Origin of the sequence: Collinsella aerofaciens (assembly GCF_019131995.1) — a bacterium.
GTDB lineage: Bacteria > Actinomycetota > Coriobacteriia > Coriobacteriales > Coriobacteriaceae > Collinsella > Collinsella aerofaciens_S.
In genome coordinates, this window is sequence record NZ_JAHONA010000017.1 from 1 (window position 1) to 45,533 (window position 45,533).

Annotated in this window: 35 protein-coding genes and 1 tRNA gene; 28 read left to right on the forward strand and 8 right to left on the reverse strand. The window is 57.1% G+C overall.

Translation table 11 applies throughout. The features are described 5' to 3' along the window. Nucleotides 1-381: 381 nt before the first annotated feature. The 5 genes from gltX (at nt 382) to KSY82_RS06580 (ending at nt 7,720) form a co-directional block, all read left to right on the forward strand. Nucleotides 382-1,857 (forward strand): glutamate--tRNA ligase, encoded by a 1,476-nt coding sequence (gene gltX / locus KSY82_RS06560; protein WP_217750612.1) that lies wholly within the window; start codon nt 382-384, stop codon nt 1,855-1,857. A gap of 207 nt (nt 1,858-2,064) precedes the next feature. After that, the gene (gene priA / locus KSY82_RS06565; protein ID WP_217750613.1) at nt 2,065-4,521 is read left to right on the forward strand and encodes a replication restart helicase PriA; all 2,457 of its coding nucleotides are present in this window, start codon (nt 2,065-2,067) and stop codon (nt 4,519-4,521) included. A gap of 18 nt (nt 4,522-4,539) precedes the next feature. Then, on the forward strand, nt 4,540-5,076 hold the full coding sequence (gene def, locus KSY82_RS06570; protein ID WP_217750614.1) for a peptide deformylase: 537 nt from the start codon (nt 4,540-4,542) through the stop codon (nt 5,074-5,076). Nucleotides 5,077-5,402: 326 nt separating this feature from the next. Beyond that, the gene (gene fmt, locus KSY82_RS06575; protein ID WP_217750615.1) at nt 5,403-6,323 is read left to right on the forward strand and encodes a methionyl-tRNA formyltransferase; all 921 of its coding nucleotides are present in this window, start codon (nt 5,403-5,405) and stop codon (nt 6,321-6,323) included. Then, on the forward strand, nt 6,320-7,720 hold the full coding sequence (locus KSY82_RS06580) for an RsmB/NOP family class I SAM-dependent RNA methyltransferase (RefSeq protein WP_217750616.1): 1,401 nt from the start codon (nt 6,320-6,322) through the stop codon (nt 7,718-7,720). The genes fmt and KSY82_RS06580 overlap by 4 nt, the downstream gene beginning before the upstream one ends. A 141-nt stretch (nt 7,721-7,861) precedes the next feature. On the opposite strand, the gene KSY82_RS06585 is transcribed toward KSY82_RS06580, so the two are convergent. The 7 genes from KSY82_RS06585 to glgB form a co-directional block, all read right to left on the reverse strand. Further along, entirely contained in the window at nt 7,862-8,098 is a 237-nt protein-coding gene (locus tag KSY82_RS06585; RefSeq protein WP_117583493.1) for an FmdB family zinc ribbon protein, read from the reverse strand. 88 nt (nt 8,099-8,186) lie between these two features. After that, on the reverse strand, nt 8,187-11,483 hold the full coding sequence (locus KSY82_RS06590) for a 4-alpha-glucanotransferase (protein WP_217750617.1): 3,297 nt from the start codon (nt 11,481-11,483) through the stop codon (nt 8,187-8,189). Nucleotides 11,484-11,700: 217 nt separating this feature from the next. After that, the gene (glgA, locus tag KSY82_RS06595; protein WP_217750618.1) at nt 11,701-13,929 is read right to left on the reverse strand and encodes a glycogen synthase GlgA; all 2,229 of its coding nucleotides are present in this window, start codon (nt 13,927-13,929) and stop codon (nt 11,701-11,703) included. An 89-nt stretch (nt 13,930-14,018) separates the two neighbouring features. After that, nucleotides 14,019-15,146 (reverse strand): glucose-1-phosphate adenylyltransferase subunit GlgD, encoded by a 1,128-nt coding sequence (gene glgD / locus KSY82_RS06600; protein WP_217750619.1) that lies wholly within the window; start codon nt 15,144-15,146, stop codon nt 14,019-14,021. A gap of 4 nt (nt 15,147-15,150) precedes the next feature. Beyond that, the gene (locus KSY82_RS06605; RefSeq protein ID WP_161161388.1) at nt 15,151-16,299 is read right to left on the reverse strand and encodes a glucose-1-phosphate adenylyltransferase; all 1,149 of its coding nucleotides are present in this window, start codon (nt 16,297-16,299) and stop codon (nt 15,151-15,153) included. 108 nt (nt 16,300-16,407) lie between these two features. Then, a complete protein-coding gene (locus tag KSY82_RS06610; RefSeq protein ID WP_217750620.1) occupies nt 16,408-18,834 on the reverse strand; it encodes a glycogen/starch/alpha-glucan phosphorylase in 2,427 nt (808 codons plus the stop codon). A 92-nt stretch (nt 18,835-18,926) separates the two neighbouring features. Further along, nucleotides 18,927-21,194, reverse strand: coding sequence for a 1,4-alpha-glucan branching protein GlgB (gene glgB, locus KSY82_RS06615; protein ID WP_217750644.1), 2,268 nt, complete (start codon nt 21,192-21,194; stop codon nt 18,927-18,929). Nucleotides 21,195-21,525: 331 nt separating this feature from the next. On the opposite strand from glgB, the gene KSY82_RS06620 reads away from it, so the two are divergent. From KSY82_RS06620 to KSY82_RS06700, 17 genes are all read left to right on the forward strand, one after another. Beyond that, nucleotides 21,526-22,215 carry an HAD family hydrolase gene (locus KSY82_RS06620; RefSeq protein WP_217750621.1) on the forward strand — a complete coding sequence of 230 codons (690 nt, stop codon included), beginning with the start codon at nt 21,526-21,528 and terminating at the stop codon, nt 22,213-22,215. Nucleotides 22,216-22,224: 9 nt separating this feature from the next. Continuing rightward, nucleotides 22,225-22,866, forward strand: a complete 642-nt coding sequence (locus KSY82_RS06625; protein ID WP_217750622.1) for a thiamine diphosphokinase — start codon at nt 22,225-22,227, stop codon at nt 22,864-22,866. 159 nt (nt 22,867-23,025) lie between these two features. Continuing rightward, nucleotides 23,026-23,101, forward strand: a tRNA-Ala gene (locus tag KSY82_RS06630). A 769-nt stretch (nt 23,102-23,870) separates the two neighbouring features. Further along, nucleotides 23,871-24,422, forward strand: coding sequence for an antiterminator LoaP (gene loaP, locus KSY82_RS06635; protein ID WP_217750623.1), 552 nt, complete (start codon nt 23,871-23,873; stop codon nt 24,420-24,422). Between the two features lie 66 nt (nt 24,423-24,488). Next, nucleotides 24,489-25,238: a sugar transferase gene (locus KSY82_RS06640; RefSeq protein WP_368042042.1), complete on the forward strand. Its 750-nt coding sequence runs from the start codon at nt 24,489-24,491 to the stop codon at nt 25,236-25,238. Beyond that, a complete protein-coding gene (locus KSY82_RS06645; protein WP_217750624.1) occupies nt 25,238-26,014 on the forward strand; it encodes a WecB/TagA/CpsF family glycosyltransferase in 777 nt (258 codons plus the stop codon). Before KSY82_RS06640 ends, KSY82_RS06645 begins: the two co-directional genes overlap by 1 nt. After that, nucleotides 26,015-27,073, forward strand: coding sequence for a polysaccharide biosynthesis protein (locus tag KSY82_RS06650; protein WP_217750625.1), 1,059 nt, complete (start codon nt 26,015-26,017; stop codon nt 27,071-27,073). Nucleotide 27,074: 1 nt separating this feature from the next. Beyond that, on the forward strand, nt 27,075-28,292 hold the full coding sequence (locus tag KSY82_RS06655; protein ID WP_217750626.1) for a polysaccharide biosynthesis C-terminal domain-containing protein: 1,218 nt from the start codon (nt 27,075-27,077) through the stop codon (nt 28,290-28,292). A 4-nt stretch (nt 28,293-28,296) separates the two neighbouring features. Continuing rightward, nucleotides 28,297-29,478: a non-hydrolyzing UDP-N-acetylglucosamine 2-epimerase gene (gene wecB, locus KSY82_RS06660; RefSeq protein WP_217750627.1), complete on the forward strand. Its 1,182-nt coding sequence runs from the start codon at nt 28,297-28,299 to the stop codon at nt 29,476-29,478. Between the two features lie 2 nt (nt 29,479-29,480). Next, complete coding sequence (locus KSY82_RS10485) at nt 29,481-29,975, forward strand: acyltransferase (RefSeq protein WP_217750628.1); 495 nt, start codon at nt 29,481-29,483, stop codon at nt 29,973-29,975. 21 nt (nt 29,976-29,996) lie between these two features. Next, nucleotides 29,997-31,079: a glycosyltransferase family 4 protein gene (locus tag KSY82_RS06670; protein WP_217750629.1), complete on the forward strand. Its 1,083-nt coding sequence runs from the start codon at nt 29,997-29,999 to the stop codon at nt 31,077-31,079. Nucleotides 31,080-31,088: 9 nt separating this feature from the next. Further along, entirely contained in the window at nt 31,089-32,174 is a 1,086-nt protein-coding gene (locus tag KSY82_RS06675; protein ID WP_217750630.1) for a glycosyltransferase, read from the forward strand. A gap of 34 nt (nt 32,175-32,208) precedes the next feature. Next, nucleotides 32,209-33,453, forward strand: coding sequence for a hypothetical protein (locus KSY82_RS06680; RefSeq protein ID WP_217750631.1), 1,245 nt, complete (start codon nt 32,209-32,211; stop codon nt 33,451-33,453). Next, on the forward strand, nt 33,453-34,883 hold the full coding sequence (locus KSY82_RS06685; protein WP_217750632.1) for a lipopolysaccharide biosynthesis protein: 1,431 nt from the start codon (nt 33,453-33,455) through the stop codon (nt 34,881-34,883). The genes KSY82_RS06680 and KSY82_RS06685 overlap by 1 nt, the downstream gene beginning before the upstream one ends. A gap of 49 nt (nt 34,884-34,932) precedes the next feature. Then, nucleotides 34,933-36,141 (forward strand): glycosyltransferase, encoded by a 1,209-nt coding sequence (locus KSY82_RS06690; RefSeq protein WP_217750633.1) that lies wholly within the window; start codon nt 34,933-34,935, stop codon nt 36,139-36,141. 26 nt (nt 36,142-36,167) lie between these two features. Continuing rightward, entirely contained in the window at nt 36,168-37,205 is a 1,038-nt protein-coding gene (locus KSY82_RS06695; RefSeq protein ID WP_217750634.1) for an NAD-dependent epimerase/dehydratase family protein, read from the forward strand. Between the two features lie 69 nt (nt 37,206-37,274). Beyond that, nucleotides 37,275-38,534: a nucleotide sugar dehydrogenase gene (locus tag KSY82_RS06700; RefSeq protein ID WP_217750637.1), complete on the forward strand. Its 1,260-nt coding sequence runs from the start codon at nt 37,275-37,277 to the stop codon at nt 38,532-38,534. Nucleotides 38,535-38,659: 125 nt separating this feature from the next. On the opposite strand, the gene KSY82_RS06705 is transcribed toward KSY82_RS06700, so the two are convergent. Next, nucleotides 38,660-39,103, reverse strand: a complete 444-nt coding sequence (locus tag KSY82_RS06705) for a hypothetical protein (protein ID WP_147333349.1) — start codon at nt 39,101-39,103, stop codon at nt 38,660-38,662. Nucleotides 39,104-39,537: 434 nt separating this feature from the next. On the opposite strand from KSY82_RS06705, the gene KSY82_RS06710 reads away from it, so the two are divergent. From KSY82_RS06710 to KSY82_RS06735, 6 genes are all read left to right on the forward strand, one after another. After that, nucleotides 39,538-39,978, forward strand: coding sequence for a restriction endonuclease subunit S (locus KSY82_RS06710; protein ID WP_217750648.1), 441 nt, complete (start codon nt 39,538-39,540; stop codon nt 39,976-39,978). Nucleotides 39,979-40,118: 140 nt separating this feature from the next. Further along, complete coding sequence (locus KSY82_RS06715; protein ID WP_117769676.1) at nt 40,119-40,970, forward strand: hypothetical protein; 852 nt, start codon at nt 40,119-40,121, stop codon at nt 40,968-40,970. A 109-nt stretch (nt 40,971-41,079) separates the two neighbouring features. Continuing rightward, nucleotides 41,080-41,472 carry a P-loop NTPase family protein gene (locus KSY82_RS06720; protein ID WP_147332604.1) on the forward strand — a complete coding sequence of 131 codons (393 nt, stop codon included), beginning with the start codon at nt 41,080-41,082 and terminating at the stop codon, nt 41,470-41,472. A 1,569-nt stretch (nt 41,473-43,041) separates the two neighbouring features. Beyond that, nucleotides 43,042-43,224, forward strand: a complete 183-nt coding sequence (locus tag KSY82_RS06725; protein ID WP_117636983.1) for a hypothetical protein — start codon at nt 43,042-43,044, stop codon at nt 43,222-43,224. A 42-nt stretch (nt 43,225-43,266) separates the two neighbouring features. Further along, on the forward strand, nt 43,267-44,028 hold the full coding sequence (locus KSY82_RS06730) for a TIR domain-containing protein (protein WP_217750639.1): 762 nt from the start codon (nt 43,267-43,269) through the stop codon (nt 44,026-44,028). Between the two features lie 171 nt (nt 44,029-44,199). Further along, nucleotides 44,200-45,342, forward strand: a complete 1,143-nt coding sequence (locus KSY82_RS06735) for a hypothetical protein (protein WP_217750642.1) — start codon at nt 44,200-44,202, stop codon at nt 45,340-45,342. Nucleotides 45,343-45,533: the final 191 nt, after the last annotated feature.

Below are 45,533 nucleotides of genomic sequence, written 5' to 3' on the forward strand. Positions count from 1 at the left end.
AAACGGAATAGACGGACCGGCCGTCCGGCTGAGTCTGGGAAGAGGTGCCGGGCGGCGGGCGGAGCATGGCCACCGGACCCATCGAAACACATCTCCACCGTTCCATCAACTGGGAAAACGGCGCCCCCGGACCCCAGGAGGGGCCGCGGGGGCGTTCAGCTAACTGCGGGAATGGCCTATTTGCTCAATGTGTTCGGCTGAGATCGGAAATCAACCGGACAGACTTAAATGACCAACCTCGCCTAAGTGCCGACAGGTTGCCCAAAGACTGGTCATTTTAGCCTGTCCCCAATGAGTAGGTCGGTGCCCTTTGTGCGGAGGTTGCTTTGATGCTTTATACTGATGCGGTTAGACATCCATCCTGCAATCGAGGAGATTTCCATGGCATCAGACGTTCGCGTCCGCTTTGCACCCTCACCGACGGGCAAGCTGCACATCGGCGGCGCCCGCACCGCTATCTATAACTGGGCTTTCGCCCGCGCAAACGGCGGCACGTTCATCCTGCGCATCGACGACACCGACCCCACCCGCTCCACCGATGAGAACACGCAGATTATCCTGCGCGCCATGCGTTGGCTGGGCCTGGACTGGGACGAGGGTCCCGAGGTGGGCGGCGATTTTGGCCCCTACGCCCAGACCGAGCGCCTGGACCTGTACAAGCAGGCCGCCCAGAAGCTTTGGGACGAGGGCAAGGCCTATCCCTGCTTCTGCACCAAGGAGCAGCTCGACGCCGATCGCAAGGCCGCGCAGGAGCGCAAGGACCCCTTCCAGGGCTATCAGCGCCGTTGCCGCGACCTTGATCCCGAGGAGGCCCGCCGCCGCATCGAGGCCGGCGAGTCCTACGTCCTGCGCATCAAGGTGCCCGAGGACCGCGGCGACGTCGTCATCCACGACGCCGTCCACGGCGAGGTGACCTTTGATGCCAAGGAGCTCGACGACTTTGTCATCTTCCGCTCCGATGGCACGCCCACGTACAACTTCGCGACCGTCGTCGACGACGCCATGATGAAAATCACCCATGTCATCCGCGGCGATGACCACCTGTCGAACACCCCGCGTCAGGTCATGGTCTACGAGGCCCTCGGCGCGCCCGTGCCCACGTTTGCTCACATCTCCATGATCTTGGGCGCCGACGGCAAGAAGCTCTCCAAGCGTCACGGCGCCACCTCGGTGGAGGAGTACCGCGACGCCGGCTACCTGTCCGACGCCTTCGTCAACTACCTTGCGCTGCTCGGCTGGTCGCTCGACGGCGAGACCACGATCATCCCGCGCGATGTCCTGGCCAGCAAGTTCTCGCTCGACCGCATCTCCAAGAACCCGGCGACCTTCGACCCCAAGAAGCTCGACTGGGTCAATGCGGAGTACATCAACGGCATGTCCGACGCCCAGTTTGCCGATGAGGTCATGGTCCCCGAGCTGCACGAGGCGGGTCTTATCGAGGGTAATGTCGAGTACGGCGAGGACTGGATCGACGCACTTGCCGCCATCGTCAAGCCGCGCACCAAGATGCCGACCGACGCCGTGACCGTCGCTGCTCCCATCTTCGCTACGGCCGAGACGCTCGAGTATGACGAGAAGTCCGTCAACAAGGGCCTGGCCAAGGAGGGCATGGGTGTCATTCTGGACGCCGCCAAGGCCGCGCTTGAGGGTGTGGACGAGTGGACCGCCGCCAACATCGACGCCGCGCTTGAGCCGCTGCCCGAGCAGATGGACCTTAAGAAGCGCGTGGTGTTCCAGGCTGTGCGCGTCGCCGTCTGCGGCAACATGGTGAGCCCTCCGCTGGGCGAGACCATGGCGCTCGTCGGTCGCGACGACTGCCTGGCGCGTATCGACCGCGCCCGCACGATGGCGCTGTAATCGCTGCGCAAACGTATGTATCCGAGCCCCGTTCACCCGAGCGGGGCTCTTGTTTCTATACTGAGCGAGTGGGTTGGTGGGACAAAATAATCAGTAGTGTTTGTCCCATGTTCGAGCGATGTAACGAGCTCGACACTCGTATCGGCCATGGGACAAACACTACTGATTATTTTGTCCCACCCCTTCCAGGCTCGTTTGAGGTGGTGTATGGCTCAACAACTTTCGCTGTTTGGTTTGCCGGAACCGGAGAAGACTCCTGCGGAGCCGGCTCGCGCGGCCGAGCAGGTCAAGCTCGAGCCTGCGCCTGAGCCCATCGTCGCCTACGCAAGCGTGGTCCTCGACATCCCCACGCGCGCTTTATCTGAGCCATTTGCCTACGGCATCCCACAGTCCCTTGCCAATGAAGAAGCCCAGGTCGGCTCCACGGTCCTGGTCCATTTTGGCAATCGCGCGGCCGCCGGCTACATCGTCGACATCACCGCCGAGCTGGGCGACCTACAAGGCAACAACGCCCTCGACCCTGCGCGCATTAAGCCCATCGAGGCCATCCTCAGCAAGCCGCTCTTTACCGCCGAGGCTGCCCGTATTGCGCGCTGGATGAGCCGCGAGTACGTCGCGACGCTTTCCGAGTGCCTGCGCCTGTTCTTGCCTCCGGGCGGTAGCCCGCGCGTCGTGAAAGGCGATGACGGCGTATGGACCGTCGAGCGCCCCGCCGTCAAACCCATCCAAAATCGTTGGGTCATGCTCACGCCCGAGGGCTTCGACTATACGCCGCCCAAGACGGCGGTTCGCCAGCGCCAGCTTATCGAGGCGCTCCAATGCGGCCCGGTCACGACGCGCGACCTTAACCTGCTCTATAACAGCATGTCGGCGACTATCAAGGCGCTCGAAAAGCGCGGCGTCGTGGTGGTGGAGGAGCGCCGTGCGTGGCGTGGCTGCAGCGAGCAGACCACGCTGTCCTCGGCAAGCGGCAAGGCGCCGGTCGCACTCACCAACGGTCAGCAGCAGGCACTCGCGCAGATTGAGCGCGCTCGTCTGGACGCTCATGGCGACGTGGTGCTGGTCGACGGCGTCACCGGCTCCGGCAAAACCGAGGTTTACCTTTCGGCGATTGAGCGCGTGCTCGCGGCCGGCCGCTCGGCCTGCGTGCTGGTGCCCGAGATCTCGCTGACGGCCCAGACTGTCGGCCGCTTCCGCTCGCGCTTTGGCGAGACGGTCGCCGTGTTCCATTCGCGTCTTTCTGCGGGCGAGCGCCTGGACCAGTGGGATATGGTTGCCAGCGGTGCGGCCCGCGTGGTCGTCGGCGCCCGCTCGGCGCTCTTTTGCCCGCTCAGCGACTTGGGCCTTATCATCATCGACGAGGAGCACGAGACCAGTTACAAGCAGGGTTCCATCCCGCGCTACCATGCGCGCGAGGTGGCGGCCGAGATGGCGCGCCGCTATCGCTGCCCGCTCGTGCTGGGGTCGGCCACGCCTTCTGCCGAGGCCCTCGACCGCTGCCGCCGCGGCACGTTTAACGGTGCCACCTGGACACGCGTCGAGATGCCCGAACGCCCGGGACACGCTGTGCTGCCCACGGTCCGCATTGCCGACCTGCGCCGTGAGTTTTCGCATGGCAGCCGCTCCATGTTCTCAAAACCGCTGATGAAAGGCCTGGAGCGCGTTGTAGAGCGTCGCGAAAAGGCCGTGTTGCTGCATAACCGCCGCGGCTTTGCGCCGTTCCTGATGTGCCGCGAATGTGGCTGCGTGCCCACCTGCAACCACTGCTCCACCGCGCTTACGTACCACGAGCGCACGCACACGCTACAGTGCCACACCTGCGGATCGTCCTGGCGCGTGCAGCCCTATCCGGCGCCCACGAGTCGCTGTCCCAAGTGCGGCAGCCGCTACCTGGCTAAAATGGGCCTGGGTACGCAGCAGATCGAGGACGCACTGCACCAGATGCTTCCCGAGGACGTCGCCATTATTCGCATGGATGCCGATTCCACGCGCGGCAAGGATGCGCACAAAAAGCTGCTCGAGCAGTTCGATGCCGCCGATTGCGCGGTGCTGTTGGGTACCCAGATGATCGCCAAGGGCCTCGACTTTCCCGAAGTCACGCTCGTGGGCGTGGTCAATGCCGACTTTGCCCTCAAGATGCCCGATTTTAGAGCAGGGGAGCGCGCCTACGATCTGCTGGAGCAGGTCGCGGGCCGTGCCGGTCGCGGCGATCGTCCCGGCGAGGTCATCATCCAGACCTACCTGCCTGAGGACCCGGTCATTCGCGCCGTCGCTGAGCACGACCGTTCGATCTTTACCGACTACGACCTGGACCAGCGCCGCGGCGCGCTGTATCCTCCCTTTGTGCGCCTGGTCAACATCTTGGTGTGGTCGGCAAACCGAGACGACGCGCAGGACTACATTGGGCGCATTGCAAAGCTTCTTAAGCGCCGCTGGCATGCTGCCGCGCCCGACTTTTTGAGGGCGGGGAGTGCCATGCCGCAGGTGCTGGGCCCGGCTTCGTGTGTAATCGAGAGAGCCAAGGACCGTTACCGCTTCCATCTGCTTGTGAAGTCGCCCGTGGGGTACCATGTCTCTGATGATATCGACGCCTGCCTCAAAGAGGTGGGCTCTATGCGCGGCGTGAGCGTGAGCGTTGACGTCGACGCCTATGATTTGATGTAACAAACCGAAAGGATGGCCATGGAAGCCAACGGAATCGTACTGTCGCCCGACCCTCGCCTGCGTCAGGAGTGCGCCGTCATCGAGGAGATCACTCCGACGATCGAGGCGCTTGCCGAGAAAATGAAGAAGATGATGTTCGAGAACGGCGGCTGCGGCCTGGCTGCTCCGCAGATCGGCGAGCTTATTCAGCTCGTCACCATCGACTGCGACTACAGCGACAAGAATGATTATGATCCGTACGTGCTCATCAATCCTGTCATTGTTGAGCAGAGCGACCATCTCGTCCCGTTTAGCGAGGGCTGCCTGTCCATCCCCGGCATTAGCTGCGAGATCGAGCGTCCTGATCACGTTGTCGTTGAAGCGTACGACCTGGATGCTAACCTGATTCGCTATGAGGCCACGGGCGACCTGTTCTGCGTGTGCTTGCAGCACGAGATCGATCACCTGCATGGCAACACCATGTTCGAGCGACTGAAGCCGATGCAGCGCATCAAGGCCGTCAAGGAGTACCAGGACGTCCTGGCCCGCGGCGCTCGACCGGGCGAGACTGAGTAGGTCGTCCGTCCCTGGGGCTGGCCGCCTATATATCATCCCGTGCTCAAACATTCTCGCTGCGCTGCGAAACTGCGCGCGGGACGATATATAGGCGGCCAGCCCCAGGGACTACGTTGCCGTTCTTCGCTTCGCCCGGGTGCCTTCGGGCCAGGGAGGGACGTCTTTGCTGATAATTGCTTTGTTGGGAGGGCTGCTTTTGATGCAGTCCTTTCTTTGTTTTTGGGTATATTTGAACGTGTTGAATTGATCTGGCGTCTTGGTTGGGACTTGGCCTGGCGCTGTTATTTGTAGCCGTCTCGGCTCTTGTTGAGGGGAGACATTGTTTTATGCGTATTGTGTTTATGGGTACGCCCGATTTTGCGGTGCCCTCGCTGACCTCGCTTGTCGAAGCTGGCAACGAGATTTCGCTGGTTATTACTCGTCCTGATGCTGTTCGTGGGCGTGGTAAGAAGCTTGAGCCTTCTCCTGTTAAGGCCAAGGCGCTTGAGCTGGGGTTGCCGGTTGTTGAGGCTAATCGCATGACGCCGGAGGTTGTTGAGGCGCTCCGGGCTGCGCAGGCTGATATTTTCTGTGTTGCTGCGTACGGCTGCATTTTGCCTGATGAGGTGCTGCATATGGCGCCGCTTGGTATTGTGAATGTTCATGCGTCCTTGCTGCCTCGTTGGCGTGGGGCTGCTCCTATTCAGCGTGCGATTCTCGCTGGTGATGAGGTTGCTGGCGTTTCTATCATGCGCATCGGGCACGGCGTGGATACTGGGGCTTATTGTGCTCAGGCTTCCACGTCGGTTGCCGGTAAGCATGCTGAGGCGCTGACCATGGAGCTTGGTGAGCTTGGCGGTAAACTGCTTGCCGATACGCTTCCTTCTCTTGCCGATGGCACCGCCGTGTGGACTGAACAGGATGAGGCGCTCGTTACCCATGCTGCCAAGATTTCTAAGCAGGAGATGCGTCTGGATCCGCACATGGCGGCGCTTGATTGCGTGCGTCATGTGCTGGCCTCGTCCGATACCGCGCCTGCTCGTTGCGTGATTGCCGGCAAGACTGTTCGTGTGCTCGATGCTGCGCCGGCTGATGTGTCGCTCGGCGAGGGTCAGGTTCTCGTTCAGGCCAAACGTGTTTATCTGGGCCTTTCTGATGCCTCGGTTGAACTGCTCGAGGTTAAGCCTGATGGCAAGCGTGCCATGTCTGCTTCTGCCTGGGCCGCCGGCCTGCAGGGTGCCGATCTTTCGTGGGGTGTTTTGTCATGAGCAAGCTGTCACCCGCGCGCAAACTTGCGCTCGATGTGTTGATGGAGGCCGATCGCCGCGGCATGTACGCACGCGACGTGTTGTCTTCCCGTGCTTCCGCCAAGGCCATTGACCAGCGCGATTCTGCGTTTGCCGCTCGCTTGGCGCTCGGTGTTGCCGCGACGCAGGGTATTTTGGATGAGTTGCTCGATCAGTTTTTGGATAAGCCCAAAAAGGTCGCGCCGCGCGTTCGCATGGCGCTTCGCATCTCGGCCTTCGAGATGCTCTACCTGCATACGCCGGGCCGCGTTGCCGTGAGCCAGGGTGTTGAGTTGGTGCGCAGCGGTGCTAAGTCTGCTGCGGGCCTGGCAAACGCGGTGCTGCACAAGGTTGCTGACAACGTTGAGGACTTTGCCACGGCATCCGACGTGGATGAGTCCGAGCGCCGCCTGGTTCGTCTGTCTCGTTTGATGGGTCTTCCTCGCTGGCTGTGCGCTCGCATTATGGCGTCGTTTGACACGCCAGAGGGTGCGCTTAACTTTGCCGGCAATCTGGCCCCCGCGCCGCTCGCTTTGCACGAGAACGCCTTTGCAACCAAACCTGATCTGTACCTATCGCAGCTTGTGGCGCCTGTGTTCCCTGGCTGCCATGCTCCGGTCGATGCGCAGGCCACGGTTGCGTCGGGCGTGTTTGAGCGTGCTGCCGCGGTGGCATCTGATCTCAACGCGCAGCTCATCGCCACAGCTGCCACGCGCCCTGGTAGCTGCCTTGAGATTGGTGCCGGTCGTGGCACCAAGACCTATGTGATGATGTGCCAGGCCAAGCGTACGGGCTATGAGCGTCAGCATACGGCGCTCGATCTGCATGATCGCAAGTGCGACCTGAATCTCGCTCGCCTGCATAAGGCCGGTATTCAGGGCGTTCGTACGGTTTCGGGTGATGCCTGCGAGCTTGATGAGGTGCTCACATCGTTTGATGCCAAGCTTGGTAAGCGAGTTAAGTTTGACACGGTCTTTATCGATGCGCCGTGCTCGGGCACCGGCACCATGCGCCGTCATCCCGAGATCCCATGGCGTCTAACTGAGAATGACGTTACGACTGATTTGCCCAAGCTGCAGCTGACGATGCTCAAAGAGGCTGCCGCGCGCGTGGCTGCCGGCGGCGAGCTCATCTATGCGACGTGCTCCGTCTTCGACGAGGAGAACACGCAGGTGGTGGATGCTTTCCTTGCTTCTCCCGAGGGTGCCGGCTTTAGCGTGGCGCCGCTTTCCAAAGCACAGATTCTGCAACTCCCCGAGTTCGATCAGGCCAAGAAGCTCGTTTCCGTACGCCAAAACGATCGAGGCCTCTTCCAAAGCGTGCCGGTAAATGCCGATTCCTACGACGGCCACTTCTGCGCCAGAATAATCCGCAAGTAACTACTAAGTTGCGGTGAAATAGGGATTGAATATCGGCTTCTAACCGCCAAACAGTCTTTATTTCACCGCAACTCATAAGGAAACCTGGTTAGCTAAAGAATAAGCCCCGCGATCGGTGTCGGTCGCGGGGCTGTTTGGTTTCTAGTGGCTGTGCGGGCAGTTGGCGCAGCAGCCACTCGTGGCGCTGGTGCTTGAGCCACCGCTGCGCTGGTCGGTGTTGTAGAAGCCGCTGCCCTCAAACTTGATGCCGCTGGCCGAGAACGTCTTGGCGGCCGGAGCGCCGCAGTTGGGGCACACGACCTCGGGGGTCTCGGACATGGGATGCTCAACCTCAAACACGTTGCCGCAGCTCGAGCACTTGTAATCGTAGCGCGCCATAATACTTCCTTTTCAGCACAAAGCGGGCAGATTACTCTGCCCGCAAAAATTCAAACGTCTGTAACTGTACCCTATATCGGGCGTTTTATCACGCTTCGCCCCAGAATCTATGCGTGTTGCGCAGGAGCTGTGCGGTTTTGCCCTCGGCGGCCGCAACGTCGGCCTCGTCAGCCTGCCAGGTCCAGTTGCCCGTGGCCACGCCCGGCACGTTCATGCGCGCGTCGTCGCCAAGCCCCAGGACATCCTGCAGCGGCATCATCACCAGGGGAGCGTCGCTTGCTAGCGCGTCGCTCATCAGCTTGGCCGCCACCTCAACACCGCTCGGTTCGTCGCCGCCCGCAAAGGAACGCGTACACCAACCCGCGAGCGTCGACGTGTCGTGCGTCGAGGTATACAGGATCTTTCCTGGCGTAAGGTGCACGCCGCAACGGACGTCGTAGTCGCCAAACTCCAGCACGTCCATGCCGGGGAAACCACAGCTCGAGGCCATGGCGCGAACACCGGGCGTCAAATAGCCCAGGTCCTCGGCGATAAAGTTGAGCGGACCCAGCTCGTCATAGGCGGTCTGAAACAGGTCCTTGCCCGGTCCCGCCAGCCATCGACCTTCGGCGCAAGCCTTGCCAGCGGGGATACTGAAGTAGCTGTGGAAGCCCAGGAAGTGATCCAGGCGCACGCGGTCGTAGAGCGAGAACGCACGACGTAGGCGATCCATCCACCAGCTATAGCCGTTCTGCTTCATGTGGTCCCAGCGGAACGTCGGGTTGCCCCACACCTGACCCTCGGGTGCAAAGTTGTCGGGCGGCGCGCCGGAAATCTCGATTGCTTTGCCGGTATCGGACAGCCAGAAGTTCTCGGGTTCGCTCCACGCATCGGCCGAATCGTCCGAGACATACATCGGGATATCGCCGATGACCTCGATTCCTTTCTTGTGCGCATAGTTCATAAGCTCGCACCAAGCCAGGTCAAAGCGGTACTGCATGTACGCCTGAAGCTCCGCCTCGTCGTGGAAGCGCTTGTCGTCGATTAGATACTCGTTGTAGCGCGCGACATCTGCCGGCCAATCGTGGCGTGACTCGCCCTCAAAGTACTTCTTAACGGCCATGTAGACGCAGTACTTCTCGAGCCAATCGGCGTTGCGATGTTTAAACGCGGTGTAGAGCGGATCGGCATCCTCGCCGCCGTGGGTCTTCCAGACAGCAAAGTCGGCGGCCAGCTCCTCGTGACTCTCGGGCAGTAGGTCGATATTGCCCGCAAAAGCCGAGGGCCCGGCATAGGGGGAGCGGAAGAAATCCGTCGGGTTGACGGGCAGGACCTGCCAGTACCGCATGCCCATGGCGGCCAGATGGTCAATAAAGCGACGCGTGGGTGCGCCGATCGTACCGGGCTTGCCATCGTCGGTCGGTACCGAGGTGATGTGACAAACGACACCCGCGCCGTGATCGAGCGGCTCTTGCAGACGCTGCTCGGCGTGGTGATAGATGATCGACGACCCCAGCGGATACAGATCGAGTGTGACAGTGCCATTGTGAATCTCGCACTCGTGACCGCTAATCACATCGCTCGCACATTCGTCGAGCGCCGGAATCGTCACGCGGTGTGAATTGCGCAGGCTGCGGTTAATGATTACCGTCGCGGCCTCACCGTCTTTACCGGTGCGCGTGTAGGCGAGTACCTCGTCGTTGAGCGCGAAGGCCTTGATCTCGCCGTCAACCATAAACGGCAGGGCGCGGCGCACGGCCGAGGCATTTTTAAGGATGGCGAGCGTATCGAAGTCGTGCAGGTCTTCCTTCAAAGGCAGCGTGCGGCGATTGCCCGGATCGGTGAGACCCTCCAAGCCGTACTCGTCACCGTAATAGATTGAGGGAACGCCCGGGAACGTCATCTGCATGAGCGTCGCCAGCCAAAAGCGGCTCTTGGCCAGGCCCATGGAGTTCTCGTCCAGGCGCCATTTGCTGCGCTCACTCTCGGGCAGCTGCGACTCGTCAGGGCCGCCGCCGAGCACCGAGATAATGCGCGGACGGTCGTGGCTCGAAAGCAGATTAAGCGCGCAAGACAGGGCCTCACGCGGATAGTTCTCGCGCAAGGTCTCGATATCCTCGGCAGCTTGGTAGGCGTTTTTGTAGCCCATCAAAAAGCCGATGACCATATCGCGGAAGGGGTAATCCATGGTCGAGTCGAGCTCAGAGCCTTGCAGATAGCGACGCAGATGACCGTAGCTGATCTTGTTGGAGGCATCTTCCCAGACCTCGCCGAGCAGCAGCGCGTCGGGCTTCTCGGCGAGCACAGCTTTTTTGATCTCAGCTAGGAAATCGTCGGAAAGCTCGTCGGCCACATCCAGGCGCCAACCGTGAGCGCCGGCGCGCAGCCATTTGCGGATCACGCCGTCCTTGCCCAGGAGCCTCTCGCGTACCAGTTCGGAGCTCTCATTGATGGCGGGCATATTGCCCACGCCCCACCAGCAGTCGTACGAGCCGTCCTCGTGGAAATAAAACGCATCACGCCACGGCGAATCCTCGCTCTGCCACGCGCCCACGCCGGGGTAGTTGCCGTAGCGGTTGAAGTAGATCGAATCGTCGCCCGTGTGGTTGAACACACCGTCCAGAATGATGGAAATGCCCAGCTTCTCGGCCGCCTCGCACAGCTCGGTAAAGTCCTGCTCGGTGCCCAGAATCGGATCGATCTTGGTGTAATCGGCGGTGTCGTAGCGGTGGTTGCTCGCGGCTTCAAAGATGGGGTTGAGGTAGATGGCCGTAAAGCCCAGCTCGGCGATGCGGGGCAGGTCATTTTGGATGCCCTTGAGCGAACCGCCGTAAAAATCCCAGGTCTTGATGGAGCCGTCTTCGGCGCGCTCGTACACAGGCGGCTCGTTCCAGTCCTCGACCATGCGGCGCTGAATGCCCTTACGCGGTTTTTCGACCTCGGCCAGCGTGCGCTCGCGCCAGTGCTCGTCGCGGGCATAGCGATCGGGGAAGATCTGGTAGACCATACCGCGCTCGTACCAGGTGGGACGGTTCTCACGGTGTTTGTAGACGGTGACCTGGAATGACGGCACCTCAGCGTAGTCGTAGGTTACGCCTTCGCCGCCGGTGCGGCCCTGTGGTGCGCCCAGGCGAACCTCAGGCTGGCCTTCGATATTGCAGATAAAGCTGTACCAGATAAGACATGGTTCAGTGCACTTGAGTTCTACGCTAAATATGCCGTCGCCCTCGTGCGTCATGGGATACAGAGACTCACCGATATCATCGACCCAGGTACGCAGGGTAAGCGTTGCCTGGTTGGGGTCGGCATCCTCCAAAATCACCGAGAGCGAAACGGAAGTTCCAGTGGTCACAGCGCCAAACGGAGTACGAAACTGCGGCAGACGGCTGTTGTGAATCAATCTCATAATTCGGTCCAGTTCAATAGAATCACGGCCTGCGGGCCATGGCTTTACGCACAGGATGTAAGTATATCTTTTGTACACAGGCTGTATAAACAACATCCGTTTACCATCGGCGAACGGTTGTCCTAGAAAATCGTTTTACCAACTATCAACAGAGAAGGGGCGCCCGGTTGGAGCGCCCCTTACATAGGGTTTGATTAGGTTTTGGATCGTCTGTGGGCTAGCGGCGCTTGCGGGTGGCCGTGGCCTTGCGGACGGACGTCTTCTTGGACGGAGCCTTTTTCTCTGCCGGAGCGGCGGGGGAGACCGGGCTCTCCTTGGCGGGCTCGGGCTTAGTCTCTGCCTTGGGAGTCGTGGTCTTTGCCGTGGTCTTCTTGGCCGTCGTCGTGCGCTTGCGCGTGGTGGTCTTGGCGGCCGGCTTGGCTTCGACGGTTGCCTCGGCCTTGGTCTCGGCGGGCGTCTCCTCGACTTTGGCGGCCGGCTTTGCGGCTGCCTTCGTTGCAGCGGCCTTGGCGGTCGTCGACTTGGTAGCCGTCGCCTTCGTAGCTGTAGCCTTCTTGGCGGTCGTGCTCTTGGTCGCGGTCGTCTTCTTGGCTGCTGTCTTGGCCGGAGCCTTAGCGGCCGGCTTGGCCTCGGCGGCCTCGGCCTTTACCTCGGGGGCAGCCTCGAACTCGGCGGCCTTCTTGGCAGCGGCGGTCGTGCGCTTACGCGTGGTCGTTGCCTTGGTAGCAGTCGTCTTTGCTGCGGCGGTCTTGGTGGCAGCGGCCTTGGTTGTCGTAGCCTTCTTGGCCGTCGTCTTGCGGGTCGTCGTCTTCTTGGCAGCAGGCTTCGCAGCCGGCTTAGCCTCAGCCTTAGATTCAGCCTCAACCGGCTTCTCCTCAACCTTGGGCTCCTCAGCCTTGGGTTCCTCAACAACCGGCTCGGCCTTGGGCTCAGGCTCGGCCACAACCACAGGCTCGTCGACAACCGTCGCCGGCCTCTCGATCTCCGGATGCATAAAGAAATACAGGTCCAGATACTTATCGGCCGAGCGCGTCCAGCTAAAGTCCTGGCTCATGGCCTGTGTGACCAGCTGGTTCCAGGCATCGCGGTTGTCCCAGAACAGGCGTGCCGCGCGGAACACGGCGTCGCCCATCTCGTCGCCGTTAAAGTTGCTAAACGAGAAGCCCGTGCCCTCGCCGGTAAACTCGTTATACGGGATCACCGTGTCCTTCAGGCCACCGGTCTCGCGAACAATCGGCAGGGTGCCGTAGCGCATAGCGATGATCTGCGACAGGCCGCAGGGCTCAAACTTCGAAGGCATCAGGAACATGTCGGCGGCGGCATACATACGCTGCGACAGCGCCGGATCGAACTCGATGCGTGCGGCCATGGTACCGGGGTACTTGTCCTGGAAGTAGCGCAGGCCGTCCTCGTAATCGCGGTCGCCGGTGCCCAGCACCGCCACCTGAACGCCGCCGGAGAGGATGCGGTCGAGCGCATACATGACCAGGTCCATGCCCTTCTGGCGCGTCAGGCGCGTGACCATCACCATGAGCGGACGGTCGTCGCGAACCTCGAGCCCCAGCTCCTCCTGCAGCTTGGCCTTGCACGCTGCCTTGCCGGAACGGTCATCAACCGTGTAGTTTGCGGCAATGCGCTTGTCGGTCGCCGGGTCAAAGCCCGCCACGTCAATGCCGTTCAAAATGCCCTGCAGCGCATAGGAGCGCTCGCGCAGCACACCGTCCAGGCCCTCGCCAAACTCGGGCGTCTGGATCTCGTTGGCATAGGTGGGGCTCACCGTGGTGATGGCGTCGGCATAGCGCAACGCGCCCAGCATGTAGTTGATGCTGCAGGCGTCGCAACGCAGCTGCGAGGCGGCCGCCGGAATGTGCGCCACACCCAGGATGTCCTCCATCACGGTGTCGCTAAACTGGCCCTGGAACGCCACGTTATGGATCGAGAACACGGTCTTCACACGGTCGTACAGCGGCAGGCCCTGGTAGAACTCGCGCAGGAACACGGGCGCCAGTGCCGTCTGCCAGTCGTTGCAGTGCAGGATGTCGCACTCAAAGCCGGCCGGCAGGTGCTGCAGGCTCTCGGTGATGGCCTTGGAGAAGAACGCAAAACGCTCGCCGTCGTCAAAGAAGCCGTACGGATAGTCGCGCGCAAAGTAGCGCTCGTTGTCGATGAACATATACGTGACGCCGTCGTGCTCGAGCTTCTCGAGCCCACAGTACTCGTTGCGCCAGCCCAGGCTCACGTAAAAGTCGGAGAAGTGCTCCATCTGCGCCTTGTACTCGTCCTTGATGGTGGCGTACTTGGGCACCATCACGATGACTTCGGCGCCGGCGCGCACAAGCGCCGCAGGCAGCGAGCCCGCCACGTCGCCCAGGCCACCGGTCTTAACAAACGGTGCGCACTCGGCCGAGGCAAACACGATCTGCATCTTTTTGCTGGAATCTGCCATATTGTCTCCCTGTTGCAATTCGAGAATAGCCGCCTGGCGCAAACCGGGCGGCTATTCTGCATGTTACGAGCGATGTTGCGGTGCCTACGTTAATGCACGATGGTGGTATCGGGAGTTAACGGGGCCTTGCCCAGCACCAGGATGTTCTCGGGCGTGCCGCGAAGCTCGGTGTTGGTGGGAACCACGTTGTTCTTGTCCAGAATGGCGTTCTCGACGCGTGCGCCGCTCTTGATGATGCAGCTCTGGTTGATGATCGAGTTAGTCACCGAAGCGCCTTCCTCGACCACGACGCCGCGCGACAGGATCGAGTTGCGCACGGTGCCCTTGATGATGCAGCCGGCCGAGATGATCGAGTTGCACGCGTGGCTGCCGGTCGCATAGCGCGAAGGCGGCACGTCGTGAGCCTTGGTCAGGATCGGGCGCTCGGGATCGAAGAGATGGTCGGCCACGGTCTGGTCGAGCAGGTCCATGCTGCGGCGATACAGTGACTTCTCGCTAAACACGCCCACGACCTCGCCCTTGTACTCGTAGCTGCACACGTCGATGTTGCCAAAGTCGCCCTGGAGTGCCTCGAGCAGGTCCAGATAGTCGGCGGCCTGGTAGTGGTCGATGATCTCGAGCAGCGTATCGCGGTTGACGATGCAGCAGTCCATAGAGGCGTTGTCGCCGTACACGACGCCGGCGCTCACGCCCGTCAGGCGGCCGTTCTCGTTAATCTCGAGCTTGGTCTCGTCATCAACATTGCGCGTAGCCTTGCAGTACACCACGGTCATCTGGGCGCCAGAGTTCTCGTGCGCCTCGATGATGGTGTTGAGGTCCATGTTAAAGATGATGTTGGTGCCCATCATCACAACATAGGGCTTGTCCGAGCGCTGGAACAGCGTCTTGTTTGAGATGATGTCGCGCAGCAGGAAGCGCATGCCGCCCTTGGTGGTGCCATACGCGTTGCCGGGCACCATGAACAGGCCGCCCTTCTTGCGGTCCAGGCCCCAGTCCTTGCCCGAGCCCACATGGTCGATCAGCGAGCGGTAGTTGCCTGGCATGACGACACCGACGGTCTTAATGCCGGCATTCATCATGTTGGACAGCGGGAAGTCGATCAGGCGGTAGCGGCCCAAAAACGGAACGGACGCGATGGGGCGGTCCTTGAGCAGCACGCTGCCGTAGGTCGAAGAGTAGTTAGCGGTGATATAACCGATGGCCTTGCGATTGATCATCGGATCATTCCCCCTTCCCGATAACGACGTCATTTCCAACGACGGCCGTATCCTTGGTGGTATCGACAGAGCCGAGCTTCACGCCCTCTTCGACCGTGGAGTTCTCGCCCAAAATAGCGCGGCAGATGTGCGCGCCGCTCTTAACGTGCGCACCCGGCAGCAGCACGGAGTCCTCGACCACGGCGCGCTCCTCGATGATGACGTCGGTCGAAAGAATCGAGTGGCGAGCGGTGCCGTAAATCTTGCAGCCGTTGGAGACCAGGCAGTCGTCCAGGCGGCCGTCCGGGCCAATGTAGTGCGGCGGACGCGTGGTGATGTTGGACATGATGGGGAAGTTCTTGTCAAACAGATCGAACTCGGGGTTGTTGCCCAGCAGGTCCATCGAGGTCTCGTGGAAGCTGGCGATGGTGCCGACGTCCTTCCAAAAGCCGTGGAACTCGTAGCTGTACAGGCGCTTGCCCTCGCCGAGCAACTTGGGGATGATGTCTTTGCCAAAGTCGTGGCTCGAGCGCTGGTCCAGAGCGTCCTCCTCGAGCGCCTCGATCAGCACGTCGGCCGAGAAGATGTAGATGCCCATGGACGCAAGGTTCGAATCGGGCTTCTCGGGCTTCTCGGTAAACTTGGTGATGCGGCCGTCCTCGGGGTCGGTGGTCAGGATGCCAAAGCGGCTGGCCTCCTCCCACGGCACAGGCATAACGCTCACCGTGAGGTCGGCGTTGTTCTCAATGTGCGTCTTGAGCATCTTGCGGTAGTCCATACGATACAGATGGTCGCCCGAAAGAATCAGGACGTACTTGGGGTCGTTGGCCTTGATGTAGTCGAGGTTCTGCGTAATGGCGTCGGCCGTGCCCGCATACCAGGCGCCGCCGGTCTGCGTCTCGTACGGCGGCAGAATCGACACGCCGCCGTCACGGCTGTCCAAATCCCAGGCCTCGCCGGAACCCACGTAGGCATGCAGCAGGTAGGGACGGTACTGCGTCAGAACGCCCACCGTGTCGATGCCCGAGTTGGAGCAGTTGGACAGCGAAAAGTCGATAATGCGGAACTTGCCACCAAAGCTAACCGCCGGCTTAGCGATCTTTTGGGTGAGTGCCCCCAATCGGCTGCCCTGTCCTCCTGCGAGGAGCATCGCGATGCATTCTTTCTTACTCATCGATTTCTCCTTCTGTCATCGATGTTCCTAAACCCATTAGCGACGGGCGCGGCGCTCGGTCGCGCCCGTCGAGTAATGCCGTGCTGGCATAAGGGAGCTCGCGCGCCTTTACGCGTGCCAGATCTCGTCGCGGTACTCGCGAATGGTGCGGTCGCTCGAGAACCAGCCGGAGGAGGCGGTGTTGAGCAGCGCCTTGCGGTTCCAGGTCTCCTGGTCGCCGTAGCTTTTCGTGAGCGCCTCCCATGCATCCACGTAGCTGCGGAAGTCTGCCATGACCAGGTCGGGGTCGTTGTTGTTCATGAGCTCGTTGTAGATGCTCTCGAAGTTGCCCGAAAGGCCCGCAAAGGTGTTGTCCTTGAGCTCGTCCATCACGCGGCCCAGACGCTCGCGGTCGCCGTTGAGCGTATCCCACGCAAAGTAGCTGTTGGATGCCCAGAGCTGTTCGACCTCGGGAGCGGTCAGGCCAAAGATGGCCTCGTTCTCGCGGCCGGCAAGGTCGGCGATCTCGATGTTGGCGCCGTCGAGGGTGCCCAGCGTAATGGCGCCGTTCATCATGAGCTTCATGTTGGACGTGCCCGAGGCCTCCTTGCCGGCCGTGGAGATCTGCTCCGAGATCTCGGCGGCGGGGTAGATGAGCTGGGCGTTGCTCACGCGGAAGTTGGGGATAAAGCAGACCTTCATGACCTCGTTGACGCGCGGGTCGTTGTTGATGACGTCGGCCACGGAGTTAATGAGGCGGATGGTCTCCTTGGCGAAGGTGTAGCTCGAGGCAGCCTTGCCGCTAAAGATGAAGGTCGTCGGCGTCACGTGGAAGTTGGGATCGGCGATGCGACGGTTGTAGATGTCCATCACCTTCATGATGTTCATGAGCTGGCGCTTGTAGGCATGGAAGCGCTTAACCTGAACATCGAAGACGGTGTTGGGGTCAATGACCAGACCGGTCTCGGCCTTAACGTAGGCAGCCAGGCGCTCCTTGTTGGCGCGCTTGGAGGCACCCACGGCCTTTAGGAACTCGGTGTCGTTCTGGAAACTTTTAAGCTTCTCAAGCTCAAAGGCGTCCTTGAGCCAGCCATCGCCAATGGCATCGGTGACGAGCTTGGCATAGGTGGGGTTGGCCTCGGCAAAGAAGCGACGGTGCGAGATGCCGTTGGTCTTGTTGTTGAACTTCTCGGGCGTTAAGGCATAGAAGTCCTTGAGCACGATGTTCTTGATGATGTCGGAGTGGATCTTGGCCACGCCGTTGACGCTATGGCTGCAGATCACGGACAGGTTGGCCATGCGAATCTCGCCGTCCCACAGAATAGCGGTCTGGCGCAGACGCTCCTGCCAGCCCTCCTGCGTGGTGTCGAACGACTCGTGCCAACGACGGCTGATCTCGTCGATGATCTGGTACACGCGGGGGAGGAGCTTGGAGAACGTGCCGATGGGCCACTTCTCCAGAGCCTCGGGCAGGATGGTGTGGTTGGTGTAGCTCACGACCTGCGTCACGATGTTCCAAGCGTCGTCCCACTCGAGCTTCTTCTCGTCAATGAGGATGCGCATGAGCTCGGGGCCGCACATGGCGGGGTGGGTGTCGTTGGTGTGGATGGCAACAAACTGCGGCAGCAGCTCCCAGTTCTCGCCGTGCTCCTTCTCAAAGGTGTCGAGCAGGCTGTAGATGCCGGCCGAGACAAACAGGTACTCCTGCTTCAAGCGCAGCAGACGGCCGTGCTCGCCGGCGTCGTTGGGGTAGAGGATGGCGCTGATTGCCTCGGCCTCGGCGCGCTCGGCATCGGCCAGGGCATAGTCGCCGCGGTTGAAGGCCTCCAGGTCAAAGTGCTCCTCGACCGGCTCGGCGGCCCAGACGCGCAGCTTGTTAACGGTCTCGCCGGCATAGCCCACCACGGGGATGTCGTAAGGAACGGCCAAGATATCCTGCGTGTCCACCGTGCGGTAGAACGTGCGGCCGTTCTCCTCAAAGCCCTCGACATGGCCACCAAACTTGATGGTCACGGCCTTGTCCTGACGACGGACCTCCCAGGGATAGCCGTGGGTGAGCCACTCGTCGGTGGCCTCGACCTGGCTGCCGTTAACGATTTCCTGCTTAAACAGGCCATAGCGGTAGCGCATACCGTTGCCGTAGCCGGCAATGCCCTCGGCTGCCATGGAATCAAGGAAGCATGCGGCAAGGCGGCCCAGGCCACCGTTGCCCAGCGCCGGATCGGGCTCCTGGTTCTCGATGACGGACAGGTCGAAGCCCATGTCGTCGAGCGCCTCGGCGACCATGTCGCGCACGCCAAAGTTGAGCAGGTAGTTGTCGAGCAGGCGGCCGATCAAAAACTCGATCGAGAAGTAGTACACGCGCTTCTTGCCCTCGGCGGTGGCGCGGGCGTCACTCTTGGTGGCAACGGTGCGGGCCTTCTCGGCCACGAGCTTGGCCAGGGCGTTAAAGCGGTCCAGGTCGCTGGCGGCCTCGACGCTCTTGCCGCTGATGCTCATGACGGCATCGCGATAGAGCTCGGTAAACTCCTGCTTGTTGTCGAAGATCTTATTCATACGTTCCTTTCCCCCGGGGATATCTCCCGGAACGGTTATGACTTACATCCTACGCCCCAGCGGGGCGGGTGATTGCAGCGGTAACGGCTTTGTTACGCGTCCTTAGCGGTCGACTTAACAGAAGCTGACTTGGCCTTGGTAGTTGCCTTTTTGGCAGCCGGCTTCTTGGTCGCGGGCTTTGCCGCAGCCTTGGCCTTGGTTGCCTTGGTCGTAGCGGCCTTCGCCTTAGCCGGAGCCTTCTTAGCAGCCGCGGTCTTGGGCTTCACCGAGGACGCGCGCTTGCGCGTCGTCTTCTTTGGCTCCTCGATCACGGGCGGCTTATAGCTGCTGGGACCGCGGCGCTTAAGCACCACGCCTGCCAGACCGGGCACCTTGATCTCGATGGAGTCCATCTGCCCGTTCCAGGGATAGGGCTCGCTCGAGCAGGTGTAGGGCTCCTCACCGGCATAGCCGCTGCCGCCAAACTCGGGACGGTCGGAATCAAAGATGACCTCCCAGTCACCCTCGCGCGGCACGCCCACGCGGAAGCTCTCGTAGCTCGCCGGGTCAAAGTTGATCAAAATCACCAGGTCGTCATCGACGTCCTCGCCCTGGCGCACAAAGCTCACGATGGACTGCTTGGAGTTATCCGCGTCGATCCAGGTAAAGCCGTCGTCGGTGTAGCCGCGCTCGTACAGGGCAGGCTCGGCGGTGTACAGATGGTTGAGCGCCTTGATAAACGCCTGATGATGACGGTGGGTCTCGTACTCCTCGGTCAGGAACCACTGGATGGACTCGTGGTAGCGCCACTCAATAAACTGGCCGATCTCGTTGCCCATAAAGTTGAGCTTGGCACCGGGGTGCGTCATCTGGTAGAAGGCCAGCGTGCGCAGACCGGCAAACTGGCGCCACCAGTCGCCCGGCATGCGGCCGATCAGCGAGCACTTGCCGTGCACGACCTCGTCGTGGCTCAGCGGGCAAATAAAGTTCTCGGTAAAGGCGTACATGATGGAGAACGTGAGCAGCCCGTGGTTGCCGGGGCGCCACGGAAAATCGGTCTGCATGTAGTGCAGGGTGTCGTTCATCCAGCCCATGTCCCACTTGTAGTGGAAGCCCAGGCCGCCATCCTGCGGCGGGTAGGTCACGAGCGGCCACGCGGTGGACTCCTCGGCCATCATCATCACGTCGGGGTAGTGTGCCTCTACAGCGCAGTTGACCTGGCGGATAAACGCGCTGGCGTCCAGGTCCTCCTCGGTACCGTACTTGTTGAACTTCTTTTGGCCCGGATCGTCGATGCCAAAGTTGAGGTACAGCATACTGGACACGCCGTCCATGCGAATGCCGTCCACGTGGAAGTTCTCGAGCCAATACAGCACGTTGGAGACCAGGAAGGAGCGGACCTCGCCGCGGGCGAAGTCAAACTTGTGAGTACCCCAGTTAGGGTGAATCTCGTGCTCAAACAGCATGTGGCCGTTAAAGGTTGCAAGGCCGTGGGAGTCGGCGCAAAAACCGCCGGGCACCCAGTCCATGATCACGCCGATGCTCGCCTCGTGGCACGCATCGATAAAGTGCATGAGCTGCTGCGGGTTGCCGTAGCGTGACGTGGCGGCGTAGTAGCCGGTCGTCTGGTAGCCCCAGGAGCCATCGAAGGGATGCTCCATAAGCGGCATGACCTCGATATGCGTGTAGCCCATGTCGCGCACGTAGTCCACGAGCTCCACCGACAGGTCGTCGTAGGTGTAGAACTCGCCGCGCTGCGCGGGGAAGGGATCCATGGGTCCGGGGTAGTTGCCGTACTCGTCGGGCTCGCCCTGCGGCGCGTCGCCGTGGCGCTTCCACGAGCCAATATGCACCTCATAGATGTTGAGCGGCTGCGACATATGGTTGTGGCCGGCGCGGCGCTTGAGCCACGCGGCGTCGTTCCACTTGTAGCCATCGAGGGTCCACAGCACGCTCGCGGTACCCGGAGGGCACTCGGCCTTAAAGGCATACGGATCGGCCTTGTAGAGCTTTTCGCCCTCGTTGGTTTCGATGAGGTACTTATAGAGCTGGCCCTGCTCGGCGCCAGGAATAAAGCCTTCCCAAATAGCGCTCGTATGCACGGGCACCAGCGGGTTGGCTTGTTCATCCCAGTCGTTAAATTCGCCAATGACATGGACGCTCTTTACGTCGGGGGCCCAAACGCAAAAACGCCAGCCGCGCGTACGGTTCTGCGTGTCGGGGTGCGCGCCCATCTTTTCCCAGCTGCGCTCCCACATTCCAATGCCAAACAGGTAGACATCGTCCTTGGAGAGCTCCGGTGCGTGCGGAGCCGGTTTGCGGGTTGCGGGCTTTTTAGCCGTTGGCTTTAGCTTTGTATCGCTCACGTTTGATCCCATCATGACGCGGCAGCGTGTTGCCTTGGTGACTAGATGCGAAAGGTCCAAGGCTGCACGAATCGAAGGGACGGCGAAGTTTCAGTGATTCGTTCCACCTCGCGTGCTCGGTGGAACTTTCGGCAGAAACTACGATAACACCTGTGCGTTAGTTTTATGGACGAAAGCGGATTTACGGGGGCGTTTAATCGGTAAGCGACATGTTTATACCACTGGCAGAATTACCGTGGTAAAACTCTTGACAGTTTTACCAATTAGGGTTTCAAAATTGTTAGCCTGACGTTTGGTAAAACGTTTTTAGCAGGTTGTTTACCATTTGACATTGAAAGGTTCGTTTATGTCCCATACCGCCGCTCCCAAGGTTGCTTTTATTTTCGATTGCGACGGCACACTGGTTAATAGTACCCCCGTTTGGGCCTATGCCCAGCCCGAGTTATTGCACCGCCACGGTGTCGACGTGACGGTCGACGATTTTGCCCAGTTTGAGCATTTGTCGCTGGAGGACGAGTGCCAGGCCTACCACGACACGTGGGGCATTGGCGCGAATGGTGAGGAGCTGTATCGCGAGCTGGGTGAGATTTTGATTGATGGGTACTCCAAGGTGCCGCCGCGCGAGGGACTCCTGGCATTTTTGGAGCAGGCGCAGGAGGCCGGCATTGCCATGTGCGTTGCCACGTCCACGCCGGCCGAGCTGGTGCAGTCCGCACTCGCTGGTGCCGGGCTCGACGCTTACATGGAGTTTGTGACCACCACGGGCGAGGCAGGTCGCTCTAAGCAGTTCCCCGATGTGTACGAGCTGGCGCTGCGTCGCCTGGAAGAGCGCCATGGGCACAAGTTTGAGCGTGTATGGGTGTTTGAGGACGCCGTCTTTGGCCTAAAGAGCTCTGGCACCGCAGGCTTTAAGCGCGTGGGTATTTATGACTCGCATGGCCGTATGGAGCGCGACGAGGTGCGCGCCAACTGCGAGATCTTTATCGACAGCTACGAGGAGCTTGACTTGGCCCGCGTGCTTTCGTTTGAGGGATAGGCGAGAGCTGTGGCTTGCAAGGTATTAGTGGTCTGCGGCTCGCCCGTGGTGGCGAGCGCGGATCTGTTGCGTAGGCTGGCAGGGGACTGCGATCACGTTGTCGCCGTGGACCGCGGGCTCGACGCGCTGCTGGGTGCCGGCTTGAGCTGCGACGTATATGTTGGGGATGCCGACACGGTGAGCGATGCGGGCCGTGCGTTGGTCGATGCCACCGAAGCCTTTGAGGTGGAGCGCCACGACCCCTACAAGGACTATACCGATCTGGCGCTGGCGCTCGATTCCGTCCGCCGTCGCTGGCCGGGTGCCGAAGTAGTTGCGACCTGCGCCACCGGCGGCCGTCCTGATATGGCCCTAAGCGTCCTAGGCCTACTAGCCAACTACAAAGACGCCCCAGTCTGGATTGCCGAGGACAAGGTGGTCTCCCGCATTCTTCACATAGGTGAGTCGTGGACCATCGAGGGCGCCGAAGGCAAGACATTCTCCATCATCGCCATAGCGCCTGGGACGGTGGTAAGCGAACACGGTCTAGAGTGGGAGTTAGATCACGCCTCGCTGGGCCTGTTGGCCGACACGGGCATTAGCAACGTCGTCAGGTCAACAGCCACAATCCAAGTCTACACCGGCACCGCCATCGCTTACCTCTACAGGTAAGGTCTATCGCATCAGGGTTTTATCGGGACGGTGGATAGAAATAAGCGCTCGAAGAGTGATTATTTCTGCCCCGTCCCAGGAAAACCCGTAAGTAAGAGATTCAACCCAAAATAGTCCTTGCATCAAAGAAAGTCTTCCCCTATAGTATCTCCACGTCACGGGGGCGTAGCTCAGCTGGGAGAGCGCTTGACTGGCAGTCAAGAGGTCAGGGGTTCGATCCCCCTCGTCTCCACCATCGTGAATGCAAAGGCCTTCGGAATTCCGAAGGCCTTTTTTCATGCCAAAAAACCACGCGCCACAAACCCTACCTACGCCAACAAAAAGTTGCACAATTTATTTCCCATGTCTGTACTTAGTTTGTTTGACATACGCGATTATCAGCGTAGTTCGACGCTTCATTTAGGCGTTCAGTAACGCCCCTAATCACCGCCAGTACGTCAATAACCTGCATCAATGTGAACAATTTCCCAAAACCACCCCCTTGAACACGTCAAATGAACGAAATGTTGTCCGGCACAACCAAAATCAGTTTCGCCATCAGCTTGTGCTAGGATACCTAGCGTTACATGAGTTCAACTGTGCTCGCGGCTCCAGCAAGCCATAAAGCGCAGGGTTGATCAGCATCCGGCCGTAACGGCGGTGCCAGAGACACCACGAGCTCCAATAAAGAAGTCATGCGACGTTATTTATTTGCATTGATGTAATTCCAAGGTGCATTTAATAGCTTGCGTGTCAAAGCGTAGTAGTCCTACAGCTGTTTGCGTGCGGTCCAGTTTTGTTCCCGCTTGACTGGCTCGCACGCAGCCAGCTGGGGTCGCGGTCATTTTTGCGATACACGTCCGCGACTCTAGCAACTGCTTCTATACATACCGTTCACGGTGGGGCAGAGCCACGTGCTTGTCTGACTGGGCTCAGGGTTTGAATATGGAGCGCCTTCGCGCACAAGCGCCCTGGCGAAGCCATACCCAAACCCCGTGAGCCACACGTAAGACAGCAAGGGGGTGATGCTCGTGTGGTATGTGATCCAGGTCATTAACGGTCGCGAAGACGTAATGCGTGAGCGCATCGAGCGCGTGGTGCCGGCTGGCGCCATGGAGGAGCTCTTTTACCCCCAATTTCTAACCGAGATCAAAGTACACGGCGAATGGGTCAATACAACCAAGCCGCTCTTTCCCGGTTATCTTATCTGCGACACGGCAGATCCCCGCACCGTGCAACAGTATCTGCTGCGCATGGACGACTTTGCCCGGGTGCTTGCCCAGGACCGTCAGTTTGTGCCGCTGGCAAAAGAAGAGGTCCAGCTTATTGGCAGCTTTACGCACAGGGGAGACCGCGTAGTGCCCATGAGCGAGGCCCTAAAAGATGGCGATCAGGTCGTAGTAACGGCTGGTCCGCTGCTGGGCCACGAAGGCCTTATCAAAACCATTAACAGACGCAAGAGCACTGCTTATTTGGAGCTCAACCTGTGCGGCCGGCGCGTAACCACCCGCGTTGGCCTCGCGGTGCTTTCAAACGAGCAGCGCGTCATGCGCAACATCAAAAAGGCAATCGCCTAGCTGCTGGCGGTCGCCACACAGAACAGGGAGGATCCCCGACCCGGGGACGAAGTCTTGGAAGAAAACGTGTCGGATAAAACTCAATTTGCAACGGATGCGCCTGCGGGGGCAGCGCTCATTGCTCAGGCCATGGACCGACGCGAGGGCGCCGGCCGCTACAAGGCCATGCAGTCCATCATGGACTGGGATCGTTCGCGCTTGGTCTACCGCGCCGTTAAGCGCGCCTTTGACGTCGTGTTCAGCGGCTGCGTGCTGGCCGTCATCGCCGTTCCCAGCCTTGTGCTTGCCGCGGCCATCCGCCTTGAGAGCGAGGGCAACCCCTTCTACAGCCAGATCCGCGTGGGCCAGACTCGACCCGACGGCAGCTTGACTACTTTCCGCATGTGGAAGTTCCGAAGTATGTACAAGGACGCCGACAAGCGCCTCGCCGAGCTCAAGGAGCGCAACGAGATCGCCGGCGCCATGTTCAAGATGAGGGAGGACCCGCGCGTCACCAAGATCGGGAAGTTCATCCGCAAGCACTCTATCGACGAATTCCCGCAGTTCCTGAACGTGTTCCTGGGGCAGATGTCCGTCGTGGGCCCGCGCCCGCCGCTGCCCAACGAGGTCGCGGAGTACACCGAGTACGACCTGCAGCGCCTGGCCGTGAAGCCCGGGATCACCGGCTGGTGGCAGGTGACGGAGCGCAATTCGATCGGGTTCGACGGCATGGTCCGCCGAGACCTGGAGTACATCGCCAACCGGGGCATTTTTACCGACCTCAAGATCGTTGTCCTCACGGTGATCGAGGTCATCACCGGTAAGGGTGCGTGCTAATGCTTCAGGACTATTCTAAATTCGTTGAGCTCAAGCGCGTTCCCGTAATCGATGTTCCGATCACGGGAACCAATATGTCTGAGTGTGTCGAGTTTCTCACTCGCCATATAGATGAGCTACATGGCGAATATATTTGCGTTTCCAATGCTCATACCTCGGTTATGGCCCATGACGACCCTTCCTATTGGGCCTGCCAAGCTGACTCCCTCATGTCCGTTCCCGACGGCAAGCCTTTATCTGTCGTCGGACGTAAAACAATAGAGTCTATGGGGCGTGTAACTGGACCCGATCTGATGCGAGAGATATTCAATATTTCCTTGCAGCAAGGATGGAGCCATTACTTCTACGGTAACGAGCAGAAGAATCTCGACGCCCTCAAAAATTCACTTCAAGAGGAATATCCAGGCCTGGAAATCGCTGGCATGGAGCCTTCGGTTTTCCGACCGCTCTCCGACAGCGAGAAGCGAGACCTTTCGCGACGTATCGCTGATTCGGATGCAGACTTCGCATGGATTGCTCTTGGCGCGCCCCGTCAAGAAGTTCTTATGCGCGAGCTCAAGGGAGGGCCGCAACCGTTGATGATCGGTGTTGGCGGAGCGTTCAACGTTCTCGCCGGCGTGGTGCCAGAGGCGCCGATGTGGATGCAAAACCTGAGTCTCGAGTGGCTATACAGACTTATTCAAGAGCCGAAGCGGCTTTTCAAACGATACCTCGTAACTAATACGAAATTTCTCTTTTACCAGTTTACAAAAGCCAAACGTAAGGAAGGCAAATAGATGAACGATTCGACCACCTTTAAAGATAAAACCCTGATGATCACGGGCGGCACCGGCTCGTTCGGCAACACCGTGCTCAAGCACTTCATGAACACCGACCTGGCCGAGATCCGCATCTTCTCGCGTGACGAGAAGAAGCAGGACGACATGCGCCACCGCCTGCAGGAGAGGTCGCCCGAGCTCGCCTCCAAGGTCCGCTTCTTCATCGGCGACGTCCGCAACGCCCAGAGCGTGCGCGACGCCATGCACGGCGTGGACTACATCTTCCACGCCGCCGCCCTGAAGCAGGTTCCCTCCTGTGAGTTCTTCCCCATGGAGGCCGTGCGCACCAACGTCATCGGCACGGACAATGTCCTGCACGCCGCGATCGAGGAGGGCGTGGACCGCGTCGTGTGCCTGTCCACCGACAAGGCGGCCTACCCCATCAACGCCATGGGCAAGTCCAAGGCCATGATGGAGTCCATCATCTACGCCAACGCCCGCAACGGCGCCGGCCGCACTACCATCTGCTGCACCCGCTACGGCAACGTCATGTGCTCGCGCGGCAGCGTCATCCCGCTGTTCATCGACCGCATCCGCAAGGGCGAGCCGCTGACGGTCACCGACCCCAACATGACCCGCTTCCTCATGAACCTGGACGAGGCCGTGGACCTGGTGCAGTTCGCCTTCGAGCACGCCAACCCCGGCGACCTGTTCATCCAGAAGGCCCCTGCCTCCACCATCGGCGACCTCGCCGAGGCCGTGCAGGAGGTCTTCGGCCGCGTGGGCACCCAGGTCATCGGCACCCGCCACGGCGAGAAACTCTTCGAGACCCTCATGACCCGCGAGGAGCGACTGCGCGCCGAGGACATGGGCGGCTACTACCGCGTGGCCTGCGACTCGCGCGACCTGAACTACGACAAGTTCGTCGTGGACGGCGAGGTGGAGACCCAGGCCGACGAGTCCTACACCTCCCACAACACGGAGCGTCTCGACGTTGCGGGCACCATCGCCAAGATCAAGACCGCCGAGTACGTGCAGCTGGCCCTGGAGGGCCGCGAGCACGAGGCGGTGCAGTAGGGTGCGCGTCCTCGTCACCGGCGCGAAGGGGTTCGTGGGCAGGAACCTCTGCTGCGCCCTCAAGAACATAAGGGACGGCAAGGACCGCCGCGCCAAATACCAGCAACTCCTTCCCCTCGAGGTCATGGAGTACGACGTCGACTCGACCCAGGAGGAGCTGGAGGACTTCTGCTCCCGCGCGGACTTCGTCTTCAACCTGGCCGGCGTCAACCGCCCAAAGGAGCAATCCGAGTTCATGGAGGGCAACTTCGGGTTCGCCTCCACGCTGTTGGACGCCCTCGAGCGCCACGGGAATAAGTGCCCCGTCATGCTCTCCAGCTCCGCGCAGGCGAGCCTGTCGGGCCGCTTCGAGGGCTCGGTCTACGGCGAGTCGAAGCTGGCGGGGGAGGGCCTGTTCCGCGAGTACTCCGAGAGGACCGGAACGCCCGTGCTCATCTACCGCTTCCCCAACCTCTACGGCAAGTGGTGCCGCCCGCGCTACAACTCCGCCGTGGCCACCTTCTGCGACGCCGTCGCCAACGGCCGCCCCTACACCGTCAACGACCCCACCGTCGAGCTGGAGCTTCTCTACATCGACGACCTCGTCGACGAGATGTTGGACGCCCTGCTTGGCGAGGAGCACCGCTGCGGCTACGAGGGGCTGGAGCGCGTCGACGGTGACGGGTTCTGCTACGTTCCCGGGACCGACGTGAAGACCCTGGGCGAGATCGTCTACCTGCTGGGCACTTTCCGAGACAGCCGCGAGACGCTCTCGGTGCCCGACCTCGCGGAGGGCTCCTTCTCCAAGAAGCTCTGGAGCACGTTCCTGTCCTACTACGAGCCGGGGAACTTCTCCTATGGCCTCAAGCCCAACGTGGACGCGCGCGGCTCGTTCACCGAGTTCCTGCGCACGCCCGAGCGCGGCCAGGTCTCGATCAACGTGTCCAGGCCCGGGATCACCAAGGGCAACCACTGGCACATGAGCAAGTGGGAGAGGTTTCTGGTGGTGTCCGGCACCGCGTCGATCAAGCTCAGGAAGGTGGGGGAGGACGCCGACGGCAACCCGTTCCCCGTCGACGAGTATGTCGTCTCGGGTTCCGACATGCGGGCCGTGGAGATGATTCCCGGCTACACGCACTCCATCACCAACCTGTCCGACACCGAGGACCTCGTGACGGTCATGTGGGCCAACGAGCCCTTCGACCCCGAGAACCCCGACACCTACTACGAGGAGGTCTAACCGCATGGGCAAGGACTATTCCGATATCGAATTCAAAGACGACGGCCGCCTGAAGCTCCTGATCATCGTGGGCACCCGCCCCGAGGTCATCCGCCTGTCCGAGGTCATCAAGAAGTGCCGCCGCCACTTCGACTGCCTGCTGGCGCACACCGGCCAGAACTACGACTACACGCTCAACGGCATCTTCTTCCGCGACCTGTCGCTGGACGACCCGGACGTCTACCTGGACGCCGTGGGCGCGGACCTGGGCGAGACCGTGGGCAACATCATCGCGGCCTCGTACAAGCTGATGGTCCAGGTCCAGCCCGACGCGCTGCTGATCCTGGGCGACACCAACAGCTGCCTGTCCGCCATCGCGGCAAAGCGCCTGCACATCCCCATCTTCCACATGGAGGCCGGCAACCGCTGCAAGGACGAGTGCCTGCCCGAGGAGACCAACCGCCGCATCGTCGACGTGATCTCCGACGTCAACCTGGCCTACTCCGAGCACGCCCGCCGCTACCTGAAGGACACCGGCTGCGCCCCCGAGCGCACCTACGTCACGGGGTCTCCCATGGCCGAGGTCCTGCGCGCCAACCTTGAGAAGATCGAGGCCTCCGACGTCCTCTCCGAGCTCGGCCTGGAGCCCAAGCGCTACATGCTGCTTTCCGCCCACCGCGAGGAGAATATCGACACCGAGGCGAACTTCACGAGCCTGTTCACCGCCATCAACGCCCTGGCCGAGAAGTACGACATGCCGATCCTGTACTCCTGCCACCCGCGCTCCCGCAAGCGCCTGGAGGCCACCGGCTTCAAGCTGGACCCGCGCGTGTGCATGCACGAGCCCATGGGCTTCCACGACTACAACTGCCTGCAGATGAACGCCTTCGCCGTGGTGTCCGACTCCGGCACCCTGCCCGAGGAGTCCAGCTTCTTCGCGAGCGTCGGGCATCCGTTCCCGGCGGTGTGTATCCGCACCTCCACCGAGCGCCCGGAGGCGCTGGACAAGGCATGCTTCACGCTGGCCGGCATCTCCGAGAGGGGGCTGCTGCAGGCGGTCCACACCGCCGTCGAGCTCGACGCGGAGGGGTCGCTGCCCGAGGCGCCCGTGCCCGACTACGCCGACGAGACCGTCTCCACCAAGGTCGTCAAGATCATCCAGAGCTACACCGGCGTCGTGGACAAGATGGTGTGGAGGAAATCTTAGCCATGGGCGCTGGGTACAGATTGCTTGATGGTATCTCGCGAGCTTATAACAAATTGCTCTTGCTCCCTGCCCTACGTCGCTCCTTTGCATCATGCGGTAAAAACGTAACTATCGGTCGTCGTAGTGAAATTCAGGGGATTGAAAATATTTACATGGGACATGATGTATATATTGGCCCAGGAGCAACGTTTCTGACGACCCGTGCGAAGATTCATATCGGCAATTACGTCATGAGCGGCCCTCATCTTACAATTATTACTGGAGACCATCGTACAGATGTTCTCGACCGACCCATGATGACGCTTGATGAGTCGGACAAGCTTCCAGAGAATGATCAAGATGTCGTCATCGGCAATGATGTATGGATTGGCAGCGGCGTAACGATTCTTAAGGGCGTTAGAATTGCCGACCATTGTGTGATTGCAGCCGGTACGGTAGTGACAAAAGACGTTGGCCCGGAGTTTTCAATCTGGGGGGGCTTCCAGCTCGCCGTCTAAGCTTTCGGTAAGAGGAAATCAATGACTAAAGGTTATCCGCACGTCCATGCAAAGGTGTTGATGGTCGGACCTGATCTCTTTCTTCACGGCGGAATCGTCTCAGTCGTGAAAGGTTATCTAGACGCAGGTCTCCCTGAGGCATGCGATGCCTTTGAGTACCTGGGGACGGGCATCGGTTCCTCAACGCTCGGTAAAACCGTCGCATTTTCCCGAGCGTTGATTCGCTATGCGATGATCATGCCATCCTATGACATTATTCATTTACATATTAGCGCCCGTGGCTCCTACAAACGTAAGTCAATTATGGCTCGTATGGCCCACAAAGCAGGCAAGTACGTAATACTCCACGACCACGATGGTGAGTTTAAGAAGGCCTTCGAAGAGGGTGGAGAATCCTACCGTCGTGATGTTAGAAAGACCTTTAGTATCGCCGACCGAGTTGTGGTTCTGTCGGAAGAGTGGCGCGACTATTTTTCAAAAAACGTTTGCGACCTGGAGAAGATTGACGTTGTTCATAACGGTGTCAAAGTTCCAGACCAGCCGTGCGCACCTTGTTCGCGTCAAGACGTCCTTTTTTTAGGACGTCTTGACGCGAACAAGAGCCCTGACGTGCTCTTGCGCGCGTCAAGAGAAATCCTGTCGCGTTTTCCCGACACCAAGGTCGTATTCGGCGGAGACGGAGAGGTCGAAAAGAATAAATCTCTTGCGTCAGAGCTCGGTATTGCCGACCGCTGCGAGTTCCACGGCTGGGTCGCGGGCGCAGAACGTGAGGAGCTCTTTGAGCGTGCCGCGGTGTACTGCCTCCCCTCCAAAAACGAGGGGCTCCCCATGAGCGTTCTTGAAGCCATGGCCAGAGGAATTCCAACTGTTGCCACTCCCGTTGGCGGAATTCCTCAAGTAATTAATGATGGTGTTAATGGCGTTCTGATTCCGGTAGATAACTATCAAGCCCTGGCCGTTGCATTGAATCATCTTCTCGAATCAAGCGAGCTTAGAAAAGAAATGGGAACTTTGGCCCGAAAAAAGATACTCAGTTCATTTGATATCAACTTGCTCTTGAGCGAAATACTCGGTATCTATTGCAATGCTGTCAGCGGTAATTAGAGGATTAAATTGAATTCAAAGAAGTTAGCACATGAAGCTGGGCACATTGTCTTTGTTCATCCTTCCTTGATGGGTGGCGGTGCCGAGCGCGTCTCTCTTGCGCTTGCATCGTACTTCGTTTCTCATGGTATTAGATTTACCTATTTCTTGACTAAAAGTAACGTTATTGAATATGAAGTGCCAGATGGAGTTGAAGTGTGTTCTGAGTTTGCAGACGCTTCGCTTAAGCCACTCGACCAGGTCAAGCTAATACGGCGTTTTGTTTCCGAACGGCCCAAAGCCACGGTGATTTCATTTTTGCCACATCAAAACATGTATACGCTTATCGCGACTATCGGACTTCCAAATAGGGTTATTGTTTCAGTGCGAAACGATCCGAGATATGATTTTCCTGGCAATAAGACCCTCCCATTCATTAGAAACATGTTGTATCGAAGGTCCGATGCAATTGTGTTTCAGACAAAAAGCCAGGCAAGTTTAATGCCGAGATGCCTTCAGGCGAATTCAAAAATCATCTTAAATCCAATATCTAGTGAACTTCCTGAACCGTATTCTGGGCTTAGAAGAAAAGCAATCGTCACAGCGGGACGGCTTGAACTTCAAAAAAATCACTCGATGACAATCAGGTCATTTGCGCTATTTCATAAAAAACACCCTGAATATATTCTTGAAATCTTTGGCAAGGGAAGCCTTCAATCAGAACTAGAAAACCTTGTTCATAGCCTTGACATGGATGATTCAATCAAATTTATGGGCTTTTCTTCTGACGCTCTTTTGCACATTAGAACTGCATCGGCTTTTGTAATGTCATCAAAGTTCGAGGGTCTATCTAATTCGATGCTTGAGTCCTTGTGCATGGGGGTTCCAACAATTTGCACCAAATGTGGCGGTGGTGGAGCAGAAGCAGTTATTCGGAATGGCGTGAACGGCATTTTGGTCGATATTGATGACGATCTTGCTGAGAGCGAAGCGTTCAACAGGATCGTTGAAGATCAATCATTCTCGAATCTACTGTCTAATAATGCCCTGATGTTAAGGCAGTCCCTATCTTTAGAAACTATTGGCAATGAATGGGCAAATCTTCTCTTTAAATAGAATCGCCCAAACGTCTCCAATAAGGAAAACAGAATTGCATTATCAGTTGAAACAATACAATCATAATAGAAGGATCACTGACCTGTTGTTAGCAATAGCAGTGATTTCCGGCCTCATGGTTCCCTTTCTTCGAGATTTGGGGTCATCATACTCACTTGCTACTGACTGGGAAGTTAACCGCTTTGCATTCAGTACTTCAAACGGACGCTTTGCTTCTTTATTTGATTTGATTCAACAGATCAGCTTTTCGATTCTCTTGTTGCGTGCAATTAGTAAATCACGAAAAGCTAATTGGCTCGTTATATCTTGTTCAGTTTTTGGACTAATAATTTATAGCTTAATGGCCGTAGTCAATAATGCGGGCGACTTAACCAGCGTGCTCTTTGGAAATGTTCCAACCACTGTATTTATCATTCCTCTATTCTACCTATTAACAGAGGATCCAAGAATCGAGCAGTTGATTAAAGAATGGGTCCCGCTGTTATCATTGATTTGTTTTATCGCCTCACTAGCATCAATTATTAAATTTAAATATCTTTGTGGCTTTGGATCTTATATCGGATGGTGTCCTGCGAGGGACTATTTTGCATTTGGCATCAGTTTATATTGGTCAACCGTGGTGCTTAAATCTAATGATGAACACGCCTATTTCATAACGATGGGCATAGGCATCCTGGCCTGCATCACCGCATTAATGCTGGCAACCAGAAGTTGGTTAATCCAACCAATGCTAGTCATGCTTGTTGCAACTTTTATGGCTAAAGGAATTGACAAAGTTTTTAAACGAACAGTAATTGTTATTTTTGCAACTGGAACGGCACTTTTGGCATTGTCGTTGATCTATCCTGAAGTTCTTGATTCGTTTTTAAACAGAATCGGAGAAGATACACGGTCTAACCAATATGATATTTTCTATAGCCAGGTTGAACCGGCATCGCTTATATTCGGCAACGGAATTAGCGCTGGATATAGATATGGCACGAATTCAAATTATCCTTTTTTCGATAATCAAATAATTTATTTGATGTTTCATTTTGGCGTTTTAGCCGTTGTTCCGCTTTTGTACGTCCTGTTGCGATGCCTATTTGGTTCTTCCAAAAATAGCCAGTGCAAATTTGTTGCCCTCTTTTATCTCATGGCGATTCTGGGATTATCAACTTACTACTCTTACACAATTAATGTCGGGGTCGTGCTTCTATTTTCATCCTTTGGTTTTGCCCTAAACAACATTGAACCAGAAAGATCTAATCGTATGCGCAATGCGGATGGTGAAAAATAATGGCTTCGAACAAGGCTGCAACCAGTATGTTTTGGGCAATAGGTGAGAGATTTGCCACGCAAGGTACCCTATTTGTTATTTCCCTAATTTTGGCGCGTTTGCTGTCCCCGAGTGATTACGGTACTCTTTCGCTGCTGCTTGTATTTACAAATTTGGCAGACGTGCTCGTCACAAATGGACTGGGCGAAGCGCTGATACAAAAGTCTGATATCAATCAAATTGACTACTCGACAATGTTGTCATGTTCAATTGCATTGTCGAGCATCTTATATGTATTGATATTTTTTGCGGCTCCAAGCATTGCAGACTTCTATGGAAATGCAAATATGTGTCTTTACCTAAGAGTTCTGGCATTACGTCTTCCTCTTTCGGCACTGAATGCAATTCAAAAGGCCTATATCGCAAAGAACTTTTTATTTAGATTGCAATTTTCTGCATCGTTCCTCAGCTCCTTGATCTCAGGATTAGCAGCTATCGTAGCTGCAATGTTGGGTTTTGGTATTTATGCGCTAATCATTCAGCAGATACTTACAGTTCTGATGACAACGGTACTAATGGCTTGGTTAACAAAATGGACGCCTAGACTAAAATTCGTGGTTGGTTCAGCAAGAGAGCTGTTGCCCCTTGGAATACAATTTACAAGTGCCAATCTTATTAATTCTATTTATACAGAAGGCCGTTCTTTAGTCATCGGCAAATTCTATTCCTCCGCAGACTTGGCTTTCTTTAATCGCGGCAACCAATTCCCGGCTTTAATTGTAGGCAACTTAAACACTCCAATTAGTAATGTAATGTTGCCTCTAATGGCTGAAAAGAAAGACAGCCAATACGCGCTCAAATCAGTTCTTAGAAAAGCGATGCAGCTTTCTGCCTATCTCGTTTTCCCCATGATGGGAATTTTGGCTGCGTGTGCGCATCCTCTAGTTCTTGTTCTTTTGGGTCAAAAATGGGCGGAATGCGTCCCGTATCTTCAAGTTGCGTGCTTGTTCTATCTATTTCAGCCCCTCCAATCTATGAATTGGCAGGCACTTAAAGCAGCAGGTCAAGGCGCCCTTTGTTTTAAGCTTGAGGTCATTAAGAAAGCTATTTCGTTCATCGTTTTAATTATGTCGATTCCTTTTGGTGTATTTGCGATCTCCCTTTCAAGTGCCATTTGCGGATTTGTCTCAATGTTAATTAACATGACCCCGAATAAAAAAGTGCTCGGCTATGGCATATTTGAGCAGCTTATTGACGTTCTTAAGCCGTCAATTGCCACATTGTTTTCCGTGGTGATCGCATTATTATTAATCCACATTTCAAACGGGAATCTTATTTCGTTAATCGTTGCCCCTCTCGGATCCTTAGGGTGTTACATCGTGCTATCTAAGCTGATGAATATCGAAGGATTTAATTTGCTTATGGACAAATTGTCCCTTCGTCGGAATTAACCGTTTTTTGTTAACGGCATTAATGAATCGATCAGGAATGAACTACAGAATGAATAAACAGGTTTTATATTTAGTTCAATCAATTCCGGGGGATAATGCTCCTACAAAACATGCTTTCGCAATTTCCGATTTGCTGGTTAAATGTGGCTTCAACGTCCATTTTGTTCTTGCTGGAATAATTGAGCCGTCATCCAACGCCATAAGCAGTAATTACGACTATCCCTTTGATTTTCCGTTTGAGGTGAAATTCGGGCACCATCAAATAGCCAAAAAGTATTACGAGCGGATCTCTTCTTCCTTCAGCTTTAAAGCCTTCACTCGATGTTTCGATCAAATACAGCCCGACTTGGTTATTTATTACGGGATACAACATAAGCTTGCAAAACGGGTTTTAGATCATTGCCATGATTTTAACGTTCCCGTAATCGTTGATGAGACCGATTGGTTTACTCCGAAATTTACAGGAGATTTAGCTGCTTGGCTTGTGGAGAAATCTCGTTCTAAACGGGTGGCTGAAGTGGACAGATTGCTAGATGGAGTTATCGCAATCTCGCCCTTTTTTAAAAAACATTTCGATTCACTTTACTCCTCCCAAGGATATCCAAAGGTTTTTTATTTACCACCCTTAAATAGGGCCGGAGACTCTCTTAGTGACCCTTGCTCTCTAGAAGGATTGAAGCGGAGAACTATAACCAAGTTTGTCTATGCAGGTTCTCCCGCTGGGGGAAAAGACTCACTTACAGAGTTTATTTCGCTTATAAGTAATGACGCTATTCCTGCAATCACTCAACCAGTACTCGATGTAATTGGAATTGATTTAAACCAGGCAGTCAGTTTAATGGGAAACATTGCCAGATCTAATAAGGTTCATTTTCACGGTCGTGTTTCCCATGGCAGCGTAATCAAAATGCTGCAAGAATCTGACTTTGGAATTCTATTTAGAACTCCTGATTTATATTCTCGCGCCGGATTTTCAACAAAATTCGCTGAGTGCATGTCGAACGGTGTTCCGATGTTATGCAACGCGGTCGGAGGAGCCGATCTTATTCTCGAGAATATGATTGATGGAATTGTTATCCCAGATTTAAGCAATCAAGCTCTTCTTGACGGAATTACAAGCGCATGCAATTTAACTGACCATGAGTTGACCAGCATGAAACGAGCTGCGCTAGAAAAGGCCTTAAAACTCTTTGAATCTGACAATTATATAGATTCATTTTCATCATTTCTCAATTCAGTACTTTCAATTCGCGAGTAGTTATTTCGATCATCCAAAGGAGCGATATGTCAAATAAAATTCTCGTCACCGGAGCGGCCGGCTTCATCGGTGCCTTCCTCGTCAAGAAGTTGCTCGAGGAGACCGATGACGTGATCGTCGGCCTCGACAACCTCAACAGCTACTACGACCCCGGCATCAAGGATGCGCGCCTGCGCATGCTGGCCGGGGCCGACGCGGACGGCCGCTTCACTTTCGTGCGCGGCGACTTGTGCGACGCCGCCCTCATCGAGCGCCTGTTCGCCGAGAACGGCTTCGACGTCGTTGTGAACCTCGCCGCCCAGGCGGGCGTCCGCTACTCCATCGAGAACCCGCGCGCCTACCTCGAGAGCAACCTCATCGGCTTCTTCAACATCCTCGAGGCCTGCCGCCACCACCCGGTCAAGCACCTGGTCTACGCGAGCTCCAGCTCGGTCTACGGCGGCAACAAGAAGGTGCCGTTCTCCGAGGAGGACCGCGTGGACTCGCCGGTGTCGCTCTACGCCGCCACCAAGAAGTCCAACGAGCTGATGGCGGCCGCCTACTCCAAGCTCTACTCCATCCCGGCGACCGGCCTGCGCTTCTTCACGGTGTACGGCCCCATGGGCAGGCCCGATATGGCCTATTTCGGGTTCACCGAGAAGCTGCGCCGCGGCGACACCATCAAGATCTTCAACATGGGAGACTGCCGCCGCGACTTCACCTACGTCGGCGACATCGTCGAGGGCGTGAGGCGCGTCATGGAAGCCGCGCCCGAGGTGAAGATGGGCGAGGACGGGCTGCCGCTCGCCGCGCACCGCGTCTACAACATCGGCAACTCGCACCCCGAGAACCTGCTCGACTTCGTCGACACGCTGCAGCGCGTGCTGGTGGAGGAGGGCGTGCTGCCTGCCGACTACGACTTCGAGGCCCACAAGCAGCTCGTGCCCATGCAGCCCGGCGACGTTCCCGTCACCTACGCCGACACCACGGCGCTCCAGCGCGACCTGGGCTACAAGCCCGCGACGCCGCTCGAGGACGGCCTGAGGGCCTTTGCCAAGTGGTATAAGCGCTACTACAACATTTAGGAAATCATGGCCCTGTAACAGGGGCCATTTTTAATGCGAATTATTGCTCTTTGACAATTGGAGAATGACATGAAGATCGCTGTCGCCGGTACCGGCTACGTCGGCCTGTCCCTCGCCGTCCTGCTCTCGCAGCACAACGAGGTCCACGCGCTTGACATCGTCCCCGAGAAGGTCGAGAAGATTAACAGCTACGTATCGCCCATCCAGGACGACGAGATCGAGCGCTTCCTGGCGGAGGCCAAGGCGGGGGAGCGCGAGCTCGACCTGCACGCCACCGTCGACGTGGCGGAGGCCTACGCGGGCGCCGACTACGCCGTCATCGCCACGCCGACGAACTATGACTCGGACAGGAACTTCTTCGACACGAGCTCCGTCGAGGCCGCCATCGCCGCCGTGCGCTCGGTGAACCCGGACGCCTGGATCGTCATCAAGTCGACCATCCCCGTCGGCTACACCGCGGGCCTTCGCGAGAGGCTGGGCGACAGCAAGATCTTCTTCAGCCCCGAGTTCCTGCGCGAGAGCAAGGCGCTATACGACAACCTGCACCCCAGCCGCATCGTGGTGGGCGCGCCGAAGGAGGACGCCGATGCCGTCGCGGCGGCGGAGAAGTTCGCCGGCCTGCTCGCGCAGGGCGCCGACCCCGCCGAGCTGGAGCGCGTGAACGCCGACGGCTCCAAAGGCATCCCCGAGCTCGTGCTGGGCACCACCGAGGCCGAGGCCGTCAAGCTCTTCGCCAACACCTACCTGGCGCTGCGCGTGGCCTACTTCAACGAGCTCGACACCTACTGCGAGGTCCGCGGCCTCAACACCCGCGACGTCATCGACGGCGTGTGCCTGGAGCCGCGCATCGGCAGCCACTACAACAACCCCAGCTTCGGCTACGGCGGCTACTGCCTGCCCAAGGACACAAAGCAGCTGCTGGCCAACTACAGGGACGTGCCCCAGAACCTGATCGAGGCCATCGTGGACGCCAACCGCACCCGCAAGGACTTCGTGGCCGACGAGGTGCTGCAGATGGTGTGGGACCGCGTGTACGAGGGCAAGGAGAAGCCGGTCGTGGGCGTCTACCGCCTGACGATGAAGTCCAACTCCGACAACTTCCGCGCGAGCTCCATCCAGGGCGTCATGAAGCGCGTGAAGGCCAAGGGCGTGCCCGTGGTGGTCTACGAGCCCACGCTGGACGCGCCGGAGTTCTTCGGCTCCGAGGTGACCCACGACCTGGATGCCTTCAAGGCAGGGTGCGACGTGATCGTCGCCAACCGCTGGAGCGACGAGCTCGCGGACGTGGCGGACAAGGTGTACACGAGGGATTTGTTTAAACGGGACTAGGGGAGAGGGCGGAACCAGGCTGATCCGCTTCAATCATTCGCTATTTTAACCGCGTCGAGGGCGGGGGTGTTCGGCATTAGCCGATACACCCCCGCCCTTCATTGTTCTTCGCAGGTAAAATTCGCCTAATTCGAGCGATCGCTCAACGTGATTCGTGCCTTGAAACCGGCTCCATATTCTCCCGCCCGTGCCTGGTCATCCAACTTGAAGCCGATGTTATACAGCTTCCCCGACTTCGTCTTCCGAACCAGGCCATGCTCCAACATGAATGCGACAACGCGGCGATGTGCTTCGACGTCGTCCAAGTTCAGGTAGAAGCAGGCGACGCCTCTGCCGTTCTCGATAACGGACTCGAATGAGCTGTGCTTGCATTCCGCGACGACCATTCCGAGGGCCGCCTTGCGGCAGACTTCCTCCGCGAACTCGATATCGTTGAAGTAGAACATCCATTTCCCGCACCTGCTCTCGTCTAGCGCAGGTGCCAGCTCGGTGTCGATGTAGAACGAACACCATGGGTTGTCCACCCTGACGATTCGGCCGTCTTCGCTCAGCATCGTCTTCTCTTCCATCCATGCCTCATATGGTTTGAGGGTGCTTTCGTAGTACGCGATTGTTCTCGGAGAGCACCCCTCGACTTCCTTGTCGGTAAGGAAGAGACCGAGTAGACTCGAGTTGCTGGGCACGCTGCTTTCGGCATGGCTACACATAGTGCTTTCGAGCACTGCTTTTAAGATTGCTTTATCTGCAGATAGTCTAGAACCGGCTACATCTGTGTTAGAACCATATTGATCATCGCTTCCACCGGGGGCTCCTTTCCCCTTGGTTCGATGGAAACAATTCTGAAGTGCAGGCCTATGTTCCGGTAAATGATTATTTAGCTGAACTCGGAGAAGCCCTTTTTGCTCAAACAATTGAAGAGAACAAGCGAGAAAATCATTACCGTTCAGTCGAGTCATTCTGCGAAGTCAAGGGCGGTTAGAGGCTCCCTAAAGGTTCAGAGCTAATTGCAGAGGCAAACTCTCATCCATATATTCGAGTCCGCGACTTAAACAACGCTTCTGTTCTCTTACTCACTTCGGAAATGCTATATATCGACGATGAAACACGATCTAATATTTCGCGCTACGTTGTCAACACTGGCGATCTAATTGTTTCCGTTGTCGGAACGATTGGCCTTACGGCGTATATCGGAAAAACGCTCGATGAGGCAAACCTCACAGAGAATTGCAACAAACTTACTTCGTATAAAGGCGACTTTGCGGCGTGGTCGTATTTCTTTCTTCGTAGCTCAATGGGCATGGAAGCTATTAGGCTTGGAACTGTTGGTGCCGTTCAGACCAAGCTTGCATTAAAAAACATTAAGTCGATGAACGTCCCGTTTGCTCCAGCTTGTGCAATAGAAAGAACGACTTCGACGCTCAATGGTATTCTTGAGCTCATATAGGCTAATATACTCAAGTCGTAGGCTCTTGGCGAACTGCGTGACGCATTGCTTCCCAAACTCATGTAGGGCGAAATCGACGTCTCTCAGTTTGGCGCTGTTCGGATGGATTAGGTATAGAGCGCTATGGCAGGGGGGCGAAGATGATGATTGTTGTAAATGAATCGGCTGCTGCTTCATATCTATACCTAATGGGATTAACCATAGACGAAGAGCTGCCGCTTACGCAACACCTCTCTCTATTGCCGGCCACGTGCAAGGCCTCGCCGGACGACATGATAAATTCTGTGATGAAATATGGCAGCGGAGATGAGACCGATTTAGGTGTCTTGATTGCCGTCCTTAGGAAAACTACAGCTCAGTTGCGCGTTGTTGGAGAGGGCAAAGAGCTTGCAGTTCGAGTTTGGAATGCCCAATCTGCAATAGTTCTATTGTCCGCGCTTTTGAATTGCGAATTGTATTGGCATGTTCAGAGCGATTCGCGGACAGAAGATTTTTCGCCATGCTCGGCAATCAATGTTGTTCTTTCTACAAGGTTGTTCATTCCAAGAAAATTGAAAGTGATCAACGATTCAGAGAAGCAGTGGATAAGACAGCATTATCGGGACGCATGGGAACTGTTTGATAAAAACACGCGATTTGAGACCGCGGTGAATTCCTTGTGGAGCTACAAGCAATCGCTTCGACCTTCAGTTCAAATGGCGATTATATGGGCTGGGATTGAGTCATTGTTTGGAGTCCGGAGCGAACTTGTTTTTCGTGTCAGTACTCTCGCAGCTTTGTTTCTTGGAGGAGGCAAGCAAAAACAGCAAGAAATAAAGAAACTATATAGAGCAAGGTCAGAAGCCGTTCATGAGGGAAAACAACCTTCTGAGTCTTGTGTTTCCGATTCTGCAAAATTATTGCAAGCGCTAATCTTGGAATGCGTCGAACGGGGCTGTTTACCAAATGAGGACGGTTTGCTTTTCGGATTCGAAGAAGGATCGGCTAAATAATCATTTATCGCCCTACGAGTATTTGCAGATGAGACACCGATGCGTTTCAGTTGCATTGCATAGACAAGATAACGAAAAAGCAGCAAATCAAGAATGGCGATTCGCAAACATGGTTTATCCGGAGTTTTCACCAACCGCATCTTTGCGCGCCGCCTCAAATGAAACCCATAATGGAGTTTGGGCCATTCCAGAGTCACTTGCGCAAAGGTATTGCGAGTTTTTGGATCCAGTGATTTTGAGACGTAGCGTCGCCACTCAGACCGCGAACGCTTCATCGATCTGCAACTTCGGCAAAGCAAAAGGCCGAACATATGACCATGTTTTGATTTATCCAGTTGCCGATATGGCCTCTTGGTTGCAAGATGCCTCGACGGATCTGAAGCCGCAAACACGCTCCAAGCTCTATGTTGCAATTACTAGGGCGAGGTTCAGCGCTGGCTTCGTGGTTGCTGACAATAAAATAAATGAGCTTCCAGACACGCTAAGCGTCTGGAAGCCATAAATCAATCACGTGTTTGTTTGTCAGCAAAAGCGGATCCCTACGTGAACCTAAAGACGGCCTTGATCAGTCATCCGTTGAACCTGGAGATGCACTTACCAGTCAACTTCATCCATATCACCCCAATCCTCTGAAACAACTCTCATGTCACCCTTCTCTGGCTGCGTCTCGGTTGCGCCCAGCGCCTATTTGGCTACTTCCGCTTGTATCCTGAGTAATAACCTCCGCTGCTGCAACCAAGGTGGCGAATTGCTGCCTTTGCCATATGGATCTGTATGTAAGTGCTTCGAGGTGATGATGCCGATCTCACTTCAATTCATGGACGCACCGAAATAATAGGGCGGAGTCGCTCTCTCGATCCCGCCTCGCAAACCCGAATAGTTCTGACTTTCCCGTTATCCGGAACATCTGGGGAAGTTCGCGTCCCAGTCCGGAAAACCCAATGCCTGAAACGACGATGCCAAGGGGTTACTCGGTCAGCTTCTTGCATCCGTGCCAGGTCAAGGGAAGGGGCAGCCTGTAGAACGAGGTTGGCTCCATAGGGATCTCCTCGAGCCTTCCGTTGCCCCGCCGAACCCATGAAGTTCCGCTTGCGTCGGTGAAAGCCGTTTCGGGTGCCGTGCGTACTCCCATTCCGTGCCCTTCCGTCGGGAGCCATATGCACCATGCTCCAGGAGGAAGCGCGCCGACGCAGACGCGGTTGGGATAAGCGGGGCGGTTATCCTCACCTTTGAAAGAGGGGCCGGCCCCGCTAATCCCGACGCAGGTGACGATTACGTCGTAGACGGGGGACTCGCTTTCGTTTCGAAGCACGACGAATTGCCAGACGACCCGATTGTCCTCGGGCTGATCAGTTCGGTTTCGATCCCCTTCGTACCATGCCGATATGCGGGATGGCTGATGCCGCTTGATGTCGTCCTCCCTGTTCTTTTTGCTCTGGTTACTTTGCCAGAGTGCGGCAATCAAGGCCCCCAAGGTAACGAGTCCGATGAATGCTTGGACAATCAGATTGGCGATGTCTATATCGATATCAAAAGGCACTGGATGGTCACCAGCTTAGCGTCGTGGGGCGATAAATCTAACTCCGAATAATACGGCTTGATCGATGGTCGACGTTACGTAAACGTCAAAATGGGTTTGTCTTAACAGCCTTATTTTCTTAAGACAAACTTGCCGCAACGCCAATTCAAAGAGTTTGCCGTGACGCAGACAGATGCAGTTGGTTGCTGAAAAGCGTGGTTATTTGGGCAGGATTCGCTTCAAAACGCCCGTCGATTATTACGATCTAATGCAGCCTGTAGGGTGGATGTACTTCGATAAGCAGTAGTCGACATGCTCTGGTTTTGAACGAAAAGTCCCAGAGACAATCGATAACGATTCTTCTTTGATGATGCGAGCGGCGCTACCATTAGCAGCGCCGCTTGTTTTCCGCTCGCAGATAGATCCCGCCATGTTGACCACCGAATGCATCTTGACCGACGTGCTCGTACTCCTATTCGGGCACAGAAATTGGAGGCGCGGCCCCCAGCGTCTACTCAGCGAAATTCGTTAAGAAAGCTGACATCGAACACTGTGAACTCCGTCATCGAATCGAATCTCATTGACTGGGATGCGTTCATTAATGATGACTTTGATGCCTATTTCAAAGCTCGCGTCATGGCTTTGCTGGACGCTATTGAGTTCGCACTGGGCAAGTCCATCTCCGATAGGGGCACCGAGGAAACAGTAAAGAGATTTGGCCGCTCATTGGAATAAGATGCTTCTTAGCTCCGTTATTGGTTATAGAAAGAAGGCTTAATGTCTGATTTTGAAATTTTGCAGCAGTTGTGCGAAACAGCAGACGAACTTTCAAAGAAATACATCAGCTCTAGTTCGCCTGACTTTAAAGCATGGAAGACAAGGGCGGACAGGCTTTTAATTAGGCGATTTGGAAAAGACAGCTACGAATTTAAAAGCTTTAACAAAATCAGCTACTCGTTGTCTTTCTTCACCTCCGGTACGCCCGACTCGGCTTTCGTTGAAGCCTGTGCGGACGGCCTGCGCAGTGCAAAAGCTGTGCTGGAGACATACCTTGATGAGTTTTCAGACGAAGGGGAAACCGGATCGACTGCAAATGTTGGAGATTATTCGAAGGTATTTATCGTTCATGGTCACAACGGAGAGCTTAGGGAAAGGGTCGCGAGAATCATCGAAAGGCAGGGCCTGACGGCGGTTGTCCTAAACGAGCAGTCAAATCAGGGCAAGACAATCATCGAAAAGCTGGAAATTGAAGGCGATGCAGCAGGAGCGGTATGCCTTTTTACGGCGGACGACGAAGGAAGAGCCCAGGCAGAACAGTCGGAAAAGCTCAGGGCTAGACAAAATGTTGTATTTGAAGCCGGATACTTTATTGGTCGGCTTGGCAGGGAAAACGTTGCAATTCTTGTTGACAAAGGTATCGAGATTCCCTCCGATCTACAGGGCGTCGTTTATACCGGAACAGACAGTTGGGAGTTCGGCCTCTTGAAAGAACTCAAGTCCATGGGATATTCCATCGACTTTAATAAGATGGATATCTAATCTGTTGATCCCTCCTTTCACCGACTGGCAAAACGATTTACACCTAATTGTGGACATTGCCCACACGATTTCTCTTTGCTCCCGCATTGATCTCGCTAAACTAATAGGTGCTGCTACCAGGGCATTTTTCTGGTGCATATTCTATTGGCTCCTGCGAAGATCGGAGCGGCTATGTTTGCTGCCGAGTCCCACACCGGCCGTCATCACATCGCGATCGCTGCCATGGCCTGCCTATGCGTTTTGCTGGGCGGGCCTTCTTATGCCGCGGGCGCGGAGAGCCTCATCATCGCGGGCGCGACGTACTACGAGCCGGGCGTGTCGGGTCCTGGCTGGGCCTGGACCGATGCCGACCACCTGGAGCTTAATGGCTACGCGGGCGAGGCCATCGGCGCCGAGGGCGACCTGGTGCTGACGCTTGCCGGGCAGAACTCCGTGACGGAGTCGCATGCGCCCGATGCGGACATCACGCTGTGCGGCATGGAGGTGTGGGGCAACCTGACGCTTCGCGGCACCGGGACCCTGACGGCGACGGGCTCGCAGTGCGGGATCCACGTGTCGCAGGCGCTCGTGGTTGACGGCTGCACCGTCGATGCGCGGGCAGACGGGGCCGATATTACAAACGAGGCGGTCGCCGGCGTGATTGCCGGCGACATGGCCGTGCGCGGCGGCGGGCGCGTCGTTGCCGCGGGCGCCGGGTCCGGAGCGGGCGTGCGCGCCTACGGCGTGTATCTGCAGGACGATGGCATTGGGGATGGCGCGGCCGGCAGTCGGCTTTCCGTCGATGCCTCGTGGCTGGATGCGACCGGTGCCGATGGCGGGGTTGCTTGCACGGGTGGGTCGCTTGTGTCTGCGCGGTTTGTGGCGCCTGCTGGCGGGGCCTTTGGCGCCGGCGGCGTGGTGGATGCCTCCGGGGCCATGGCTCCGCATGTGGTGATTGAGCCCGAGGGCGCGACGGCGCCGGCGGGGGAGACCGACGGGCGCGAGGTGCCCGGTGGCGCGGGCGAGCCGGCTGGTGGCGCCGGTCCTGCCGGTGGGCAGCCCGGTGCCGGGTCCGCGACGGATCCCGCCCTGAAGCCCGCGACTGCGACGCCCAAGACGATCACGACAACCAAAACGACAGTAAACAGGACCACGGTGTCCACGCCATCCAAGGCCAAGGCTGCCGGCGCCGCCACCGCCACGCTCCCCAAGACCGCCGACAGCAACTGGATCGCCGCCTCATTAGCGCTATTCCTGCTAGGAGCAGCGCTTATAGCTGCCGCGCACCGCTGCTCGGTATCGCATGCATCGTCATGGCGGTTGTTCCCGCTTTGAGCTACGCAGGCAACCGATTAAAAGCGAGTTTTATGTTTCCCAAAGTAGGGGCGCACCGGCTAACGCCGGCGCGCCCCTACTACTGAACGGACAGTTTTTATTACTAAGGATACGGCAGCAATCCGTACATTCCGCACACTGATATTTTCTGTATTGAAGACGTCGATGATGCACCCGTATACCATTGACGT

Coding starts and splice junctions, on each gene's coding strand:
- glgD (WP_217750619.1), bottom strand. CDS start 15,146: ATGATCAATCGCAAGGCCATCGGTTATATCACCGCTAACTACTCTTCG.
- KSY82_RS06720 (WP_147332604.1), top strand. CDS start 41,080: ATGGTTTATCCGGAGTTTTCACCAACCGCATCTTTGCGCGCCGCCTCA.
- glgB (WP_217750644.1), bottom strand. CDS start 21,194: ATGATGGGATCAAACGTGAGCGATACAAAGCTAAAGCCAACGGCTAAA.
- glgA (WP_217750618.1), bottom strand. CDS start 13,929: ATGGCAGATTCCAGCAAAAAGATGCAGATCGTGTTTGCCTCGGCCGAG.
- gltX (WP_217750612.1), top strand. CDS start 382: ATGGCATCAGACGTTCGCGTCCGCTTTGCACCCTCACCGACGGGCAAG.
- KSY82_RS06620 (WP_217750621.1), top strand. CDS start 21,526: ATGTCCCATACCGCCGCTCCCAAGGTTGCTTTTATTTTCGATTGCGAC.
- KSY82_RS06605 (WP_161161388.1), bottom strand. CDS start 16,299: ATGAGTAAGAAAGAATGCATCGCGATGCTCCTCGCAGGAGGACAGGGC.
- KSY82_RS06685 (WP_217750632.1), top strand. CDS start 33,453: ATGGCTTCGAACAAGGCTGCAACCAGTATGTTTTGGGCAATAGGTGAG.
- loaP (WP_217750623.1), top strand. CDS start 23,871: ATGCTCGTGTGGTATGTGATCCAGGTCATTAACGGTCGCGAAGACGTA.
- KSY82_RS06585 (WP_117583493.1), bottom strand. CDS start 8,098: ATGGCGCGCTACGATTACAAGTGCTCGAGCTGCGGCAACGTGTTTGAG.
- KSY82_RS06690 (WP_217750633.1), top strand. CDS start 34,933: ATGAATAAACAGGTTTTATATTTAGTTCAATCAATTCCGGGGGATAAT.
- KSY82_RS06705 (WP_147333349.1), bottom strand. CDS start 39,103: ATGGAAGAGAAGACGATGCTGAGCGAAGACGGCCGAATCGTCAGGGTG.
- KSY82_RS06645 (WP_217750624.1), top strand. CDS start 25,238: ATGCTTCAGGACTATTCTAAATTCGTTGAGCTCAAGCGCGTTCCCGTA.
- KSY82_RS06730 (WP_217750639.1), top strand. CDS start 43,267: ATGTCTGATTTTGAAATTTTGCAGCAGTTGTGCGAAACAGCAGACGAA.
- KSY82_RS06700 (WP_217750637.1), top strand. CDS start 37,275: ATGAAGATCGCTGTCGCCGGTACCGGCTACGTCGGCCTGTCCCTCGCC.
- KSY82_RS06590 (WP_217750617.1), bottom strand. CDS start 11,483: ATGAGATTGATTCACAACAGCCGTCTGCCGCAGTTTCGTACTCCGTTT.
- KSY82_RS06670 (WP_217750629.1), top strand. CDS start 29,997: ATGACTAAAGGTTATCCGCACGTCCATGCAAAGGTGTTGATGGTCGGA.
- fmt (WP_217750615.1), top strand. CDS start 5,403: ATGCGTATTGTGTTTATGGGTACGCCCGATTTTGCGGTGCCCTCGCTG.
- wecB (WP_217750627.1), top strand. CDS start 28,297: ATGGGCAAGGACTATTCCGATATCGAATTCAAAGACGACGGCCGCCTG.
- def (WP_217750614.1), top strand. CDS start 4,540: ATGGAAGCCAACGGAATCGTACTGTCGCCCGACCCTCGCCTGCGTCAG.
- KSY82_RS06695 (WP_217750634.1), top strand. CDS start 36,168: ATGTCAAATAAAATTCTCGTCACCGGAGCGGCCGGCTTCATCGGTGCC.
- KSY82_RS06580 (WP_217750616.1), top strand. CDS start 6,320: ATGAGCAAGCTGTCACCCGCGCGCAAACTTGCGCTCGATGTGTTGATG.
- KSY82_RS06650 (WP_217750625.1), top strand. CDS start 26,015: ATGAACGATTCGACCACCTTTAAAGATAAAACCCTGATGATCACGGGC.
- KSY82_RS06610 (WP_217750620.1), bottom strand. CDS start 18,834: ATGAATAAGATCTTCGACAACAAGCAGGAGTTTACCGAGCTCTATCGC.
- KSY82_RS06735 (WP_217750642.1), top strand. CDS start 44,200: ATGTTTGCTGCCGAGTCCCACACCGGCCGTCATCACATCGCGATCGCT.
- priA (WP_217750613.1), top strand. CDS start 2,065: ATGGCTCAACAACTTTCGCTGTTTGGTTTGCCGGAACCGGAGAAGACT.
- KSY82_RS06715 (WP_117769676.1), top strand. CDS start 40,119: ATGATGATTGTTGTAAATGAATCGGCTGCTGCTTCATATCTATACCTA.
- KSY82_RS10485 (WP_217750628.1), top strand. CDS start 29,481: ATGGGCGCTGGGTACAGATTGCTTGATGGTATCTCGCGAGCTTATAAC.